This window comes from Aeromonas sp. 25-AL00135 (assembly GCF_054052385.1).
In genome coordinates this window covers 1-40,516 of record NZ_JBSTYQ010000026.1, presented here as the reverse complement: position 1 = coordinate 40,516, position 40,516 = coordinate 1, and the positions used below count along the sequence as shown (strand labels likewise).

38 protein-coding genes and 1 riboswitch are annotated in these 40,516 nt (G+C 59.9%); of the genes, 22 read left to right on the top strand and 16 right to left on the bottom strand.

Annotation, left to right across the window (positions count from 1 at the left end):
• Positions 1 to 139: 139 nt before the first annotated feature.
• Complete coding sequence (yfbV, locus tag ACW5XC_RS19260) at positions 140 to 580, bottom strand: terminus macrodomain insulation protein YfbV (RefSeq protein ID WP_042052517.1); 441 nt, start codon at positions 578 to 580, stop codon at positions 140 to 142.
• Positions 581 to 884: 304 nt separating this feature from the next.
• On the opposite strand from yfbV, the gene ACW5XC_RS19255 reads away from it, so the two are divergent.
• The 5 genes from ACW5XC_RS19255 (at position 885) to ACW5XC_RS19235 (ending at position 7,639) form a co-directional block, all read left to right on the top strand.
• A complete protein-coding gene (locus ACW5XC_RS19255; protein ID WP_005349210.1) occupies positions 885 to 2,087 on the top strand; it encodes an acetate kinase in 1,203 nt (400 codons plus the stop codon).
• 54 nt (positions 2,088 to 2,141) lie between these two features.
• Positions 2,142 to 4,322, top strand: coding sequence for a phosphate acetyltransferase (pta, locus tag ACW5XC_RS19250; RefSeq protein ID WP_005339119.1), 2,181 nt, complete (start codon positions 2,142 to 2,144; stop codon positions 4,320 to 4,322).
• A gap of 377 nt (positions 4,323 to 4,699) precedes the next feature.
• Positions 4,700 to 5,020 (top strand): ComEA family DNA-binding protein, encoded by a 321-nt coding sequence (locus tag ACW5XC_RS19245; RefSeq protein WP_042052516.1) that lies wholly within the window; start codon positions 4,700 to 4,702, stop codon positions 5,018 to 5,020.
• A gap of 96 nt (positions 5,021 to 5,116) precedes the next feature.
• Positions 5,117 to 6,028 carry a UTP--glucose-1-phosphate uridylyltransferase GalU gene (gene galU / locus ACW5XC_RS19240; RefSeq protein WP_005339121.1) on the top strand — a complete coding sequence of 304 codons (912 nt, stop codon included), beginning with the start codon at positions 5,117 to 5,119 and terminating at the stop codon, positions 6,026 to 6,028.
• Positions 6,029 to 6,241: 213 nt separating this feature from the next.
• A complete protein-coding gene (locus ACW5XC_RS19235; RefSeq protein ID WP_005339123.1) occupies positions 6,242 to 7,639 on the top strand; it encodes a peptide MFS transporter in 1,398 nt (465 codons plus the stop codon).
• A gap of 74 nt (positions 7,640 to 7,713) precedes the next feature.
• On the opposite strand, the gene ACW5XC_RS19230 is transcribed toward ACW5XC_RS19235, so the two are convergent.
• Positions 7,714 to 8,685, bottom strand: a complete 972-nt coding sequence (locus tag ACW5XC_RS19230; protein WP_042052515.1) for a response regulator — start codon at positions 8,683 to 8,685, stop codon at positions 7,714 to 7,716.
• 239 nt (positions 8,686 to 8,924) lie between these two features.
• Between ACW5XC_RS19230 and ACW5XC_RS19225 the strand changes: the two genes are divergently transcribed.
• The 3 genes from ACW5XC_RS19225 to ACW5XC_RS19215 all read left to right on the top strand — a co-directional run bounded on the left by ACW5XC_RS19225 (position 8,925) and on the right by ACW5XC_RS19215 (position 11,318).
• Entirely contained in the window at positions 8,925 to 9,623 is a 699-nt protein-coding gene (locus tag ACW5XC_RS19225) for a DnaT-like ssDNA-binding domain-containing protein (RefSeq protein WP_042052514.1), read from the top strand.
• Between the two features lie 71 nt (positions 9,624 to 9,694).
• Positions 9,695 to 10,549, top strand: coding sequence for a DnaA ATPase domain-containing protein (locus tag ACW5XC_RS19220; protein WP_042052512.1), 855 nt, complete (start codon positions 9,695 to 9,697; stop codon positions 10,547 to 10,549).
• A gap of 133 nt (positions 10,550 to 10,682) precedes the next feature.
• Positions 10,683 to 11,318, top strand: a complete 636-nt coding sequence (locus tag ACW5XC_RS19215; RefSeq protein WP_042052511.1) for an SDR family oxidoreductase — start codon at positions 10,683 to 10,685, stop codon at positions 11,316 to 11,318.
• 110 nt (positions 11,319 to 11,428) lie between these two features.
• Here ACW5XC_RS19215 and ACW5XC_RS19210 read toward each other — a convergent pair whose 3' ends face one another.
• The 4 genes from ACW5XC_RS19210 to ACW5XC_RS19195 all read right to left on the bottom strand — a co-directional run bounded on the left by ACW5XC_RS19210 (position 11,429) and on the right by ACW5XC_RS19195 (position 16,254).
• The gene (locus ACW5XC_RS19210; protein ID WP_042052510.1) at positions 11,429 to 12,625 is read right to left on the bottom strand and encodes an ABC transporter permease; all 1,197 of its coding nucleotides are present in this window, start codon (positions 12,623 to 12,625) and stop codon (positions 11,429 to 11,431) included.
• Complete coding sequence (locus tag ACW5XC_RS19205) at positions 12,625 to 13,779, bottom strand: ABC transporter permease (RefSeq protein WP_042052509.1); 1,155 nt, start codon at positions 13,777 to 13,779, stop codon at positions 12,625 to 12,627. The genes ACW5XC_RS19210 and ACW5XC_RS19205 overlap by 1 nt, the downstream gene beginning before the upstream one ends.
• Positions 13,779 to 14,783, bottom strand: coding sequence for an HlyD family secretion protein (locus ACW5XC_RS19200; protein ID WP_080771367.1), 1,005 nt, complete (start codon positions 14,781 to 14,783; stop codon positions 13,779 to 13,781). The genes ACW5XC_RS19205 and ACW5XC_RS19200 overlap by 1 nt, the downstream gene beginning before the upstream one ends.
• Before the next feature lie 73 nt (positions 14,784 to 14,856).
• Entirely contained in the window at positions 14,857 to 16,254 is a 1,398-nt protein-coding gene (locus tag ACW5XC_RS19195) for a TolC family protein (RefSeq protein ID WP_042052508.1), read from the bottom strand.
• Between the two features lie 292 nt (positions 16,255 to 16,546).
• On the opposite strand from ACW5XC_RS19195, the gene dusB reads away from it, so the two are divergent.
• The 6 genes from dusB to ACW5XC_RS19165 all read left to right on the top strand — a co-directional run bounded on the left by dusB (position 16,547) and on the right by ACW5XC_RS19165 (position 21,533).
• Positions 16,547 to 17,512 carry a tRNA dihydrouridine synthase DusB gene (gene dusB, locus ACW5XC_RS19190; RefSeq protein WP_026458041.1) on the top strand — a complete coding sequence of 322 codons (966 nt, stop codon included), beginning with the start codon at positions 16,547 to 16,549 and terminating at the stop codon, positions 17,510 to 17,512.
• Positions 17,513 to 17,538: 26 nt separating this feature from the next.
• Positions 17,539 to 17,835, top strand: coding sequence for a DNA-binding transcriptional regulator Fis (gene fis, locus ACW5XC_RS19185; RefSeq protein ID WP_005309538.1), 297 nt, complete (start codon positions 17,539 to 17,541; stop codon positions 17,833 to 17,835).
• A gap of 112 nt (positions 17,836 to 17,947) precedes the next feature.
• Positions 17,948 to 18,829: a DMT family transporter gene (locus tag ACW5XC_RS19180; RefSeq protein WP_042052506.1), complete on the top strand. Its 882-nt coding sequence runs from the start codon at positions 17,948 to 17,950 to the stop codon at positions 18,827 to 18,829.
• Positions 18,830 to 19,087: 258 nt separating this feature from the next.
• The gene (locus ACW5XC_RS19175) at positions 19,088 to 19,906 is read left to right on the top strand and encodes a DUF3100 domain-containing protein (protein WP_005339140.1); all 819 of its coding nucleotides are present in this window, start codon (positions 19,088 to 19,090) and stop codon (positions 19,904 to 19,906) included.
• Positions 19,903 to 20,352, top strand: coding sequence for a hypothetical protein (locus tag ACW5XC_RS19170; protein WP_042052505.1), 450 nt, complete (start codon positions 19,903 to 19,905; stop codon positions 20,350 to 20,352). Before ACW5XC_RS19175 ends, ACW5XC_RS19170 begins: the two co-directional genes overlap by 4 nt.
• Positions 20,352 to 21,533 (top strand): M20 metallopeptidase family protein, encoded by a 1,182-nt coding sequence (locus ACW5XC_RS19165; RefSeq protein ID WP_042052504.1) that lies wholly within the window; start codon positions 20,352 to 20,354, stop codon positions 21,531 to 21,533. The genes ACW5XC_RS19170 and ACW5XC_RS19165 overlap by 1 nt, the downstream gene beginning before the upstream one ends.
• A gap of 90 nt (positions 21,534 to 21,623) precedes the next feature.
• Here the strand turns inward: ACW5XC_RS19165 and ACW5XC_RS19160 are convergent, their stop codons facing one another.
• The 8 genes from ACW5XC_RS19160 to ACW5XC_RS19125 all read right to left on the bottom strand — a co-directional run bounded on the left by ACW5XC_RS19160 (position 21,624) and on the right by ACW5XC_RS19125 (position 28,691).
• Positions 21,624 to 22,583: a LysR substrate-binding domain-containing protein gene (locus tag ACW5XC_RS19160; protein WP_042052503.1), complete on the bottom strand. Its 960-nt coding sequence runs from the start codon at positions 22,581 to 22,583 to the stop codon at positions 21,624 to 21,626.
• A 135-nt stretch (positions 22,584 to 22,718) separates the two neighbouring features.
• Entirely contained in the window at positions 22,719 to 23,345 is a 627-nt protein-coding gene (locus ACW5XC_RS19155) for a LysE family translocator (protein ID WP_042052500.1), read from the bottom strand.
• Between the two features lie 104 nt (positions 23,346 to 23,449).
• Positions 23,450 to 23,944 (bottom strand): acetolactate synthase small subunit, encoded by a 495-nt coding sequence (ilvN, locus tag ACW5XC_RS19150; protein WP_005311605.1) that lies wholly within the window; start codon positions 23,942 to 23,944, stop codon positions 23,450 to 23,452.
• Positions 23,945 to 24,035: 91 nt separating this feature from the next.
• Positions 24,036 to 25,754 carry an acetolactate synthase 3 large subunit gene (locus ACW5XC_RS19145; protein ID WP_005339146.1) on the bottom strand — a complete coding sequence of 573 codons (1,719 nt, stop codon included), beginning with the start codon at positions 25,752 to 25,754 and terminating at the stop codon, positions 24,036 to 24,038.
• Positions 25,755 to 26,144: 390 nt separating this feature from the next.
• Positions 26,145 to 26,297, bottom strand: coding sequence for a hypothetical protein (locus ACW5XC_RS19140; protein ID WP_005339147.1), 153 nt, complete (start codon positions 26,295 to 26,297; stop codon positions 26,145 to 26,147).
• A 37-nt stretch (positions 26,298 to 26,334) separates the two neighbouring features.
• Entirely contained in the window at positions 26,335 to 27,444 is a 1,110-nt protein-coding gene (locus ACW5XC_RS19135) for an MJ1255/VC2487 family glycosyltransferase (RefSeq protein WP_005349173.1), read from the bottom strand.
• Positions 27,441 to 27,944, bottom strand: coding sequence for a phosphatase PAP2 family protein (locus ACW5XC_RS19130; protein WP_042052499.1), 504 nt, complete (start codon positions 27,942 to 27,944; stop codon positions 27,441 to 27,443). The genes ACW5XC_RS19135 and ACW5XC_RS19130 overlap by 4 nt, the downstream gene beginning before the upstream one ends.
• A 126-nt stretch (positions 27,945 to 28,070) precedes the next feature.
• Entirely contained in the window at positions 28,071 to 28,691 is a 621-nt protein-coding gene (locus ACW5XC_RS19125; RefSeq protein WP_042052498.1) for a TetR/AcrR family transcriptional regulator, read from the bottom strand.
• A 408-nt stretch (positions 28,692 to 29,099) separates the two neighbouring features.
• Here ACW5XC_RS19125 and leuA point away from each other — a divergent pair, with 408 nt between their 5' ends.
• The 5 genes from leuA to ACW5XC_RS19100 all read left to right on the top strand — a co-directional run bounded on the left by leuA (position 29,100) and on the right by ACW5XC_RS19100 (position 35,024).
• Positions 29,100 to 30,662 carry a 2-isopropylmalate synthase gene (leuA, locus tag ACW5XC_RS19120; protein WP_005341192.1) on the top strand — a complete coding sequence of 521 codons (1,563 nt, stop codon included), beginning with the start codon at positions 29,100 to 29,102 and terminating at the stop codon, positions 30,660 to 30,662.
• 187 nt (positions 30,663 to 30,849) lie between these two features.
• On the top strand, positions 30,850 to 31,935 hold the full coding sequence (gene leuB, locus ACW5XC_RS19115; protein ID WP_042052497.1) for a 3-isopropylmalate dehydrogenase: 1,086 nt from the start codon (positions 30,850 to 30,852) through the stop codon (positions 31,933 to 31,935).
• Between the two features lie 33 nt (positions 31,936 to 31,968).
• The gene (gene leuC / locus ACW5XC_RS19110; protein ID WP_042052495.1) at positions 31,969 to 33,366 is read left to right on the top strand and encodes a 3-isopropylmalate dehydratase large subunit; all 1,398 of its coding nucleotides are present in this window, start codon (positions 31,969 to 31,971) and stop codon (positions 33,364 to 33,366) included.
• Between the two features lie 12 nt (positions 33,367 to 33,378).
• Positions 33,379 to 33,978: a 3-isopropylmalate dehydratase small subunit gene (leuD, locus tag ACW5XC_RS19105; RefSeq protein ID WP_042052494.1), complete on the top strand. Its 600-nt coding sequence runs from the start codon at positions 33,379 to 33,381 to the stop codon at positions 33,976 to 33,978.
• A gap of 116 nt (positions 33,979 to 34,094) precedes the next feature.
• Complete coding sequence (locus tag ACW5XC_RS19100; RefSeq protein ID WP_042052492.1) at positions 34,095 to 35,024, top strand: hypothetical protein; 930 nt, start codon at positions 34,095 to 34,097, stop codon at positions 35,022 to 35,024.
• 30 nt (positions 35,025 to 35,054) lie between these two features.
• On the opposite strand, the gene ACW5XC_RS19095 is transcribed toward ACW5XC_RS19100, so the two are convergent.
• Positions 35,055 to 35,345, bottom strand: coding sequence for a PilZ domain-containing protein (locus ACW5XC_RS19095; RefSeq protein ID WP_005339160.1), 291 nt, complete (start codon positions 35,343 to 35,345; stop codon positions 35,055 to 35,057).
• 89 nt (positions 35,346 to 35,434) lie between these two features.
• A riboswitch (TPP riboswitch) is annotated at positions 35,435 to 35,525 on the top strand.
• Between the two features lie 60 nt (positions 35,526 to 35,585).
• On the opposite strand from ACW5XC_RS19095, the gene thiB reads away from it, so the two are divergent.
• From thiB to thiQ, 3 genes are read left to right on the top strand one after another with little or no spacing between them, the layout of a single operon-like run.
• Positions 35,586 to 36,566, top strand: coding sequence for a thiamine ABC transporter substrate binding subunit (thiB, locus tag ACW5XC_RS19090; protein WP_042052491.1), 981 nt, complete (start codon positions 35,586 to 35,588; stop codon positions 36,564 to 36,566).
• Entirely contained in the window at positions 36,563 to 38,182 is a 1,620-nt protein-coding gene (gene thiP / locus ACW5XC_RS19085) for a thiamine/thiamine pyrophosphate ABC transporter permease (RefSeq protein ID WP_042052489.1), read from the top strand. The genes thiB and thiP overlap by 4 nt, the downstream gene beginning before the upstream one ends.
• Complete coding sequence (gene thiQ, locus ACW5XC_RS19080; RefSeq protein ID WP_042052488.1) at positions 38,169 to 38,876, top strand: thiamine ABC transporter ATP-binding protein; 708 nt, start codon at positions 38,169 to 38,171, stop codon at positions 38,874 to 38,876. The genes thiP and thiQ overlap by 14 nt, the downstream gene beginning before the upstream one ends.
• Positions 38,877 to 38,943: 67 nt before the next feature.
• On the opposite strand, the gene ACW5XC_RS19075 is transcribed toward thiQ, so the two are convergent.
• Positions 38,944 to 40,314 (bottom strand): PhoH family protein, encoded by a 1,371-nt coding sequence (locus ACW5XC_RS19075; RefSeq protein WP_005358170.1) that lies wholly within the window; start codon positions 40,312 to 40,314, stop codon positions 38,944 to 38,946.
• Positions 40,315 to 40,516: the final 202 nt, after the last annotated feature.

Genomic DNA, 40,516 nt, shown 5'->3' with positions numbered 1-40,516 from the left:
GTAATCGCGCTGTGTCCGTTTCACACCTTGTCCCATCGGGTTCTCCATTTATTGGGGGGGAAAGGTGTAAACCATATTCAGGACGGCACAACCGCAACAAAAAAAGGCGCCACTGGCGCCTTTTTGCATCTGAAACGGGTTATTCGTAGAGAAAGGATTTATCGAGCTGCTGGAAGGCGGCCTTGAGGGTATCGGCCAGCTCTTCATAGCGCGGCTGGGAAACCAGCTGGCGGCGGCCACCCTGCTCGTTCATCTTGCCGTTGATCTCCCGATACCAGCTCGCCAGCGACGGGGGCAATCGGGTATCGGCACGCTGGCCGAGCCAGTAGTAGCCCTGCAGCGGCAAACTGAGCAGAAACAGCACGGAGGTGATAACGGAGGGCCAGTAGTGCAGCTCGCCAAACTGGAACTGCAGCATCAAGCTCAGCACCGCCAGCGCGGGGATCACCTTGAGGGCGAACTCGGTCGCCTTGATCACCCGATTTTCAGGAAACATCGAATTGAGCTCGGGACGGCGCGGCCAAAGCGTCATATAATGGCGGCCTTGCTGTAACTTAGTTCCAAAAATGTTCATGCTCATACTACCTCCGAGCGCTTTTTGAACGTACTAACGGCAAAACCTCGACAAAATTTGATGCAAAGTAACAAAGGTTGAGGATGACTTTGTTATTTTTCAACAATCGGGTTATCCTTTGTGCGCCCATTTTTGCGTCAAAAGCTTCTTGCTATTGACCTGTCAGGGACGTCTGGATTTCGGGTCTTGTATCACTATACAAGGGGCAAGCAACAGATTGCCAACCCTCATAAGGATAAGTTGAAAGTTTTTGGCCGCACCGCGTCCAACGCATCCGCCTACACAACCCAATCTGCGATAGGATTTATTCATGAGTAAGCTGGTTCTTGTTCTTAACTGTGGCAGCTCTTCCCTGAAGTTTGCCGTCATTGACGCAACCACCGGTGATGACCTGCTGTCCGGCCTGGCCGAGTGCTTCAACCTCGACGACGCCCGCATCAAGTGGAAACTGAATGGCGAGAAAGGCAGTGCCGATCTGGGCGCGGGTGCCGCTCACCAGGAAGCGCTGGACTTCATCGTCAACAAGATCCTGCCGCTCAATCCGGAACTGTCCAAGAACCTGATCGCCATCGGTCACCGTGTTGTTCACGGTGGCGAGCGCTTCACCTCTTCCGTTGTCATCTGCGAAGACGTGATCGCCGGCATCGAAGCTGCTGTTCCGTACGCACCGCTGCACAACCCGGCTCACCTGATCGGTATCCGTGAAGCTCGCCGCGTATTCCCGGCGCTGGCTGACAAGAACGTGGCCGTATTCGATACCGCGTTCCACCAGACCATGCCGGAAGAAGCCTTCCTGTACGCCCTGCCGTACAAACTCTACAAAGAGAACGGCATCCGTCGCTACGGCGCTCACGGTACCAGCCACTACTACATCAGCCTGGAAGCTGCCAAGCAGCTGAACAAGCCGGTTGAAGAGCTGAACATCATCAACTGCCACCTGGGCAACGGCGGTTCCGTCTGCGCCATCAAGAACGGCAAATCCGTTGATACCTCCATGGGTCTGACCCCGCTGGAAGGTCTGGTGATGGGTACCCGCTCCGGCGATCTGGACCCGGCTATCATCTTCTTCCTGCACGACAAGCTGGGCATGAGCGTGGCCGATATCAACACCATGCTGACCAAAGAGTCCGGCCTGCAGGGTCTGACCGAAGTGACCTCCGACTGCCGTTTCGTTGAAGACAACTACGACAGCAAAGAAGAAGCCAAGCGTGCTATGGACGTTTACTGCTATCGCCTGGCCAAGTACATCGGCGCCTACGCTGCCGCCATGGACGGTCGTCTGGACGCCGTTGTTTTCACCGGTGGTATCGGTGAAAACTCTGCCCCGATCCGTGAAATCACCCTGAACAAGCTGGGTCTGCTGGGCTTTGACGTTGATCACGACGCCAACCTGAAGGCTCGTTTCGGCAAGGGTGGCGAGATCACCAAGGCTGGTTCTACCAAGGCCCTGGTTATCCCGACCAACGAAGAGTGGGTTATCGCCCACGACGCGCTGGAACTGGTCGGCGCTTAATTGACGCAGTAACTCGAGGCCGCCCACAGGGCGGCCTTTTCCTGATCCCAAAAAATGAACAAGGGGTATAAAGTGGCACGCACTATTATGCTTATCCCGGTCGGCACTGGTGTCGGCGTAACTTCCGTGAGTCTGGGCGTTGTTCGCGCCATGGAGCGTCACGGTGTCAATGTCAGCTTCTTCAAACCGGTTGCCCAGCCGCGTCCGGGTGAAACCGGTGCCGAGCGCTCAACCGCCGTTATCCGCGCTGCTGCCAACATCAACCCGCCCGAGCCGTTCACCCTCTCCTACGCCGAGAACATGATCAGCTCCAGCAACACCGATATCCTGCTGGAAGAGATCGTTGCCCGCTTCGAAGAGCACGTGAAATCCAGCGGTGCCGAAGTGCTGGTTGTCGAAGGTATGGTGCCGACCGACAAGCAGCCCTTTGCCAACAAGCTGAACTATGACGTTGCCAAGGCGCTGGATGCCGACATGGTATTCGTGACCCACCCGGGCCATGACTCCAGCCAGAAGCTGAAAGAGCGCATCGAACTGGCCTGCTCCAACTTCGGTGGTGTCAACAATCCCCGTATCGTTGGCTGCGTGATCAACAAGGTTGGCGCGCCGGTTGACGAGCATGGCGTAACCCGCCCTGACCTGACCGAGATGTTCGAAGCCCATCACCACGCTTCCGACGCCGCCCACAACCTGGAAGTGCTGCAAGTATTCGGCAAGAGCCCGCTGCGCATCCTGGGTTGCATCCCCTGGAACACCCAGCTGATCGCCCCACGCGCCAAGGATCTCGCCAAGCATCTGGCTGCCAAGATCCTGCACAAGGGTGAGCTGGACAGCCGCCGTCTGCAGACCGTGACCTTCTGTGCCCGTTCCATCCACAACATGGTCGAGCACTTCCGTCCGGGCAGCCTGCTGGTGACCTCCGGCGACCGCTCTGACGTCATTGTCTCCGCCTGCCTCTCTGCCATGAACGGCGTCAAGCTGGGCGCCCTGCTGCTGACCGGTAACTACCATCCGGAGCCGCAGGTCATGGCGCTGTGCCAACAGGCCATGGCCACCGGCCTGCCGATCATGATGACCGGTACCAACACCTGGCAGACCGCCGTCAGCCTGCAGAACTTCAACGTCGATATTCCGGAAGATGACCGCGAGCGTATCGAGCTGGTGCAGGACTATGTGGCTGGCCACATCGACAAGCACTGGATCGAGTCGCTGACAGTCAGCTCTACCCGTTCCCGTCGTCTGAGCCCGCCGGCATTCCGTTATCAGCTGACCGAGCTGGCCCGTCAGGCCAACAAGCGTGTCGTGCTGCCGGAAGGCGACGAGCCGCGCACCATCAAGGCTGCCGCCATCTGTGCCGAGCGTGGCATTGCCCGTCCGGTACTGCTGGGTAATCCGGAAGAGATCCGTCGCGTTGCCGAACAGCAGGGTGTGGTACTGACCGATCGCGTCGAAATCATCGATCCGGCCGTTGTGCGCGAGCGCTATGTGCCGCGTCTGGTCGAGCTGCGCAAGAACAAGGGCATGACCGAAGTGGTTGCCCGCGAACAGCTGGAAGACAACGTGGTACTGGGTACCATGATGCTGGAGCGCAATGAAGTTGACGGCCTGGTATCCGGCGCGGTGCACACCACTGCCAACACCATCCGTCCGCCGATGCAGATCATCAAGACAGCTCCGGGCTCTTCCCTGATCTCCTCCATCTTCTTCATGCTGCTGCCTGACCAGGTGCTGGTCTACGGTGACTGCGCGATCAACCCGGATCCGACTGCCGAGCAGCTGGCCGAAATCGCCATCCAGTCCGCCGACTCCGCTGCCGCGTTCGGCATCGAGCCGCGCGTAGCCATGATCTCCTACTCTACCGGTACCTCTGGCGCCGGTGCAGATGTAGAGAAAGTGCGTGAAGCGACCGAGCTGGCCAAGGCCAAGCGCCCCGACCTCATCATCGACGGCCCGCTGCAGTACGATGCGGCCATCATGGAGAACGTGGCCAAGTCCAAGGCACCGAACTCACCGGTTGCCGGTAAAGCTACCGTGTTCGTCTTCCCTGACCTGAACACAGGTAACACCACTTACAAAGCGGTGCAGCGTTCTGCTGACCTGGTCTCCATCGGCCCGATGCTGCAAGGCATGCGCAAGCCGGTCAACGACCTCTCCCGTGGCGCCCTGGTTGACGACATCGTCTACACCATCGCCCTGACCGGTATTCAGGCTGCACAGGCTGACGAACAAGCCTAATCAGTGCCTGTCTGAAAAAACCGATCACAAAGGCTGCTCACCCCAGGTGAGCAGCCTTTTTTATTGGTTCTCTTTTGAAGACCAGTGAAACATGCCATCAGCGCAGTGTTGCACAGAACAATGCCATGTGATGTGCCAGAAATGTCTCGAGCGTAGCGCTGCGGGAAAGCGTGCCCGCCACCTTAAAGATGCATCTAAAATAGATTCAATATCATACGCTTGGATATATGAGGGCATTCATAGCGAAGCGCTTATAGCAAATATTTCGCCATCGGCATGAGGATTTGACCTGTTAGAAATAGCAGTGAAAAAGACCCGTTCGATACGCTATTCATCAATGTGCCACTCGGCAATATCCACATCATGGAGGAATGGAAATGCTGATGAAGAAGCTCTCTGCAGTCATGTTGCTGGCCTGCTTGCCCCTGTTCAGCCAACCTGTGCTTGCCGCAGATAAGGCAACGCCCAAGCAAACAACCACAGCCGAGGTCGCCAAGGAGACCGGCAAGCTGAACATCAATACGGCCACCCTTGCCGAACTCACCAGCCTGAAAGGGATTGGCGACAAGAAGGCACAAGCCATCGTCGACTATCGGGAAAAACAGGGAAAGTTCACCTCGGTCGATCAGCTGGCAGATGTCAATGGCATTGGCCCGGCCACGCTGGAAGCCAACCGTGATATGATCATCGTCAAATAACGTCCGAGCTCTGCATATACGAATGGGGTAGCCTGTGGCTGCCCCATTTTTCTTGGAGTATCATGGCCGCACTTTAATCCCGCTGGATAGTTTTCCATGAAAAAGACTCCTCTGACAGTTCGCAAGGCCGTGCTCCCGGTAGCCGGTCTGGGTACCCGTATGCTGCCAGCCACCAAGGCCATCCCGAAAGAGATGCTGCCGGTGGTCGACAAACCGCTGATCCAGTACGTAGTGCGCGAAGCCATCGCCGCCGGTATCAAAGAGATCGTACTGGTCACCCACTCGAGCAAAAACTCCATCGAAAACCACTTCGACAAGAGTTTCGAACTGGAAGCTACCCTCGAGAAGCGGGTCAAGCGTCAACTGCTGGAAGAGGTGCAACAGATCTGCCCGAAAGACGTCACCATCATGCACGTCCGTCAGGGTGAGGCAAAAGGGCTGGGCCACGCTGTGCTCTGTGCCCGCCCGCTGATCGGTGACAACCCCTTCGCCGTGCTGCTGCCGGATGTACTGATTGATGAAGTGGCCAGCGACCCGAAAAAAGACAACCTGGCCGAAATGGTGCACATGTTCGAAGAGAACCAGATCAGCCAGATCATGGTGGAAGCGGTTCCGGAGAGCGAAGTGGACAAGTACGGCATCGCCGACATCAAGGGCGAGGCCCTGAGCGAGGGGATGTCCCTGCCGATGCAGGCCATTGTCGAGAAGCCGCCCCGTGACGAAGCCCCCTCCAATCTGGCGGTGGTGGGTCGTTACGTCCTCTCCTCCAATATCTGGCCGCTGCTGGAGAAGACCCCGGCCGGTGCCGGTGACGAGATCCAGCTGACCGATGCCATCGCCATGCTGATGGAGCAGGAGCAGGTCAACGCCTACTTCATGAAGGGCAAGAGCCACGATTGCGGCAGCAAGCTGGGCTACATGAAAGCCAATGTGGAATATGGTGTGCGCCATCACGAGCTGAATGGTGAATTCATCGGCTGGCTGAAGCAGTTCGTCAAGCAGTTGTAATCGCTGATAAATCTGTTTTTTATAGACGTATTTAAGGGGCATCAAATGATGCTCCTTTTTCATTTTTGCAACAAAAAATCAATCAAGAGTAAATAAATTCTCAGCAAATCATAATGTTGTAATTTATTCACACATGTTCTATAAGGATTGAGGCGTGTTTCTCGCCCTTGCATAAAAAACTCAAAAAAATATAAGACACAGGTGGAAGTTCCAATGAATAACCCGTCAAAAGGGACCTTTTTAGGTCACCCTAAAGGGCTTTTTTTGCTCTTTAGTACCGAACTGTGGGAGAGATTCTCCTATTACGGCATGCGTGCCGTACTGGTGCTCTATCTGACCGACCTGACTGCCAACGGCGGTCTGGGCTGGAGTCAGGCAGATGCCCTCAAACTCTACGGTATCTATACCGGTCTGGTTTATATCACTCCGCTGATCGGCGGCTGGCTGGCTGACACCTTCCTGGGTCAACGTCGCGCCATCCTGATCGGTGCCGTGCTGATGGCCGCAGGTCAGTTCACTCTGGCACTGCCCCACGCCATGTTCCCGGATATGGTCAACACCATGTTCTACGCGGGCCTCGCGCTGCTGATCGTGGGTAACGGCCTGTTCAAACCGAACATCTCCACCATGGTGGGTGACCTCTATGAAGAGGGCGATCACCGCCGTGATGGTGCTTTCACCATCTTCTACATGGGTATCAACCTGGGTTCCCTGCTGGCAGGCGTGATCTGTGGTGCTGCCGCTACGGCCTACGGCTGGCAAGCAGCCTTCGTCGGCGCCGGTATCGGTATGCTGCTCTCTCTGGTGATCCAGGCCACCATGGCCCAGCGTTTCCTGGGTGACATCGGTCGTGTCACTGCTGCCCAGCGCGCAGCAGCCCTGCGTACTACCGAGCAGAAAGCACCGCTGACCAAGCAGGAAGTGGATCGCATCAAGGTTATTCTGGTACTGGGTCTGTTCACCATCATCTTCTGGGCCGGCTTCGAGCAGGCCGGTGGTCTGATGAACCTCTACACCCAGGAGTATACCGACCGCATGATCGGCAGCTTCGAAGTGCCGACTGCCTGGTTCCAGTCCCTGAACCCCTTCTTCATCATCACCCTGGCACCGGTCGTTGCGGCCATCTGGATCAAGCTCGGCAAGAAAGAGCCGAACTCTCCGGTGAAATTCGCCATGGGTCTGCTGTTCCTGGCTATCGGCTTCCTGTTCATGGTCGGTGCCGTGCTGCAGCAGGGTGGTGACAACACCGTCAAGACCTCCATGTTCTGGCTGGTTGGCGCATACCTGTTCCACACCCTGGGCGAGCTCTGCCTCTCCCCGATTGGCCTCTCCATGGTGACCAAACTGGCTCCGCTGCGTCTGGCTTCCCTGATGATGGGTGCCTGGTTTGGCTTCGTTGCCCTGGCCAACTACGCTGCGGGCTTTATCGGCTCCTTCGTAGGTGAAGCCGGTCCGATCGCCATCTTCGGTGGCATCGCCCTGGCTGCGATACTGAGCGCCCTGATCCTGCTGACCATGGCCAACCGCCTGGTCTACTGGATGCACGGTGCCGAAGGCCCGGCCAAAGAGCCGCAAGCGCAAGAGAAGAAACTGCACTCCGCCACCGTCTAAACGGTCAGGATTGTAAACAACAAACAGGGCGCCCATCGGCGCCCTGTTTGTTTTGGCCTGTTTATCAGGCGGCATCAGTGATGACGAACCTGCACATCCAGCGAGCCGCCGCTGTCGCTGCGAAACTGCAGGGCGAACGGTTCATGCCAGCTGCGTTTGTGCAGGGCGTAGTGGCTGCTGCGCATCAGACCAAGGGGTAGGCCCCCGGAGCGCATCAGCCAATGGGGAGAGGTGAGCCCCGCATTGGCAAACACCAGCCCATCATGCTGATCAAACAGCAGCGCCGCCATAGCAAAAGAGTGACGAAGCCCGGACGCCATTAACTGATGGTTGAGGTAGTCGAGCAACCGGTGCGGCTGGCTCAGTAACCGGCTCTCGTTCTGCTGAAACTGGCGGTAGGGGACATTCATCAAGGAGCGCACCAGCGCACCACAAAATGCCGCATCCGTACCCATGATGGGCAGCTCCATCACCAGCACCAGCAGCTTGTCTTCCACCTTGAAGGTATCTGGAATAAACAGCTGCCCCAGCCCCTTGAACGTGACCTGCCAGGGGCCCCACTCCTGCAAGCCCGGCGGCTTGAGCCCCGCCAGCAGGCGGCTGGCCGCCTTGTCGTGGGCACTGAAATAGTCGATGTGATCCATCAGCTCCAGCTGCTGCGCCCGGTTGGCGCTGCCGTTGAGACACTGTTCGATACTGCGCTCTACCAGCGCGTAATCCTCGAGGGGCTTGAGCAGATAGTCCCGCGCACCGGCACGCAAGGCGCTGGCGACTGCCTCCATGGTGCTCTGGGCCGAAATGACGATCACCGGGATATGGGGATAGCGCGCAGCGAGGCAGGCGATCACCTCGTGGCCATCCATATTGGGCATATTGAGATCGCAGAGCACCACATCGGGATGGTAGAGAGCCGCCGCCGATAGCCCCTCAATACCATCTTCGGCCTGAAACACCGTTGCCCCGTCCCGTGCGAGGTAACTCACTAACGAGTGGCGAAAAACAGCTTCGTCCTCCACCATCAGGATCCGTAGCCCGGCTCTTAACATCTTGATAAAGCTCTTATTAGTCAATTGGTTATTTAGGTATTAAGACTAGTTCAAAAGTCCGGCATCCGCGGAAACGATGTCTCAAAAATAGACCTTGGTCAGGTTCTGAGCGACAGATTGCTCTATTAACAACCACATAGCAGCACAACCTCTCCCCACAATGTCGCTACCTCCATGCGAATTGTGCAAGTGGGCGCCATAAGGGATAATGCCCCCCACTCCAGCTCGTGAAGAAGACCATGACCCCAGCCGAATACAGCGCCCTTGCCCACCCCAGATTGTCCCATCCGGCTCGCAGTCTCTATACCCTGCAGCTGCGCCGACTGGTGCAGGAAAATCAGGCGGCAAGGCTCAACTATCCCGAGCTGGGTCGGGCGCTGGCGGTGGTCGATCCGGGTGATCCCTGCGGCTTTTCGTTTCAGGTCAATGCCCGCCAACTCACCGAGCTGTTCGATGAACTGATGGAGGCTGGTCTGCTGCAGGTCGAGGCGCAGCCCGAGAGTGAGCACTACCATCAGTGCCCGTTCCAATTGCCACTGCTGACCCAGAAATTGCGCAGCCCGCTGCCGGAGCGCCCCTTCCAGATGCATCTGCAATGGCGACCGGACGAGGAGCTGCCCGCCCTTGCCCGTCTGTGCGGGGTGATCGATGCCAGCTATAGCGAAGAAGATCTGGGGGAGTTTATCGCCTACTGGCTGGGGCGCCCCGAGGTGTTCGACTCCCAGCATCAATGGATGCTCAAGTTTATTCGCGCCCTCAAGACCCGCCGCTATACCCGTCGCAAACCGATGGAGGTGCAGGGCTACCAGCAGGTGACGCCGGCCCTGCCAGAGTCGGGCCCCAGCAAACGGGCCCAACAGATGATTGAAGAGGCCAAGCGACTGGCCCAACAGCAGACGCAAGAACCTGCAGCGCAGCAGGAGCCGGATAATGATTGATAGCGGCCCCCGCCTGCAGGCAGAATCAACCCCTTGTCTACCCATCCCTGATCGAGCAGAAGGAGCATTCCATGACTGACCCGCAAGATCCCCTGCGCCAGGAGCTGGAAGAGATCGAAGCCAAGCGCCAGAAGATCGCCAAGGCCAAGCAGGATCACCGCATTCACGACCCGGAATTGAGCCGCCATGTGGGTGGCCTGCTGGAGCGCATTCGTCGCCTGCAACAAGAGACCGGCGGCGGCCAGTATGACTACGAGACCCTGCGCAAGGAGTATGACGCCAAGGCCAACGCCGAGGTGCGCGAGCTGCAGAAGGCAGCCCGTCAGGAGCGGATCCAGAAGCTGATCGCCCAGGCCGACCTCAACCCTGACTGGGTATTTGACAAGATGGATGCCGGTGACCCAGCGCTGCAATATCCCATCGAAACAGCCCGTTACTTTATCAGCGGTTTCGAGCACTGGGAGAAGAGCGGTGGCGGCTGCATGCTCATCTACGGCGACTACGGCACCGGCAAGTCAACCCTGGCGGGGGCGGTAGCGCATGAGCTGATCGCCCGTCACCAGAAATCGGTGATCTTCCAGCAGTGGGCCTCCATCGTCGATCGGCTGTTCTTCAACGTCATCCCCGACCAGGATGAGCGCAACCAGTACCGCCGCGCACTGGAAGAGGTGGATCTGCTGATCATCGACGAGGTATCGGCCAACCGCGCCAAAATGGCGGAGAGCCAGTCCAGCTTCCTCGGCCACCTGCTGCGCCGCCGTCGCAACCTGTCAAAGAGCGTCATCATCATCACCAACCACACACCACAGACCCTGCATCAGGCGATCGGTGATTTCAGCTATGAGGCGATCAAGGCGTTCAATCCGGTGGATATCCACCTGAGCGGCCCCAGCCGTCGCCCCAGCATCGGCAACTACAGCGGCTGATCCCTCCCAAAGAGTGCGAGTCGCTGGCGGCTCGCACTCTCTCCTCCCTGCCAGCTCACAAATAGAAACAACTCTCATTTACAGCAGACGAACAAGCCACTAGGCTAGCCCCTTTTGCCAAGGGAGCTCAGCTATGCCAACCACACTGATTTTCGGAGCCAGCCGCGGGCTGGGCCGCGCCTTTACCCATCACGCCCTGAGCCAGGGTCACCGGGTCGTTGCGCTGGTACGCAACCCCGAGATGGCCACAGAACTAGATGCGCTGGGGGTCGAAGTGATCGAGGGGGATGCGCTGGATCCGGCTGCGGTGCAGCAGGCATGTGCCCGGGCAGGGCAAGATGCACAGGTCGTCTCTACCCTCGGCAGCTTCCGTCAAGCCGAGCCGGTGGACTATCAGGGCAACCGCCATGTAATCGATGCCATGGAGCAAGCAGGCCTGAAACGGCTGCTGCTGGTCACCTCCCTCGGCTGTGGCGACAGCTGGCAATATTTGCCGCAGCGGGCCCGCGCCGCCTTCGGTCATGAAGTGCGTCTCAAGAGTCTGGCGGAGAGCTGGCTGCAGACCAGCGCCCTCGCATGGACCATTCTGCGCCCGGCGGGCCTTCAGGATGGCGACGCCACCGGCCGCGCCGAGCTGAGTCAGGGCAAGGAGGTACACGGACTGGTACGCCGCGCCGATGTGGCCACCCAAGGGCTGCGTTTGCTGGCGGATGAGACTGCGGTGGGGCAGATCTACGCCATCGGCGATCCCACGCTCCAGCGTGGCTAAAACAGCAGTAAAACCGCTTAACCCCACCACATAACAAAACGGTCAGCCCAAGGGCTGACCGTTTTCGCTTTACCGCACACGCCATCTTGCTCGCGCTTGCACCATCCCGCTTAACCGGCGGTCGTTTCACCCTGCACGACTGACGGGCGAGCAACCGGCAACGACTGCTGCCGCCAACGCAGCAACAGGCAGGCCAGCACACCGTAAAGCAGCGCCAGACCCCACAGCTGCCACCAGTAGCGGGAGACCTGCGCAAAGTCGGCCCCCATCTGGTTGAGGCGCAGAAAACCCTCGATGGCGGGGATAGTGGGCACCCACTGAGCCAGCCAGTTGAGGGGGGCCGAGATCAGCTCCAGCGGCCAGATAAAGCCCGCCAGAAAGACCAGCGGCAGGGAGGAGATGAGCACCACCTGAGTGGGCAGATCCCGCCGGGTAAAGAGGGCACCCAGCACAATCCCGAACCAACATGTGGCCAGCAGGAATGGCAGGGCGAACAGCCAAAGCTGCACCGGATCTGCATGACGAGCGATATTGTAGTGATCGAAGCAGAAGCCGAGGAAGTAGCTCACCGGCAGCAGGAACAACCCCACCAGCACCAGGGTTCTGGCCAGCAGCAGCGGCAACACCGGCGCGCTTTGCCAGTAACCATGCTCGCCGCGACAGCTGCGCTGGTTCTGGGTTGCCCCCAGGATCCCCGCCCCCATCAGCAACACCTGATGGAGGATCAGCACGAACACCGCCGGCACCACGTAGTTGACGTAGCCCATGGTGGGGTTGAAGACCGGCACCACGTTGAGGGCCACCGCATTCCAGCCCATAGCCGCTTGTGGCAGTGCCTCGCCGTGGCTCAACAGCCGCGCCACCTTCACCTGCGCGGCGAGAGTGCCGCCGGCCTGCGCCAGCCCCTCGGCAATGGTACCGTAGACCAGAAAGTAGGAGGCATCACCGGCATAACTCAGGGTGACACTCTTACCCAGCATCAGATCCCGATAGAAGTGGTTGGGGATATGCAGGATCCCGCTCGCCTTCCCGGCCATCATCAGCTGCCGCGCTTCATCCAGCGAATTGGCCCGCGCGACCAGCTTCACCTGTGGCGTGGCATCGGCCATAAATTCCAGCTGGCGCGATAGCTGACTGCCATCTTCGTTGACCACCACCACCGCCTCTTCCCGCGGCAACTGATGCAGATAGGGTTGGGGGTAGAGGAAGGAGTAGAAGAACACCCCGCCAAACAGGGTCAGCATGATGGCGCGATCCGCCAGCAGGGTGCGCAACTCGAGGCGCAACAGATCGACAAATCCCAGCATCACTCAGGCTCCTTTTCGGCGACTGCCACTGCGGCTGATTGACGGGCCAGCTCGGCCTGCTGCTTGTAACGGCGCACCACCAGCAGCAGGGGAAGCAGAAACAGCAGCAGAGCCCCCAGTTGCGGCAGCGCCGATGCGAGGGGCAGACCGTAGTTGCTCTGACCAATCTGCAACTCGACATAGTGAGAGACCGGCAACAGGCTGCGCCAGAAGCGGGCGAAATCCCCCATGGCACTCACCGGAAAGGTGACTCCCATAAAGGCAAAACCTGGCGCAGTGTAAGCCCCCGCCAGCGACAGAGCGCGGGCTGGATCCCGGATGATGCCGTAGAAAAAGGCACCCATGGTGACGCAGGCGGCCGAGGCAAGCCCCAGCCCCACCAGCAATACCAGCCAGCTACCGTGCATGGGGTAGGAGAAGCCCTTGAACAGCAGCAGTGTCCAGACAATCCCCCAGCCCCAGCCAATCAGCACGTGGGGCAGCAGGGTGCGCCAGAGACCAAACCAGACACCGCGCGTGGTCCAGTCCAGCCCCAGCCGATCGGTACGGGCCAGCGCATTGAGGCCGAACAGCACCACCAGGATCTGCCATACCGCGGGCAGAATGGCGCTCAGCAGAAATTGGGCATAGCTGGAGTTGAGGTTATAGAGCGCAGTGACCTGACTGCTGATAGGCACCGACTGCCCGAGTGCGCCGGGCAGCGCCTTGCCCTCAGCCATCGCCTCCAGCACGCCCACCTGACCGTTAAGGGTGCCTACCACCTGCGCCAGCGCCGAGTTGACCAGCTTGGCGATCAGGATGAACTGGCCGTTGTTGAACACCGTCACCTGCGGTTGGATACCCTGGCGGGCATCCCGCTCCAAATGGTTGGGGATCACCACCAGCGCATAGATGTCGCCGCCGCGCAGGGCGTGCGCGCCCGCATCGATGGAGTCAAACTGATTGGCCACCTTGAGCCCGGCCGAGCCATCCAGCGAGAAGGCGAGCTGGCGCGAGAGCACGCTTCGGTCGAGATCCACCAGCCCCACCTTGAGGTCGCGGGCCAATCCTGCCGAGAAGATCCAGCAGAGGATCCCCATCAGCAGCAGCGGCACCCAGCTCATCAGGGCACGGCTGAACGGATCCTGCCACAGCAGCCGAAATTCACGTCCCATCAGAGTTCAACCAGCACACTCATGCCAACCCGCAGCCCCTCAACCGGTTGCAGCGGGCGAGCCTCCACCTGGAAGCTCTTCATATCGAAACCCTGACGGGTATCGGTGGCGCGCCAAGTGGCAAAATCCCCCATCACGGCCACATGGGTCACCTTGAAGCGCACCATCTGATCGCCAAGGCCCGGGATGCGGGCATCGAACTCGGTACCGACCGGGAAGCGGGGCAGCAGATCCTCGCGAACGTGGAACTGGGCCCAGGCATCGCTCATGTCGAGCAGGGTCACGACAGGGAAGCCTTGCGGCGCCAGCTCGCCGCTGCGCAGCAGTACCTGACTCACTTCACCATTGTGGGGGCTGGTGATGCGGGTATCGGCCAGATAGGCCTCTACCTCAGCCACCGAACCGGCCGCCATCTTGGCCTTCTCGCGAGCGGCGATCTTGGTCTCTTCCCGCGCCCCTTCCAGCGCCATCTGGTACTGCTGCCACGCCATCCCTTCGCTGTAGCGGGCGGCTTGCCAGGCAGTCCAGGCCTCGTCGCGTTTTTGCAACGGCATCACGCCGTCTCGGTGCAGGCTGGCCACCCGCTCATAGGTCTTGCCACGCAGCTGGGCGGCGGCCTTGGCTTTTTGCCACTGATCCTTGGCGGCAGCGATCTGCTGGGCACGGGCCCCCTTCTCCGCCTCTTGCGCCAGCGCACCCGCAGCGGCCTCACCGGCCTTGGCCTGGCTCAGCTTGGCTTCAATCTCGGGGCTCGCCAGGGTAAAGACCAGTTGATCCTTGGTCAGCTGATCGCCCTTTTTCACCAGCACCTCGTCGATGCGCCCCGGCACCTTGGAGGAGACCGAATATTGCTGCGCTTCAATCTGCCCTTGCAGATGCACCGGCTCCGGCTGATAGGCGAGCCAGAAGCGCCAGCCGAGCCACACCACCAGGATCACCAGCACCAGCGGCAACAACAGCGGTTTACCCTGGCTCATCTTCTTTTTGATGGGGGGATGGCTCATCACTTTACCTCGACAAACGGGCGACCCTTGGCGGTCGAAACAGAGATAGAAAAAGGCACGAACTGAAGTGCGATCATGAGTTCACCTCGATCACCTGACCGTGCTGATATTGATTGAAACTGTTCATCTGGCCGGAGAGGGCCAGCAGACGGGCCAGCGACACCACATATTGATAAGCCGCCGCCGCGCGCTGGGTCTTGACCCCCGCCAGCTGGTTCTGGGCATCCACCACATCGAGTGACGTAGAGAGCCCCTGCCCGAAGGCCTTGTCCCGCAGCAGCACGTTCTCCTCGGCCAGCGCCTGGGTGGAAGAGAGGGATTGATACTCCTCCAGCCCCTGCGCCGCTTCGCGCCAGGTCTTCTCTACCAGCAGCTCCAGATCCTGGCGGGTCTTGGCCTGCAGCAGATTGACCTGCAGTTCGGCACTCTTGGCGGCCTGTACCGTCTCGGAGCGGCCATCTCGGCTCACCAGCGGCATGCTGACACCCACCCCCACCAGCCAGTCCGGCGCAGTCTTGGAGGCGAGCGAATCATCTTCATAGAGGTTGTAGTTGCCGAACAGGAACACCTCGGGGGCATATTTGCCCTGCTCGACCCGGATCAGCCCCTTGGCCTGCTCCTTCTTGGCAGTGAGCAGCTTGAGACCGGGGTGCACCTCCAGGGTCTGGCTCACCAACCCCTCGAGGCGCGGCAGCTCCTTGTTGACGAACAGGCCGCTGCCCGGCTGGGCATTTGGCAACTTCAGCATGCGGCCGAGGGCCAGCTCGGCGATCTCGAGGCTGCGGCGCGCCTTCTGGGTATCGATGCGGGCCCGATCATAGGCCGACTGGGCGGAGAGACGCTCCACCCTGGCTATCTGGCCCTGCGCTTCGAGCTTCTTGGCGTGATCCAGATGGTGGGCCAGTCCCTCTTCGATCTCCTGTTTGGTCTGCACCACCTGAGCAGCCAACACCACGCCGAAATAGGTCTGGGAGAGACTCTCGAAGGTGGATTGCTGCTTGAGCACCAGCAGCTGCTGCGCCTCGCTCACCTGCGCCTGGCGGATATCCTGCGCCGCATCGATGCGACCACCGGCAAACAACGGCCAGAGCATCTTGACCGAGCTGGTCACCACATTCTGTTTGGTCAGGGGGGTGACAAATGCGTTGGCCCCGACCCCGAACAGGCTGCCGAGCGCCAGGATCAGATCTTTCTGCTTGGCCAGCGGATTGAGATCGAGGGCATCAAGTTCAATCGGCTGATCAAGATGGGTATAGCTGGCCCCCAGATCCACCTTGGGCAGATACATGTCCTTGGCCGCCTCGCGCAGTTGCTTGGCCCGATCGACCCCAGCCTGCTCGGCAGCCAGCCCTTCATCCTGCTGGATGACCCGGGTCCAGGCTTCACCGAAACTGATGGTTTGCGCCTGCGCCGACCCCAGCACGGCCCCCATCAGACACGGCCAGAGTGATTTAATGAACCTTGACGTCATAGATCCCCAATCCGCTTTTGTTGCATAAATGTTTGGAGCATTTGCTCGACTTAAGCCCGCTATCATAACGCAAAGCGGGCCTGCAAGTGGACTGACAATTATGCAGGTGTCCGACCCGAATGGTACAGCGCTCACTCTCCGGCAATCTGGCCGTTTTTCAATAACTCCAGAATTTGCAAGCCTTGGCGCGACGTTTTTTTCAGAAAAAAATGGCTGACGCTCAAATACTAACCTTTTCTCCTGCCTAAAAAATGCGTAATATACGCCGCCCTAAGCCGATGGTAACCGTGGAATGCAGATAGGTCCCCACACGCTTGAAACTCCCTTGATTGTGGCTCCCATGGCCGGTGTAACTGACCGACCATTCCGTGAACTTTGTTTGCGATTGGGGGCTGGCATGGCCGTTTCCGAGATGCTGCTGGCCAACCCGGATGTCTGGGATACCCAGAAAACCCGGATGAGGATGGATCACTCTGCAGAAGGCGGATTGCGTTCGGTCCAGATTGCCGGAGCCGACCCCGAGATGATGGCGTTTGCTGCCCGCTACAACGTGGAGCAGGGCGCACAGATCGTCGACATCAACATGGGATGTCCGGCAAAAAAAGTGAATAAGAAGCTGGCAGGTTCAGCCCTGCTGCGATACCCCGATCAGGTCAAAGCAATTTGCCGGGCCGTGGTGGATGCAGTGGAGGTGCCTGTCACCTTGAAGATCCGCACAGGATGGGATCCGGATAACCGCAATGGCGTGGAGATCGCCCGAATCGCCGAAGATTGCGGTATCGCGGCCCTTGCCGTGCATGGTCGTACCCGTGCCTGCCTCTACAAGGGCGAAGCGGAGTACGACACGATCAGGGCGATTAAGCAGGCCGTATCGATTCCTGTTGTCGCCAATGGTGACATCAACAGTCCGGAAAAAGCCCGGTATGTCCTCGACTATACCGGTGTCGACGCCGTGATGATCGGCCGAGCTGCGCAAGGACGACCCTGGATTTTCCGGGAAATCCGTCATTTTCTTGAGACGGGCACCAAGCTGCCGCCTCCCGAGAGGGAAGAGGTTCGCACCCTGATGAACGAGCATGTAACCAACCTGCACCGGTTTTATGGTGCATATCTGGGAGCGCGCATAGCCCGTAAACACGTGGGCTGGTATCTGGATGAAGAAGAGACGGGCCGAGAATTCCGTAAGCACTTCAATGCCCTGGATTGCGCAGACGCGCAACTTGAGGCACTCGAAGCGTATTTCGATGGATTAGGTTAACAAGATAACTAAAGAGCCGACCGAATATGTTCGAACAAACCCTGACTTCTGATGCATTGGTAACAACTACTCACAATCACGCTGCCGAGCCGACCCAGCGCCCCCTGCGTGACTCTGTGCAACAGGCCCTGCGTAACTACCTGGCCCAGTTGAACGGTCAGGAAGTGATTGATCTGTACGATATGGTTCTCTCCGAAGTCGAAGCGCCGATGCTGGACGTGATCATGCAGTACACCCGTGGTAACCAGACTCGCGCTGCCGTGATGATGGGTATCAACCGTGGCACCCTGCGCAAGAAGCTCAAGCGTTACGGCATGAACTGATTGCTGGCCGCGAGCCGCGACGGCGGTTCAAGGCAGATGCGAAAGGCGCCAGGTAGCAATACCTGGCGCCTTTCCTTTATGCTCTCCCATCCATTTCACCATGGCGACCCCGATGAACCGCACTCCCCTGCTGCTGATGGTACTGGTCACCCTGCTGGCCGCCGCTGGCTGGCTCTTCTCGAAAGAGGCGATCCGCGAACTGCCCCCTGCCGCCTTTATCGGCAGCCGCTTTCTGCTGGCCGCGCTGCTGTTGCTCCCCTTGGCCTGGTTGCGCGAGCCACCGCCGACTCGCGCCCAGCTGGTGCGCGCTGCCGGTTGCGGCACCCTCCTCGGCGCCAGCCTGCTACTGTGGGTCACCGCCATCAGCCAGAGCGATGCACTGGGCAGCGGCGCCTTTATCATGAGCGTCGCCACCCTGATGGCCCCGCTGGCCGCCTGGGCCGCCTTTCGGGCCAAACCCGGCCGCCACTACTGGCTCACCCTGCCCATCGCTATCGCCGGTTTGCTGCTGCTCTCCAGCAGCACCCACTGGGGCGTGTCGCTCTCGCTGTTCTGGTTTCTGGCGGCGGCCACCACTCTCGGCATCCAGCTTGCAGTCCATCGCCACTTCGCCCAATCCATTGCCCCCACCTGGCTCACCTGCATCCAGCTGGCGATGACCGGCCTGCTCGGCACTCTGCTCTCCCTGCTGACCGAACAGTGGCCCGAGGCTGGAGTCAGCCACGGCATATGGGGCTGGTTTGTGGCGAGCGTCTTGATCGCCACCACATTGCGCTACTGGCTGCTCACCCATGCATTGAGCAAGATGACCACCGCCCACGCCGCCCTGATGATGCTGCTGGAACCGGTCTGGACCCTGCTGCTGAGCACCCTCTTCTACAACGAACCCCTCGGCGGCGCCAAACTGGCCGGAGCCGGACTGGTGCTCGGCGCCCTGGTGCTCTACCAACTGCCCCTGCTGCTGCGCAGTGCACGGCTCAAAACGCCCGTCTGATCCGCGTCACTGCCCTGCGGGGCGGTGTCACCATTTCCCTCCTGTTTGCTTATCTTGTCCTGCCAATGCTGACGTTCTGTTAACGGCCTTTAACCCTTGGTATCCAGAGGGTTAAAGGGCATACCCCATGAAAAAATGCCATATGGCCAGCTTGATGAAGGTCACATTCCTGCCCCTCTTCGCTCCTTATGATGCCCCCATCATCGGTCTGGACAATCCTGACGATGGCCACACATGGGAATAACAAGAGAAAAGACTATGCAGCAAACCAGCCCCCTCAAGACGGTCACGGTCAGCATATTGGCAACCGCCATGCTGATCTTTGTGGCCCAGTACCTGATAGGTAAACAGGAGATCAAGATCGGCATCGCCATCATCCCGATCCTGCCGATGCTCTTTGCCGTCATCATCGGCATGATTGTCTCCGCCAAACCGGTCAAGGATCGCATCCCCGGCTGGAAACAGCTCTTCACCGAAAAAGAAGAGGGCTTCTGCGGCAAGATGGTGGGCTTCAGCCTGCTGATCCTGGGTACCCAGTACGCGGGGATGATCATCCCCAACCTGAAGATGATCCTGAGCGTCGGCGTGCCGCTGTTCCTGCAGGAGATTGGCAACCTGCTGCCAATCCTGATCGCCATCCCGCTGGCGGTGAAGTTCGGCTTTGGCCGCCGCGCCATCGGGGCCTGCTCCTCCATCAGCCGTGAGCCGTCCGTCGCGGTAATTCAGGGCAAGTTCGGCACCGGCTCCCAGGAGTACATCGGCGTGCTGGCCATCTACCTGTGCGGCTCCGTCATCGGCACCCTCTGGTTCAGCGTGCTGGGCAGCATCGCCCCGCTCACCGGTCTGCACCCGTTGGCACTGGCTGCCGGCTCCGGTGTGGGCTCAGGCTCCATGCTGAGTGCCGCCTCCGGCGCCCTGATCAACGGTCTCGACGAAGCGCTGGCTCAGCAGGTGCTGAGCATCGCGGCAGCCTCTAACCTGCTCTCGTCTGCCCTCGGCGCCCTCTCCCTCACTTATCTGGGTCTGCCACTCGCTGAAAAAATCTATGCCCTGACTGCCAAAGGAGAGAAAGCATGAAAAGCATCGTAATGGATATGCGGTTCGTCTTTCTGGCGATCCTGCTGGCCATGTTTACCCAGACCCTGACCACCGGCACTCCGCTCTGGCTGATGGGTGACAGCTTCGTCGCCATGTCACTGGTGGTGTTCGCTTCGCTGATTGCCAAGCGCTATCTGCCCTCCTCCCTGCCGGCGTTTGCCTATGCCACCATCATCGGCATTCTCATCTGCCTGCCGGAGACCCCGGTGCGCGGCCTCTTTATCGACGCCGTCTCCAAGATCTCCTTCCTCTCCTGCTGCGTACCGCTGCTGGCCTTTGCCGGTCTCTCGGTGGGCGGTCAGCTGGAAGAGCTGAAGAAGATGTCCTGGAAAGTGATCCTGATCTTCATGATCGTCTCCACCTGCTGCTTCTTCGGCGCCTCGCTGGTGGCCCAGCTCGGCTTCTCCATTCAAGGGATCATCTGATGAACAACATCCACATTGAACCGGCCCTGCTGGCCCTGCGCGACTTCAGTCAGGAAGTGCGCCACCATCTGCACACCATTCCGGAAGCCTCTGGCGTCGAGTTCAAGACCTCGGCCTACTGCCGCGAGCTGATGGCAGGCTTTGGCTACCGTCTCACCGACTACCTGGGCTTCACCGGTTTCCACGGCGATCTGGTGGTTGACCCCGTGCTGCCGACCATCGCCTTCCGTGCCGATATGGATGGCCTCGAGATGCACGACATGAGCGACGTTGCGTTCAAGTCAACCCACGAGGGAATGGCCCATAACTGCGGTCACGACTCCCATATGGCGATCGCTCTGACCGCAGCCAAATTCCTCTCAGAACAGCGCTCCCGCCTGCAGTACAACGTCCGCTTTATCTTCCAGATGGCGGAAGAGGATATGCGGGTGCCGGGCGCCGAGAAGATGGTGGAACTGGGCTGCATGAAGGGGGTGGACGAGGTCTATGCCCTCCATAACGACGGCGCCATGGAGACCGGCACCATCAAATTCAACCACGGTGTCATGTCCTCCTGGGGCTCCGCCTGGACGCTGGATGTGCACGGTATCTCCGCCCACGGCTCCACCCCCCACAAGGGGCTGGATGCCATCCGCGAAGCGGTGCGGATCATCGAGGATATGGACTACATCGTTGCCAAACGCACCAGTCCGTTCAGCCCGGCGGTATTTGGCTGCGGCATGATCAACGGCGGCACCATCCCCAACGCCATCGCCGACCATGTGCAGGCGCGCGGCACCATCCGTGCCATGGATGCCGAGACCGACCAGATCCTGAAGAACAGCTTCAAGGAGATCGTGGCCCAGAGCGAACTGCGCGGCTTCAAGACCAAGATGGTCTATGCCGGGTATCCAGCGGTCGAGAACCACGCCGATGCCTGCGCCCGTCTGCTGCAAGCGGCCGCCGACGTATTACCCTCTGAGGGGATCAACGCTCAGGGTCAGCCGATGACCGGCAGCGAAGATTTCAGCTATATGGTCAACGCCTGCCGTGGCCGCAAGGGGGCCATGTTCTTCCTCGGCAGCGGCTGTCAGGCCAAGGGGATCTGCAACTACCTGCATGCGAATCCCTACTACCTCGATGACGACTGCCTGCTGGTCGGAGCCCAGATCTTTATCAATCTGGCGACCCGCAGAACTTAATCCCGCATACCGATAAAACCAGAAGAGAGGCCAAGGCCTCTCTTTTTTTGTCTCTGTATTTTTGCTCTGTGTACGACAAACAACCCGCGGCTAGAGCCACGGCAACTCCGCCATATTGGCAGTCGGCGGCTGGTTGATAAGGTGCAGCTGCACCGTCTCCCGGCTGATATGGGGGGCGTAGAGGTGGATAAAGTCATACATGTAGTCACGCAAATGGGCATGCTTGCGCAGGCAGATGTGGGTCGCGCTCGAGGCGATCAGGTGGTCGATGTTGAGACTCACCAGATCCTCCCTGCCCCCCTCGTCAAAGGCCACGCTTGCAATTACCCCGACCCCCATGCCGAGCCGGACGTAGTGCTTGATCACGTCGGTATCGGTGGCGGTCAGCACGGTTTTCGGCGAGAGGCCGTGGCGGCTGAAGGCCTTGTCCATCTTGGAGCGACCGGTAAAGCCGAACACATAGGTGATGAGGGGATAGCGGGCCAGATCCGCCATCGACAGCGGCTGGCAGTCGATCAGCGGATGACCGTGCGGCACCACCACGCTGCGTCCCCAGCGATAACAGGGGACGGCGGCCAGCTCGTCGAACAGGTACATGGACTCGGTGGCGATCGCCATATCCACATCGCCGCTTTGCACCATCTGGGCCAGTTGGGCAGGCGCCCCCTGATGGAGCTGGATCGCCACATCGGGATAACGACGGCTGAACTCGGTGATCACCGCTGGCAGCTTGTAGCGCGCCTGGGTGTGGGTGGTGGCGATACGCAGTACCCCGCTGGTAGCCAGTTGCTCCCCCAGCGACAGCTGATTGATCTGCTCCACCTGCGCCACCACCCCCTTGGCCAACTCCATCACCTGCTCGCCTGCGCTGGTCAAGCCGACCAGATTTTTCCCCTTGCGGGTAAAGAGGGCGAGCCCCAGCTCATCTTCCAGCATCTTCATCTGCTTGCTGAGGGTGGGCTGGGAGGTGTAGAGCTTCTCCGCCGTCGCCGAGATGTTGAAGTTGTTCTTCACAATCTCGGTAAAGTTCTTGAGCCGGGCGATGTTCATCTAGGCAAGGGATCTCGCTGCTGCGGCCAGTGGGGCTGACCTGAAAAAGAGAGAGCGGGGCTGGCCCCGCAACTAACCGCCGACCATACCACAGCGCGGCGCACGATAATCTGCCCCAGGTCAGAAAGCGGCGAGCTAGTCGCTGGCCAGCTTGATCCCGAGCCCGACAAACAGGGTGCCGATGCCCCGGTTGAGCCAGCGACCGAGACGCAGTGACAGCCGTACTTTGTGACTGGCATAGACGGTGGTAAAGACCAGCAAGTGACACCAGATGATGCCGCCCAGATTGAAGATGCAACCGAGCAGGATAAAGGCGAGCGCCTTGTCGGGGGCATCCGGTGCGATGAACTGGGGCACGAAGGCGAGGAAAAAGAGCGCGACCTTGGGGTTGAGCACATTGGTCAGCACACCCTGCCGGTAAATCTGGCCATAGGATAGGGCGGGCAGGGTGGCCCCTCTCTCCATGGAACCCGTTGCTTGCTGGCGCAGCAGGGAGAATCCCAGATAGATGAGGTAGATGGCGCCAGCCAGCTTGATAAGGGCAAACAGCTCGGCCGAGGCACTGAGCAGGGCCGACAGACCGAGGGCCGCCGCCAACACATGCACCATGACACCGGTGCCGATGCCAAGGGTCGCGACCGAACCGGCACGCCACCCTTGCGAACCGCTGCGCAGCATAACCAGCAGGGAGTCGGGCCCCGGCATGATATTGAGCAGCAGCCCCGAGACCATAAACAGTGCAAGATCATGAATACCGAACATCACACCTACTCTCGTAAAGAAAAACCAAACAAAGAGGGCTCCGCAGAGCCCTCTTTCCTTTCACTCTGCGGCAGCTGACGCATCATCAGCTGTCCCGCCAGCGCTCAGGGCCGCAGCGCCTTGTCCGCCCGGGAGATACCGCAGACGCCGGAGCGCACCACTTCGATGATCTCGTTGGTCTGGGCGGCAGTCTTGATAAAGGCATCCAGCTTCTCGCTGGTGCCCACCAGCTGTACCGTGTACTGCTCGGGGGTGACGTCGACGATCTGGCCACGGAAGATATCCGCCAGCCGTTTCAGCTCGTCACGGGCTCCACCGGCGGCGCGCGCCTTGACCAGCGCGATCTCCCGCTCGATATGCTCCCCTTCGCTCAAGTCGCACACCTTAAGCACATCCACCAGCTTGTGCAGCTGCTTCTGGATCTGTTCCAGTACCCGCTCGTCACCCATGGTGACTATGGTCATGCGTGACAGGGTGGGATCCTCGGTGGGCGCCACCGTCAGGGTCTCGATGTTGTAGCCGCGCTGGGAGAAGAGGCCCACCACGCGGCTCAGGGCGCCGGATTCGTTCTCCAGCAGTACCGAAATGATATGCCTCATGATATTTCTCCCGCCTTGCTCAGCCACATCTCGTCTTTGATGGAACCAAACTTGAGCTCCTTGAGCACGACCGAAATAATATGCTCCATCGTCAGGTCCTCTCCGTCTTGCTCAGCCACATCTCATCCATGGCGCCAAACTTGATCTGCATCGGATAGACATGCTCATCCGGGTCTACCGAGATATCCATGAACACCAGCCGATCCTTCATGGCGAAGGCCTTCTCCATGGCGCTCTCCAGCTCGGCCGGATCACTCACCGCGATACCGACGTGGCCGTAGGCTTCCGCCAGTTTGACGAAGTCCGGCAGGGACTCCATGTAGGAGTGGCTGTGACGACCGCCGTAGAACATCTTCTGCCACTGCTTGACCATGCCCAGCGCACGGTTGTTGATGGAGATGATCTTGATAGGCACCCCGTACTGCATGCAGGTCGAGAGCTCCTGAATGTTCATCTGCACCGAGCCATCGCCGGTAACGCAGCAGACCACCGCATCCGGGTTGGCAAACTGGGCCCCCATGGCGGCCGGAATGCCGAAGCCCATGGTACCTAGGCCCCCTGAGTTGATCCACTGGCGCGGTTTGGCAAACGGGTAGTAGAGGGCAGCAAACATCTGGTGCTGGCCCACGTCGGAGGCTACGAACGCCTGACCTTGGGTCACTTTGTAGAGAGTCTCGATCACCTGCTGCGGCTTGATCTGGGTGGCCGACTTTTCGTAGGCCAGACAGTGACGGGAGCGCCACTGGTTGATCTGGCTCCACCAGTCCGCCAGCGCCTCCTTGTCGTTATCGAAGCCACACTCGCGGATCACTTCCAGCATCTGCTCCAGCACTGTTTCCACCGAGCCGACGATGGGCACATGGGCCTGCACCGTCTTGGAGATGGAGGTGGGGTCGATATCGATATGAACCACGGTCGCATTGGGGCAGAACTTGGCCACGTTGTTGGTGACGCGGTCATCGAAGCGGGCTCCCACGGCGAAGATGAGATCCGCGTTGTGCATGGTCTTGTTGGCTTCGAAAGTGCCGTGCATCCCCAGCATGCCGATAAATTGCGGATGGACGCCGGAGAAGGCCCCCAGCCCCATCAGGGTGGTGGTCACCGGCAGGTTCAGCAGCTCAGCCAGCTTGGTCACCAGATGATCCGCATTGGCGTTGATGGCACCACCGCCCACGTACATCACCGGGCGCTGGGCTTCTACCAGCAGCTTGGCTGCCCGCTTGATCTGCCCTTTATGGCCAGACTTGGTCGGGTTGTAGGAGCGCAGGGAGACCGTCTCGGGATACTGGTAGGGGAATTTTTCTTTCGGGTTCTGCACATCTTTGGGCAGATCCACCACCACCGGCCCCGGGCGGCCGCTGGCGGCAATGTAGTAGGCCTTCTTGATGGCCTCGGGAATATCGCTCGCCTTCTTGCACAGGAAGCTGTGCTTCACCACCGGGCGGGAGATACCGATCATGTCGGTCTCCTGGAACGCATCCTCACCGATCATGCTGGTCGGCACCTGGCCGGAGAGGATCACCAGCGGAATGGAATCCATATAGGCGGTGGCAATACCGGTAATGCAGTTGGTCGCTCCCGGGCCTGACGTTACCAGCACAGTCCCCACCTTGCCGGTGGAACGGGCGTAACCGTCAGCCATGTGAACCGCGGCTTGCTCGTGCCGCACCAAGACATGCTCCATCTTGCCGTTTTCGAAGAGAGCGTCATAGATGTCGAGCACTGAGCCACCAGGGTAGCCGAAGACGTGCTCAACTCCCTGATCTTCCAGCGCTCTAACCACCATCTGGGCGCCTGATAACATCTCCATGATAAAGCCCTCCAGGCTTTGCTCCGTTTAGCGAATCCCGCCGACGATGCCGTGCTTCCCGGCACGGCCCGATCCGTTTCTTGTTGTTATCTGAATGCAGATCGGTCCAATTCAGCCTCGTCGACAGTAGAAAAAAAGGATTTTTCCGTCATTCACCCGAAAATAGGGTGAAAAACCAACTTAACCCGCTTCATAACGCTTGTCCACGGCTTTATCTGACCAGAACAGTCATACATTTCAACCGGCTATTAACATTCAATGACTTGCCGCAGCGACCATGAGACAAAAGGGAAGGAAGTCGGGAAATGGCCAGCGGATCATTCCGCAGAGGGGAAAAACAGCCACAAAAAAGCCCACCGCTCAGCGGTGGGCTTGATGCCGAATGATGACTCAGTTCTCCTGATCCGGCTCCGCCAACCAGATCTGCTGATCCGGATCGGTCTCTTCACTGACCGAGATGCTGACCCCCATATCGAGCAACTCGTGCAGGGTGAGATTGTCAGCCAGGTTCATGACTTCGCCGTTTTCATTGGTAAAGCGCATTTGCTCCGTCCTCTCCTTGGTGGGATCGCCTTTCAGTCTAGTCAACAACGCTCACTTGCGATAACCAGCAACTGGATAAACAGTCGCCCCCATCCAGCTCGCTCAGGCGATCACTCACCTCCTCCGGAAACAGGGTGCGCGCCCAGAGCCGACGTGACAGAGAGGCCACGCTCTCGTCAGCGCCCGCCGCCAGCCAGCGGGCCAGCTCCCCCGCTACATCGGGGTAACAGACTGCCCCCGGCGAGGCGCTGTCGAGCCAGGTACGCACCAGATTGGCATCGAGCACATCCATCAGGGTCGCCAGCCCCATCATCTCGAGCGTCTTGCCGTTGGTCAGCTGCTCGAACTGGCCGCCGAGGGGCTTGACCAGCAACTTCTTGCCGAGGGTGAGCGCCTCGGAAGCCAGCTCGAAACCCGCGTTGGAGATGACGCCGCGACAACCGGCCAGCACTGCGATAAATCCGTGCCGCGACGGCGGCTCGAAGCGCAGGTTGCGCCACTGGCTAGGGGTACGAATGGCGGGGTGAAAGCAGACGAAGCGTTGCTGACCAAATCGCGACAACAGGGCGGCGATCGCCTCGGTCTGCTCGAATGGCAGATAGACCAGGATCTCGCCGTTATCCGGCGCAGCGGCGATAGGGTCGATCACCGGCGGCAACAAGGGGTGACCGAAGTGAAACCAGTGCAGCCCGAGCGGCTGATCCACCGGGGCAAAGTGGCGCATCAGCTGGCGGCTGACCCCATCCTCCCCCCAGCGCGGGATGGGCCAGTTGAAGCTGGCCTGATGGCTGACGGTGAGGCTTGGCTTGCCATAGCGGCGGGCAGCGTGGGCGGTGAGTGGCTCAAAATCGCTCACCACCAGATCGTATTCGCTGCAATCGAGAGACCGCAGATCCCGCCAGAAGGTGAGCGGCGAGGCGGCTTGCAGGGTGCGCCACGGAGAAACTCGCCCCTCGTGGCTGACAAAAGTGAGGCCGGGAAAGGCGCGGTAGGCGCCGAACTCCTCCATGTCGAAGTAGCGGTCGGCAGGGCGGCCGCTGAAGAGATAATCCACCTCGACCCCTGCCGTGCGCAGCGCCCGCGCCAGGGTGCGACTGCGACTGATATGACCGTTGCCGGTGCCTTGCACCCCAAACAGTATCCTCATGAGTGGCTCCAGCCGAGCGCCAGCACGGCGCAAGCGCCCCCCAGCAGAGCACCGGCTACCAGATCGCTCAGGTAGTGTACCCCGAGCAGCAACCGGGATGCCCCCACCAGTGCCGCCCAGCCAAACAGCAGGGGTGCCCAGAGCGGAAAACCGGTGGCCAGTATGGTGGCCATCAGAAAGGCTGCGGCGGTATGGCCGGAGGGAAGGCTGTAGCGATCGGAAGGGGTGATAAAGACCGGCAAACCGACCGGCCGTTGCCGTTTCAGGCTGTTTTTCAGCAGCAGATAGAGGGGCAGTTCGATGGCGAAGGCAAGCAGCGCCAGTCGAACCAGTTCACGCTCTGCCTCCCCCAGCCACCAGAGCAAGGCGGCCAGCACGGCGTAAAGCGGGCCATCACCGGTGCGGGAAATGAGACGACTCACCCTCGCCTGCTGCCGGTTGTAACCGTGAAGCAGGCAGACCCGGCACACCTGAAGGTCCCATTGCTGGATCTTGTTCATATCTCCTCCTTCCCTGAATTCTGCTTGCAGAGTAGGAAGGCGGGATGACAGGACGTTGAACAAGGGATAACAGATTTATGAAAAAAGGGCCTAATGGCCCTTTTAAATTTCGATGTTGCGGCAAAATCAGTGGTTGCCGCGCAAGCCGGTCTCCATCAGACGACAGTTGTGATCCGCCAGACGGGCCATGAAGTGCTCATCCACTTTCAGGCCAAACACCTGCTCGTAGAGATCTTTCATCACAAACGGCTGCCACATCATGCTGAGGAAGGAGATCTTAAGCATGTCGGGATCCAGGTTGTCACCCAGCTCACCGTTGGACTTCATTGTTTCCAGCAGGGCATCGAACTGCGGCAGCTGACGTTCCAGCAGGCGGTTCAGCACAAAATCCCGGCCCGGGCTTTTCTCGGTCGACAATGCGCTGGAGATGGCAGAGGTCAGCTCGCTGTTGGGCGCCATCACCTGATAGTAGGTGTTGAGCAGCTCGTTGAGGCTGTGATTGCTGTGTTCATCTTGCCAGGCATGGTCGAGGGGCTCGGCCACATCGCCCAGCACCGCTTTGTAAAGACCCTCTTTACTGCCGAAGTAGTAGTGGATCATTGCCAGATTGGAGCCAGCAAGCTCCGCGATTTCGCGTGTAGTTACCTTGCTATAGGGAGTATTGAGAAAACGCTCACGGGCGGCAGCAAGCAACTTGTCACGAATGTCAGAACGTCCGACCGGACGACCAGGTCTACGTTTTTCCATTTAACACCTCAGATAATTCAGCCAATGCTGATAAGTCGATCTGGTTGTGCAGAGAATAGAGCACAGCAGGAATGACCAGATAATCGGTCATGGGCCGAATATGGGACAAGGAAATTTGCAATCCTTTACAATCCGATTAAATACGTCAGCAGATTGCCCCTGACCTTCCGTGTTGACACAGCATAAAAATCTCGATATTGGTAAAAGCGTTATCGACTGGAAGGAATAACAACGTCATGCGTATCGCCACCCCGCTACTACTAATCTCCCTAATCGCGTTAACTCGCGCGGGATCCTTGTAGCCGGGCTAAGGCATAGCCGGAATTTACAAAAACCCGTGCACCCTGCACGGGTTTTTTTATGCCGCCGCAGGATGCACGTTACCGAACTTAGGAAGAGGGAAGTCACATGTCAGATCGGGTCATCATATTCGACACCACCTTGCGTGATGGTGAGCAGGCCCTGGCGGCCAGTTTGACAGTCAAGGAGAAGCTGCAGATCGCCCAGGCGCTGGAGCGGCTCGGTGTCGACGTCATGGAGGTGGGCTTCCCGGTCTCCTCTCCCGGCGATTTTCAATCGGTGCAGACCATCGCCCGCCACATCAAAAACAGCCGGGTCTGCGCCCTCGCCCGCGCCCTGCCCAAGGATATCGATGCCGCCGGCGAAGCCTTGCGGGTCGCCGAGGCGTTTCGCATCCACACCTTTATCTCCACCTCCTCCATCCATGTGGAGAGCAAGCTGAAAAAGAGCTTCGAGGATGTGCTGGAGATGGGGGTCGGCGCCATCAAGCACGCCCTGCGCTACACCGATGATGTGGAGTTCTCCTGCGAGGATGCGGGCCGCACGCCGATCGATAATCTCTGCCGCATGGTGGAGGCCGCCATCAAGGCGGGGGCCCGTACCATCAATATCCCCGATACCGTGGGCTACACGGTGCCGACAGAGTTCTCCGGCATCATCCACACCCTGTTCAACCGGGTCCCCAACATCGACAAGGCGATCATCTCGGTCCACTGCCATGATGATCTGGGGCTCTCGGTGGCCAACTCCATCGGCGCGGTGCAGATGGGGGCCCGCCAGATCGAGTGCACCATCAACGGCATCGGCGAACGGGCGGGCAACTGCTCGCTGGAAGAGGTGGCGATGATCCTCAAAACCCGCGCCGACCTGCTCGGGGTGCAAACCAATATCCGCCACAACGAAATTCATCGCACCAGCACGCTGGTCAGCCAGCTGTGCAACATGCCGGTGCAGCCCAACAAGGCGATCGTCGGGGCCAACGCTTTCTCCCATAGCTCCGGCATCCATCAGGATGGGGTGCTCAAGGCGAAAAATACCTACGAAATCATCACCCCCGAGAGCATCGGCCTGACCCAGAACAACCTCAACATGACCTCCCGCTCCGGCCGCCACGTCATCAAGCACCGGATGGAGTCCATGGGCTACGCCGAGAGCAGCTACGACCTCGACCACCTCTACGGCAAGTTCCTGACCCTGGCCGACAAGAAAGGGCAGGTGTTCGACTACGACCTCGAAGCGCTGGCCTTCTTCAGCCAGATCCACGAAGAGCCCGAGCATTTCAAGCTGGAGTACCTCGGGGTGCAGAGCGGCAGCTCGGTACTGGCCACCGCCTCGGTCAAATTGAAAGTGGGGCAGGATCTGATCTGCGAAGCGGCCACCGGCAATGGCCCGGTGGATGCGGTCTACCAGTGCATCAACCGCATCACCGGCTATGAGATCCGCATCGACAAATATGCCCTCAAGAGCAAGGGCGAAGGGGAAGATGCCCTCGGTCAGGTCGATATCGTCGCCGAGTACAAGGGGCGCAAATTCCACGGTATGGGACTGGCCACCGACATCATCGAATCCTCGGCCCACGCCCTGCTCCATGTGATCAACAGCATCTGGCGCGCCGATCAGGTGGCCGAACAGATGGAACGCAATAACAGCATCAAATCAGAAACCGTCTGAGCCGAACTCGGTACCAAACAGACGGAATGACAGCATCAAATCGGAAACCGTCTGAGCAGGACTCGCAGCCACACAGACAGCATGGAATGACAACATCGGGACGGGGAACGTCTGAACCGGTAACCGCGCGCAGCGTCGGGGAAACCGGACAGAGGGATCTCAAAGACAATATCAGGATGGAGAGTGTATGAGCAGTTATCGGATCGCAGTATTGCCGGGTGACGGCATTGGCCCTGAAGTGATGGCCGAGGCTATCAAGGTGCTGGAGAAGGTGCAGGCCAGGTTCGGCCTCGCCTTCGAGTATGATCGCCATGACGTGGGCGGCATCGCCATCGACAACCACGGCACCCCGCTGCCGCAAAGCACGATCAAAGGTTGTGAAGCGGCCGATGCCGTGCTGTTTGGCTCGGTGGGCGGCCCGAAATGGGAACATCTGCCCCCCAACGATCAGCCGGAACGTGGCGCCCTGCTGCCCCTGCGTGCCCACTTCAAACTGTTCTGCAACCTGCGCCCGGCCCGCATCTACACCGGTCTGGAGCAGTTCTCACCCCTGCGCGCCGACATCTCCGATCGCGGATTTGACATCGCCTGTGTGCGCGAGCTGACCGGTGGCATCTACTTCGGCCAGCCCAAGGGGCGCGAGGGAGAAGGGGCGAACGAAAAGGCGTTCGACACCGAGGTGTACCATCGCTTCGAGATTGAGCGCATCGCCAAGATTGCCTTTGAGTCGGCTCGCGTGCGCCGTGGCAAGGTCACCTCCATCGACAAGGCCAATGTGCTCGCCTCTTCCATTCTGTGGCGCGAGGTGGTGACGCAAGTCGCCAAGTCCTATCCGGACGTAACCCTCAACCATATGTACATCGATAACGCGACCATGCAGCTCATCAAGGATCCGTCCCAGTTCGATGTGCTGCTCTGCTCCAACCTGTTCGGTGACATCCTCTCCGACGAGTGCGCCATGATCACCGGCTCCATGGGACTGCTCCCCTCCGCCAGCCTCAACGAATCGGGTTTCGGCCTGTTCGAACCGGCCGGTGGTTCGGCCCCGGATATCGCCGGCAAAGGGATTGCCAACCCCATCGCCCAGATCCTCTCCGCCGCCCTGATGCTGCGTTACAGCTTAGGGATGGAGGCTGCCGCCCAGGCCATTGAGCAGGCCGTGGCCCAGACCCTGGCCGAGGGTTACTTCACCGCCGACCTGCATCAGGCCAGCGCCCGCCATCCGGTGCAGAGCACGTCCGAGATGGGTAGCCAGATCGCCGCCCGGATCTGAGCCGCATAACAGAGAACAAGGAAGAGAGAAGCAATGGCCAAGACCCTCTATCAGAAAGTATTCGACGCCCACGTGGTACGGGAAGTGGAAGGGGAGACCCCCCTCATCTACATCGACCGCCATCTGGTACATGAAGTGACCAGCCCGCAGGCATTTGACGGCCTGCGCGCCATGAACCGCCAGCTGCGCCGCCCAGACCTGACCTGGGCCACCATGGATCACAACGTCTCCACCACCACCAAGGACATCGCCGCCTCCGGCGAGATGGCCCGCATCCAGATGGAGACGTTGGCCGACAACTGCAAGGAGTTCGGGGTTCGCCTCTACGATCTCAACCACAAATATCAGGGGATCGTCCATGTGATGGGCCCCGAGCTCGGCATCACCTTGCCCGGCACAACCATCGTCTGCGGCGACTCCCACACCGCCACCCACGGAGCCTTCGGCTCGCTGGCGTTCGGCATCGGCACTTCCGAAGTGGAACATGTGATGGCCACCCAGACCCTGAAACAGGGCCGCGCCAAGACCATGCGCATTTCGGTCAACGGCAAGCTGGCCGAGGGCATCAGTGCCAAGGACGTGGTACTGGCCATTATCGGCAAGGTCGGCCACGCCGGTGGTACCGGCTACGTGGTGGAGTTCGCTGGCGATGCCATTGCGAGCCTCTCCATGGAAGGGCGGATGACGGTCTGCAACATGGCCATCGAGCTGGGCGCCAAGGCGGGCATGATTGCCCCCGACCAGACCACCATCGACTACATTCGCGGCAAGGAGTTCGCCCCCAAGGGTGAGGCGCTAGAGCAGGCCATCGCCTTCTGGCAGAGCCTCAAGAGCGATGAAGGTGCCCGTTTCGATGCCGAAGTGGTGCTGGACGCCGCCGATATCGCCCCGCAGGTCACCTGGGGGACCAACCCGGGCCAGGTGATTGCCGTCAATGAGCCGATTCCGGCACCGGAATCCTTCAGCGATCTGATGGAACAGCAATCCGCCCGCAAGGCGCTCGCCTACATGGACTTGCAACCGGGCCAGAAGCTCTCCGACGTTGCCATCGACAAGGTGTTTATCGGATCGTGCACCAACAGCCGCATCGAGGATCTGCGTGCCGCCGCCGCCATCGCCCGCGGTCGCAAGGTAGCCGCTGGCGTGCAGGCGCTGGTGGTGCCGGGCTCCGAACAGGTGAAGGCGCAGGCCGAAGCCGAGGGGCTGGACAAGATCTTCATCGAGGCAGGCTTTGAGTGGCGCCTGCCCGGCTGCTCCATGTGTCTGGCCATGAACAACGACCGGCTGCAACCGGGGGAGCGCTGCGCCTCCACCAGCAACCGCAACTTCGAAGGGCGTCAGGGCCGCGCCGGCCGCACCCATCTGGTCAGCCCGGCCATGGCCGCCGCTGCCGCCGTCACCGGCCGCTTCGCCGACATTCGCGCACTGTAAGAGGACATTTCGATGACAGGATTCAAACAGCATAAAGGGATCGTCGCCCCCCTCGACAGCGCCAACGTCGACACCGACGCCATCATTCCCAAGCAGTTTTTGCAGAAGGTCAACCGCATCGGTTTTGGCAAGCACCTGTTCCACGACTGGCGCTTTCTGGACGATGCCGGCCAGCAGCCAAACCCCGAGTTCGTACTCAACCAGCCGCAATTCGCCGGTGCCAGCATCCTGCTGGCGCGGGAGAACTTCGGCTGCGGCTCGAGTCGCGAGCACGCCCCCTGGGCGCTGGCCGACTACGGCTTCAAGACCATCATAGCCCCGAGCTTTGCCGATATTTTCTACGGCAACGCTATCAACAACGGCATGGTGCCGGTGCGTCTGAAGGAGGAGGAGGTCGACGCCCTGTTCCAGCTGGTCGCCGCCCAGCCGGGCATCCAGATCGAAGTGGATCTGGAAGCGAATCAGGTACGTGCAGGTAGCCTCAGCTTCGGTTTCGAGATCGACGAATTCCGCCGTTATTGCCTGCTCAACGGCTTGGATGCCATCGGCCTGACCCTGCAGCACGAGGCCGCCATCAGCGCCTTTGAGGCAAAGCAGCCGAGCTGGATTTAATCAGCCAGTTGCAAAAAACGAGTAGAATCAACAGGGAGCTTCGGCTCCCTGTTTTACTGTCCGCGACGCTTCCCACTTTGGACCACCGGAACTGGCCCGTGCCACAGGAAAGGATGATGAAGAGACCGACGGCAATTCCTCTGCTCTGTGCCCTGCTGATTGCCCTGCCTGCGGGGGCCAGCCAAACCAGCTTCAACAACAGCCTCGGCCAGATCAGCGTCGGCTGGCAGGATAGCGAAGGCAAATCCCAACAGCTCACCTACCGGCTCGAACAGGGCAAGTTGCCGCCTCTCATCGCCTATCGCCCGGCCAGAATGCAGGAGGAGGTATTGCAGGTATTGCTGCGGGAGGTGCGCCAGAACTACCCCGAGGTGCAGTTCACCCTCTCCCGCCCCTCGCTGGAGCTGCATCTGAAAAGCCGCAATCAGGACAAGGCACGCGAGGCGATGGCCTTTCTGCAGTCCAAGCGAAGCAAAGAGGAGCAGGCGTGGCTGACCAAACACTACTTCCAGTACTTCAACACCCCCGACGGGCAGCTGGCGGTGAAGCAAGATCATGTGCGCATCGCGCTGGAGAGTCGCAGCGGGCTGGCTCCGCTGGCGGATCAGCTCAAACAGCAGGGCAGTACCGAAACAGAAGCGCGCCAGAAAACCGTGGCCCATATGCTCACCTTTATCCAGAGCATCCCCTATCAGCAGCTCGACAGCCTGAATGGAAGACAGGGCAAGGGCTTCCTCCCGCCCCGTCAGGTACTGGAACAGAACCGGGGTGATTGCGACAGCAAGGTAACCCTGATGGCCGCCATGCTGGCCCAGCTCTTTCCCGAGCTGAAACAGGCCATGGTGTTCGTCCCCGGCCATGCCCTGCTGGCTGTTGACCTGCCCGCCAAGCCGGGGGATGCGACCCTCAACTGGCAGGGGCAAAACTACCTGCTGCTCGAACCCACAGGCCCCGCCACCTTGCCTGCGGGCCAAATAGCTTCGACCAGCAAAACGCTGGTCGATAGCAAGCAGTTGAGTGTGCAACCGGTTCAGGAAAAAGGCTAACCCCCTCCCTCTGCCGATGAAGAGAGAGGATTAACCCTGAGGCAGAAACTCCACCGCCAGCAGCAACCCGCTCTCCTCCTCCAGCACCCGGATAATACGGGCATGGGCTTCAAAGGGAGGCAACAGATTGTTGTTGGTGGCAAGACTGATCCGGATGGGCTGATTGATGTCGAGCTGGTGTTCAGAGACCGCAATCCCCATGCCGTTGGCACTGAGATCCCGGCAGATCCCCTCCAGCACCAGCTGCTGCTGATAGACGGTGACCGGAGCATTGATGACCATGCGCGCAAAGGCACGCCTTTCCTTGGTATTGGTAAGCACGCGAACATCCTCTGTTGGGTGGGCGTCATCTCATGGGTATTGCACAATTGTGCTGGTCTACCCAAAAGAACGTTAATACAATGCGGTTCGTTTCTCAAACGGGGTGCGGTTTACCGCTGAGATTATACCCGTGTACCTGATCCAGATAATGCTGGCGGAGGAATTTGAGGCATGGCGCTCATTTTTTGCGCCCTCACCCGCTGGCACCTCGTTATTAACAAGTAATAGGGAGTGCCACCCATGAAGACCCTGCTGCTGGTCACCACCTGCCTGCTGTCGGCCAATGTGTTCGCCGCTGACACCCTCACCGTCTACACCTACAGCTCTTTCACTGCCGAGTGGGGTCCGGGGCCCAAGATCAAACAGGCCTTCGAGAAAGAGTGCGGCTGCACCCTCAATCTGGTTCCCCTCGAAGATGGGGTCGCCATCCTCAACCGGCTGCGGCTGGAGGGCAACCACAGCAAGGCTGATCTGGTGCTGGGGCTCGACGATGCCCTCATCAGCGAAGCCAAGCAGAGCGGTCTGTTCGCCCCCCATCCCGCCAAGCTGGATGGCATCAAGGTGCCGGGTGGCTGGCAGGATGACACCTTCGTCCCCTACGACTACGGCTACTTTGCCTTCGTCTATGACAAAGACAAACTCAAGCAGCCGCCCAAGAGCCTGAAAGAGCTGGTGGAGCGTCCCGACCTCAAGGTGATCTATCAGGATCCCCGCACCTCCACCCCGGGGCAGGGGCTGATGCTGTGGATGAAGTCTGTCTACGGCGACAAGGCGCCTGCCGCCTGGGCCGAACTTGCCAAAAAGACGGTCACCGTCACCAAGGGGTGGTCAGAGGCTTATGGCATGTTCCTCGATGGCGAAGCGGACATGGTGCTCTCCTACACCACCTCTCCGGCCTATCACCTGATTGCCGAGAACAAGCCCCAGTATCAGGCTGCGGCGTTTGAAGAGGGCCACTACCGTCAGGTGGAAGTGGCCGCCAAGCTGAAGAGCGCCAAACAGGAGAAGCTGGCTGACCAGTTCCTGCAATTTATGGTGAGCCCCGCCTTCCAGAATGAGATCCCGACCGGCAACTGGATGTATCCGGTGATCGATACCCAACTGCAAAAAGGTTTCGAGCAGATGATCACCGTAGCCAAGCCGCTCGCCTTCAGCAGCGATGAGGTGGCCGCCAATCGCAAAGGGTGGATCCGCGAGTGGCTGCAAGCCGTCACCCAGTGAGCCGTTATCTGAAACCACAGGCTCGTCCCCTCTGGTGGCTGCCGGGCAGTGCAGCCACCCTGTTGATCCTGCTGTTATCCCTCGGGCCGCTCGCGGCCCTGCTGTGGCAGGCCGGTTCGCTGGCACCCCGCACCCTGTTCGCAGATCCTTATCTGCGTCATGTGCTGGGCTTCAGTCTGGGGCAGGCACTGCTCTCCACCTTGCTGAGCCTGGGGCTGGCCATTCCGGTGGCCCGTGCATTGGCGCGGCGCCGTTTCATTGGCCGAACCCTGCTGATCAAGCTATTTGGCCTCTCGCTGGTGCTGCCGGTCATCATCGCCATCTTCGGCATAGTAGCGGTACACGGCAAACAGGGGTGGCTGCCGCAGCTGCTGCGCACCTTGGGGCTGGATCCCGGCAATTATCTCTACGGCCTGTTCGGTATCCTGCTGGCCCACGTCTTCTTCAATATGCCGCTGGCGGCACGCCTGATGCTGCAGAGCATAGAGAGCATCCCCGAATCGAGCTGGCGCCTTGCCAGCCAGCTCGGCATGCGCTCATCCCATATCTTCCGGCTGCTGGAGTGGCCTCTTATTCGCGGCATATTGCCGGGGCTGGCCAGCCTCATCTTTATGCTCTGCTTCACCAGCTTCACCACAGTGCTGGCGCTGGGAGGCGGGCCGAAATCCACCACGCTGGAGGTGGCCGTCTATCAGGCGCTGCGCTTTGACTTCGATCTCGCCACCGCAGGCGGACTGGCGCTGGTTCAGCTGATCCTGACCGCCGCCCTGCTCGCCCTGCAGCACAAGCTGCAGAGCACCCCGGCCAGCAGGGTGACACCCCGTCGTCCCTGCCTGCGCCCGGATCGCCATCAGCCAGGCACGGCCGTGGTGGATCTCCTCTCGCTCAGCATCGGGCTCGCCATCTTTCTGCCACCGTTGCTGGCCATCATCGTCGCCGGCCTCCACCCCGGTCTGCTGACGGCGCTCACCTCCGCCAAACTGTGGCAGGCGAGCGGCCAGTCGCTGTTGATTGCGTTGGCAGCCGGTGCATTGGCCACCTTGCTCGGCGGTGCACTGCTGCTGACCAGCCGTCATCTACGGATACGGGCTCGCAAGCGGCGGGCTGCCGCCCTGTGGGAGGCCAGCGGCTCGGTGATCCTGATGATCCCGGCAGTAGTGCTCTCTACCGGTCTCTTCATCCTGTTTATGCCGTTCGCCGATGTGTTCGCCCTCGGCCCCTGGCTGGTGGTGCTGGTCAACGCCCTGATGGCGCTACCCTATGTGATGCGCACCCTCTCCGCCCCCATGCAGCTGGTGGTGCGCCAATACGACCGGCTGGCGGACAGCCTGGGGGTACGCGGCCTGCATCGCCTGCGACTGGTGGAGTGGCCGCTGCTGCGCCGCCCGCTGGCACTGGCGATGGCGCTGTCGATGATCCTCTCGCTGGGGGATCTTGGCGCCATCGCCATGTTTGGCAGTCAGGAGCTCACCACCCTGCCCTGGCTGCTCTACCAACAGCTTGGCAGCTATCGATTGACCGAGGCAGCCGCCACCGCTCTGCTGCTGCTGACGCTCTGTTTCTCCCTGTTCTGGCTGGTGGAGCGGGGTCTTGGAGGAAAACATGCTGAACATTGATACGCTGGTGACCAGCTACCCCGACTGGCGCGTCAGCTTCAGCGCGACCCTGCCCAAGGGAGAGATCACCGCACTGATCGGCCCAAGCGGCGCAGGTAAATCGACCCTGCTCGGGATGATCGCCGGATTCGTGCCGGTGGAGTCGGGCCGCCTCAGCTTCGATGGCGAAGATCTGCTGCCGCTGGGCCCGGCCGAGCGGCCAGTCACCACCCTGTTTCAGGATCACAACCTGTTCCTCCATCTGTCGGTGTTCGACAATATCGCCATCGGCTTGCACCCGGGTCTGCGCCTGAGTGCAGCCCAACGGGCACAAGTGATCGATGCAGCCGCACGGGTTGGTCTTGGCGAGATGTTAAACCGCCAGCCTGAACAGCTCTCCGGCGGCCAGCAGCAGCGAGTCGGGCTGGCTCGCGCGCTGGTGCGCGGCAAACCGCTGCTGCTGCTGGATGAGCCCTTCTCTGCCCTCGATCCCGCCCTGCGCCGGGAGATGCTGGCGGAAGTGGCGAGGCTAGCCTGCGAACAGGGCATTACCGTACTGATGGTCTCCCACAATCCGGAAGATGCCCAGCTGATTGCCGATCAGGTGCTGTTTGTGGACGAGGGGCGCATCGCCCTGCAGGGAAAGCCGGATATTCTGCAAAACAGCGATCATCCCGGGCTACTACGCTATCTGGGTCGTACGCAGGGCTCATGACCGGCGACGGGATCAAAAAAGGGGAAGCCGGATGGCTTCCCCTTTCACATGCAGAGCTCCCGTTAAATCAGAGATTTTCCTCGGCGAACGAAGCCAGTCGGCTGCGCACCACGCCGTTGAGGAAGATGTTGGCACTGCCGTCAAAATCCTTGAAGCGCTCGACGATGTAGGTGAGACCCGAGGTCACCGGGCTCAGGTAGTTGGAGTCGATCTGGGCCAGGTTACCGGAGCAGACGATCTTGGTACCCTCGCCGCAGCGGGTGATGATGGTCTTGATCTGGGACGCGGTCAGGTTCTGGCACTCATCCAGCAACACGAAGGTGTTCTGGATGCTGCGTCCGCGCATGAAGTTGACCGATTTGAACTGGATGTTGGCCTTCTCCATGATGTAGCTGAGCGAGCCGCTCATGTTCTCGTCCTGCTTATGCAGCACCTCCAGGGTGTCGGTCACCGCCGCCAACCAGGGCATCATCTTCTCCTCTTCGGTGCCGGGCAGAAAGCCGATGCTTTCAGCAATTTCCGGGGTATTCCGGGTGACGATCACCTTCTCGTAAATGCCCTTCTCAATCACCAGCTCCAGCGCAGCAGCCATTGCCAGCAAGGTCTTGCCGCAACCGGCCGGGCCGGTCAGGATCACCAGATCGATGTGCGGATCGAGCAGTGCATCCAGCGCCATCCCCTGATAGACGTTCTTGGGATGGACACCCCACGCCTTGCGGGACATCAGTCGCTCGCGACCCAGATCCTTGATGCGGATCTTGTTGCCGTCGTGACTGAGCACCCGGGCTGCGAAGAAATTCTCTTCATCCACCAGATACTGGTTTACGTGAACCCCCTCCAGCAGGTTGGCATCGATCACATGGATGGTGTCGCGGCCGTGGGTCTCGCTCTCACACTCGCCAACCCGCTCCCAGAAGCTGCCGGGCACCACCTGAAAACCCTTGGCCAGCAGGCGGATATCATCGATCAACTGGTCACTACGGTAATCTTCAACGTGAGCAAGCCCGGCCCCTTTGGCTTTGAGGCGCATGTTGATGTCTTTGGTGACCAGCACCACCTGACGCTTCAACTCGTGCTTTTGCAGATAGAGGGCCGCGTTGATGATGCGGTTGTCGGCCTCCTTGTCGGTAAACACCTCGGCATCCTGCGGCAGATGGTGATCGCTGAAGATGCAGATATTGCCGCTCGCTTCGCCAGCCAGTGGCACGCCCTGGGTGATCTGATCCGGGGTTGCATCGCGGAACACATCTTCCAGCGCACGGATGGCTACCCGCGCGTCGCGGCTGACATCCTTGTTGCGATCCTTGATGTTATCGAGCTCTTCCAGCACCGTCATGGGGATGAGCACGTCGTGCTCTTTGAAGGAATAGATAGCGAGGGGTTCGTGAAGCAGAACGTTGGTATCCAGGATAAACAGCTTTCGGTCCGTATTGTCCATAAGCATCCTCCTTGGCACTGAAGGGCCACGTGTGTGAATCTCAGATGTCATTGAAACCACACGGCCGTGACAGTTTTATTACCCTCAACGCTACGCCCGATTTTACTATCGCTGTGCCGTCCTGAATATGGTTTACACCTTTCCCCCCCAATAAATGGAGAACCCGATGGGACAAGGTGTGAAACGGACACAGCGCGATTAC

Coding starts and splice junctions, on each gene's coding strand:
- yfbV (WP_042052517.1), bottom strand. CDS start 580: ATGAGCATGAACATTTTTGGAACTAAGTTACAGCAAGGCCGCCATTAT.
- ACW5XC_RS19255 (WP_005349210.1), top strand. CDS start 885: ATGAGTAAGCTGGTTCTTGTTCTTAACTGTGGCAGCTCTTCCCTGAAG.
- pta (WP_005339119.1), top strand. CDS start 2,142: ATGAACAAGGGGTATAAAGTGGCACGCACTATTATGCTTATCCCGGTC.
- ACW5XC_RS19245 (WP_042052516.1), top strand. CDS start 4,700: ATGCTGATGAAGAAGCTCTCTGCAGTCATGTTGCTGGCCTGCTTGCCC.
- galU (WP_005339121.1), top strand. CDS start 5,117: ATGAAAAAGACTCCTCTGACAGTTCGCAAGGCCGTGCTCCCGGTAGCC.
- ACW5XC_RS19235 (WP_005339123.1), top strand. CDS start 6,242: ATGAATAACCCGTCAAAAGGGACCTTTTTAGGTCACCCTAAAGGGCTT.
- ACW5XC_RS19230 (WP_042052515.1), bottom strand. CDS start 8,685: ATGTTAAGAGCCGGGCTACGGATCCTGATGGTGGAGGACGAAGCTGTT.
- ACW5XC_RS19225 (WP_042052514.1), top strand. CDS start 8,925: ATGACCCCAGCCGAATACAGCGCCCTTGCCCACCCCAGATTGTCCCAT.
- ACW5XC_RS19220 (WP_042052512.1), top strand. CDS start 9,695: ATGACTGACCCGCAAGATCCCCTGCGCCAGGAGCTGGAAGAGATCGAA.
- ACW5XC_RS19215 (WP_042052511.1), top strand. CDS start 10,683: ATGCCAACCACACTGATTTTCGGAGCCAGCCGCGGGCTGGGCCGCGCC.
- ACW5XC_RS19210 (WP_042052510.1), bottom strand. CDS start 12,625: ATGCTGGGATTTGTCGATCTGTTGCGCCTCGAGTTGCGCACCCTGCTG.
- ACW5XC_RS19205 (WP_042052509.1), bottom strand. CDS start 13,779: ATGGGACGTGAATTTCGGCTGCTGTGGCAGGATCCGTTCAGCCGTGCC.
- ACW5XC_RS19200 (WP_080771367.1), bottom strand. CDS start 14,783: ATGAGCCATCCCCCCATCAAAAAGAAGATGAGCCAGGGTAAACCGCTG.
- ACW5XC_RS19195 (WP_042052508.1), bottom strand. CDS start 16,254: ATGACGTCAAGGTTCATTAAATCACTCTGGCCGTGTCTGATGGGGGCC.
- dusB (WP_026458041.1), top strand. CDS start 16,547: ATGCAGATAGGTCCCCACACGCTTGAAACTCCCTTGATTGTGGCTCCC.
- fis (WP_005309538.1), top strand. CDS start 17,539: ATGTTCGAACAAACCCTGACTTCTGATGCATTGGTAACAACTACTCAC.
- ACW5XC_RS19180 (WP_042052506.1), top strand. CDS start 17,948: ATGAACCGCACTCCCCTGCTGCTGATGGTACTGGTCACCCTGCTGGCC.
- ACW5XC_RS19175 (WP_005339140.1), top strand. CDS start 19,088: ATGCAGCAAACCAGCCCCCTCAAGACGGTCACGGTCAGCATATTGGCA.
- ACW5XC_RS19170 (WP_042052505.1), top strand. CDS start 19,903: ATGAAAAGCATCGTAATGGATATGCGGTTCGTCTTTCTGGCGATCCTG.
- ACW5XC_RS19165 (WP_042052504.1), top strand. CDS start 20,352: ATGAACAACATCCACATTGAACCGGCCCTGCTGGCCCTGCGCGACTTC.
- ACW5XC_RS19160 (WP_042052503.1), bottom strand. CDS start 22,583: ATGAACATCGCCCGGCTCAAGAACTTTACCGAGATTGTGAAGAACAAC.
- ACW5XC_RS19155 (WP_042052500.1), bottom strand. CDS start 23,345: ATGTTCGGTATTCATGATCTTGCACTGTTTATGGTCTCGGGGCTGCTG.
- ilvN (WP_005311605.1), bottom strand. CDS start 23,944: ATGAGGCATATCATTTCGGTACTGCTGGAGAACGAATCCGGCGCCCTG.
- ACW5XC_RS19145 (WP_005339146.1), bottom strand. CDS start 25,754: ATGGAGATGTTATCAGGCGCCCAGATGGTGGTTAGAGCGCTGGAAGAT.
- ACW5XC_RS19140 (WP_005339147.1), bottom strand. CDS start 26,297: ATGCGCTTTACCAATGAAAACGGCGAAGTCATGAACCTGGCTGACAAT.
- ACW5XC_RS19135 (WP_005349173.1), bottom strand. CDS start 27,444: ATGAGGATACTGTTTGGGGTGCAAGGCACCGGCAACGGTCATATCAGT.
- ACW5XC_RS19130 (WP_042052499.1), bottom strand. CDS start 27,944: ATGAACAAGATCCAGCAATGGGACCTTCAGGTGTGCCGGGTCTGCCTG.
- ACW5XC_RS19125 (WP_042052498.1), bottom strand. CDS start 28,691: ATGGAAAAACGTAGACCTGGTCGTCCGGTCGGACGTTCTGACATTCGT.
- leuA (WP_005341192.1), top strand. CDS start 29,100: ATGTCAGATCGGGTCATCATATTCGACACCACCTTGCGTGATGGTGAG.
- leuB (WP_042052497.1), top strand. CDS start 30,850: ATGAGCAGTTATCGGATCGCAGTATTGCCGGGTGACGGCATTGGCCCT.
- leuC (WP_042052495.1), top strand. CDS start 31,969: ATGGCCAAGACCCTCTATCAGAAAGTATTCGACGCCCACGTGGTACGG.
- leuD (WP_042052494.1), top strand. CDS start 33,379: ATGACAGGATTCAAACAGCATAAAGGGATCGTCGCCCCCCTCGACAGC.
- ACW5XC_RS19100 (WP_042052492.1), top strand. CDS start 34,095: ATGAAGAGACCGACGGCAATTCCTCTGCTCTGTGCCCTGCTGATTGCC.
- thiB (WP_042052491.1), top strand. CDS start 35,586: ATGAAGACCCTGCTGCTGGTCACCACCTGCCTGCTGTCGGCCAATGTG.
- thiQ (WP_042052488.1), top strand. CDS start 38,169: ATGCTGAACATTGATACGCTGGTGACCAGCTACCCCGACTGGCGCGTC.
- ACW5XC_RS19075 (WP_005358170.1), bottom strand. CDS start 40,314: ATGGACAATACGGACCGAAAGCTGTTTATCCTGGATACCAACGTTCTG.